This window comes from Brevibacillus sp. FW306-2-1A-C05A, from assembly GCF_058781555.1.
Window position 1 is genome coordinate 114274 of sequence record NZ_JBYSWV010000003.1, and the last position, 55129, is coordinate 169402.

At 53.8% G+C, this 55129-nt stretch carries 69 protein-coding genes and 1 tRNA gene (2 of these 70 running past the window's edge); 67 read left to right on the forward strand and 3 right to left on the reverse strand.

The genetic code is table 11. The features are described from left to right. Positions 1-954: the 5' portion of an asparaginase gene (locus tag AC3WJN_RS04545; protein ID WP_005831366.1), read on the reverse strand. Its footprint begins 18 nt before the window's first position; only the first 954 of its 972 coding nucleotides appear in the window; the start codon lies at positions 952-954; its stop codon lies off the left edge, out of view. A gap of 82 nt (positions 955-1036) precedes the next feature. Here AC3WJN_RS04545 and prsW point away from each other — a divergent pair, with 82 nt between their 5' ends. The 17 genes from prsW to AC3WJN_RS04630 all read left to right on the forward strand — a co-directional run bounded on the left by prsW (position 1037) and on the right by AC3WJN_RS04630 (position 14195). Beyond that, entirely contained in the window at positions 1037-1711 is a 675-nt protein-coding gene (gene prsW, locus AC3WJN_RS04550) for a glutamic-type intramembrane protease PrsW (protein ID WP_005831364.1), read from the forward strand. 21 nt (positions 1712-1732) lie between these two features. After that, complete coding sequence (locus AC3WJN_RS04555) at positions 1733-1891, forward strand: hypothetical protein (protein ID WP_005831362.1); 159 nt, start codon at positions 1733-1735, stop codon at positions 1889-1891. A 168-nt stretch (positions 1892-2059) separates the two neighbouring features. After that, positions 2060-2587 carry a cell wall hydrolase gene (locus AC3WJN_RS04560; protein ID WP_007785476.1) on the forward strand — a complete coding sequence of 176 codons (528 nt, stop codon included), beginning with the start codon at positions 2060-2062 and terminating at the stop codon, positions 2585-2587. Positions 2588-2622: 35 nt separating this feature from the next. Then, positions 2623-3990, forward strand: a complete 1368-nt coding sequence (gene ypeB, locus AC3WJN_RS04565; RefSeq protein ID WP_025843784.1) for a germination protein YpeB — start codon at positions 2623-2625, stop codon at positions 3988-3990. A gap of 118 nt (positions 3991-4108) precedes the next feature. Beyond that, positions 4109-4792 (forward strand): flagellar brake protein, encoded by a 684-nt coding sequence (locus AC3WJN_RS04570; protein WP_259676615.1) that lies wholly within the window; start codon positions 4109-4111, stop codon positions 4790-4792. A gap of 27 nt (positions 4793-4819) precedes the next feature. After that, the gene (locus AC3WJN_RS04575; protein WP_005831352.1) at positions 4820-5002 is read left to right on the forward strand and encodes a hypothetical protein; all 183 of its coding nucleotides are present in this window, start codon (positions 4820-4822) and stop codon (positions 5000-5002) included. 185 nt (positions 5003-5187) lie between these two features. After that, positions 5188-5859, forward strand: coding sequence for a (d)CMP kinase (gene cmk, locus AC3WJN_RS04580; protein WP_005831350.1), 672 nt, complete (start codon positions 5188-5190; stop codon positions 5857-5859). Further along, positions 5856-6449, forward strand: a complete 594-nt coding sequence (locus AC3WJN_RS04585; RefSeq protein WP_007785466.1) for a lysophospholipid acyltransferase family protein — start codon at positions 5856-5858, stop codon at positions 6447-6449. Before cmk ends, AC3WJN_RS04585 begins: the two co-directional genes overlap by 4 nt. A 186-nt stretch (positions 6450-6635) precedes the next feature. Continuing rightward, positions 6636-7808 (forward strand): 30S ribosomal protein S1, encoded by a 1173-nt coding sequence (gene rpsA / locus AC3WJN_RS04590; protein WP_005831346.1) that lies wholly within the window; start codon positions 6636-6638, stop codon positions 7806-7808. Between the two features lie 106 nt (positions 7809-7914). Beyond that, a complete protein-coding gene (fni, locus tag AC3WJN_RS04595) occupies positions 7915-8967 on the forward strand; it encodes a type 2 isopentenyl-diphosphate Delta-isomerase (protein ID WP_007785464.1) in 1053 nt (350 codons plus the stop codon). A 79-nt stretch (positions 8968-9046) separates the two neighbouring features. Beyond that, positions 9047-9682, forward strand: a complete 636-nt coding sequence (locus tag AC3WJN_RS04600; protein ID WP_007785463.1) for a YphA family membrane protein — start codon at positions 9047-9049, stop codon at positions 9680-9682. 6 nt (positions 9683-9688) lie between these two features. Continuing rightward, a complete protein-coding gene (locus AC3WJN_RS04605) occupies positions 9689-10594 on the forward strand; it encodes a YIEGIA family protein (RefSeq protein WP_007785462.1) in 906 nt (301 codons plus the stop codon). Positions 10595-10597: 3 nt separating this feature from the next. Next, entirely contained in the window at positions 10598-10780 is a 183-nt protein-coding gene (locus tag AC3WJN_RS04610; protein WP_005831338.1) for a capping complex subunit for YIEGIA, read from the forward strand. A gap of 53 nt (positions 10781-10833) precedes the next feature. Further along, complete coding sequence (gene der / locus AC3WJN_RS04615) at positions 10834-12147, forward strand: ribosome biogenesis GTPase Der (RefSeq protein ID WP_005831336.1); 1314 nt, start codon at positions 10834-10836, stop codon at positions 12145-12147. Positions 12148-12162: 15 nt separating this feature from the next. Continuing rightward, positions 12163-12765 carry a glycerol-3-phosphate 1-O-acyltransferase PlsY gene (gene plsY, locus AC3WJN_RS04620; RefSeq protein ID WP_005831334.1) on the forward strand — a complete coding sequence of 201 codons (603 nt, stop codon included), beginning with the start codon at positions 12163-12165 and terminating at the stop codon, positions 12763-12765. Between the two features lie 48 nt (positions 12766-12813). Continuing rightward, positions 12814-13851 carry an NAD(P)H-dependent glycerol-3-phosphate dehydrogenase gene (locus tag AC3WJN_RS04625; RefSeq protein ID WP_007785459.1) on the forward strand — a complete coding sequence of 346 codons (1038 nt, stop codon included), beginning with the start codon at positions 12814-12816 and terminating at the stop codon, positions 13849-13851. 74 nt (positions 13852-13925) lie between these two features. Next, a complete protein-coding gene (locus tag AC3WJN_RS04630) occupies positions 13926-14195 on the forward strand; it encodes a stage VI sporulation protein F (RefSeq protein ID WP_005831329.1) in 270 nt (89 codons plus the stop codon). Positions 14196-14315: 120 nt separating this feature from the next. On the opposite strand, the gene AC3WJN_RS04635 is transcribed toward AC3WJN_RS04630, so the two are convergent. Beyond that, positions 14316-14846 (reverse strand): hypothetical protein, encoded by a 531-nt coding sequence (locus AC3WJN_RS04635; protein WP_007785455.1) that lies wholly within the window; start codon positions 14844-14846, stop codon positions 14316-14318. 129 nt (positions 14847-14975) lie between these two features. Here AC3WJN_RS04635 and AC3WJN_RS04640 point away from each other — a divergent pair, with 129 nt between their 5' ends. The 45 genes from AC3WJN_RS04640 to tnpA all read left to right on the forward strand — a co-directional run bounded on the left by AC3WJN_RS04640 (position 14976) and on the right by tnpA (position 51314). Continuing rightward, a complete protein-coding gene (locus AC3WJN_RS04640) occupies positions 14976-15164 on the forward strand; it encodes a DUF2768 family protein (protein WP_005831325.1) in 189 nt (62 codons plus the stop codon). Positions 15165-15176: 12 nt separating this feature from the next. Next, positions 15177-15473 (forward strand): 2Fe-2S iron-sulfur cluster-binding protein, encoded by a 297-nt coding sequence (locus AC3WJN_RS04645; protein WP_007785453.1) that lies wholly within the window; start codon positions 15177-15179, stop codon positions 15471-15473. A gap of 14 nt (positions 15474-15487) precedes the next feature. Continuing rightward, positions 15488-15829: a 2Fe-2S iron-sulfur cluster-binding protein gene (locus AC3WJN_RS04650; RefSeq protein WP_005831321.1), complete on the forward strand. Its 342-nt coding sequence runs from the start codon at positions 15488-15490 to the stop codon at positions 15827-15829. Between the two features lie 20 nt (positions 15830-15849). After that, complete coding sequence (locus tag AC3WJN_RS04655) at positions 15850-16578, forward strand: YphF family lipoprotein (RefSeq protein WP_005831319.1); 729 nt, start codon at positions 15850-15852, stop codon at positions 16576-16578. Positions 16579-16758: 180 nt separating this feature from the next. Next, positions 16759-18237: a stage IV sporulation protein A gene (spoIVA, locus tag AC3WJN_RS04660; protein WP_005831318.1), complete on the forward strand. Its 1479-nt coding sequence runs from the start codon at positions 16759-16761 to the stop codon at positions 18235-18237. A 237-nt stretch (positions 18238-18474) separates the two neighbouring features. Next, positions 18475-18747 carry an HU family DNA-binding protein gene (locus AC3WJN_RS04665; protein WP_005831316.1) on the forward strand — a complete coding sequence of 91 codons (273 nt, stop codon included), beginning with the start codon at positions 18475-18477 and terminating at the stop codon, positions 18745-18747. A 312-nt stretch (positions 18748-19059) separates the two neighbouring features. After that, positions 19060-19623 (forward strand): GTP cyclohydrolase I FolE, encoded by a 564-nt coding sequence (gene folE / locus AC3WJN_RS04670; protein WP_005831313.1) that lies wholly within the window; start codon positions 19060-19062, stop codon positions 19621-19623. Positions 19624-19720: 97 nt separating this feature from the next. After that, positions 19721-19797 (forward strand) — tRNA-Pro (locus tag AC3WJN_RS04675). A 136-nt stretch (positions 19798-19933) separates the two neighbouring features. Further along, positions 19934-20611, forward strand: a complete 678-nt coding sequence (locus tag AC3WJN_RS04680; protein WP_005831311.1) for a lytic transglycosylase domain-containing protein — start codon at positions 19934-19936, stop codon at positions 20609-20611. Positions 20612-20647: 36 nt separating this feature from the next. Continuing rightward, on the forward strand, positions 20648-20872 hold the full coding sequence (gene mtrB, locus AC3WJN_RS04685; RefSeq protein ID WP_005831309.1) for a trp RNA-binding attenuation protein MtrB: 225 nt from the start codon (positions 20648-20650) through the stop codon (positions 20870-20872). A 72-nt stretch (positions 20873-20944) separates the two neighbouring features. Beyond that, a complete protein-coding gene (locus AC3WJN_RS04690) occupies positions 20945-21460 on the forward strand; it encodes a hypothetical protein (protein ID WP_005831307.1) in 516 nt (171 codons plus the stop codon). A 115-nt stretch (positions 21461-21575) separates the two neighbouring features. Continuing rightward, complete coding sequence (locus tag AC3WJN_RS04695) at positions 21576-22412, forward strand: heptaprenyl diphosphate synthase component 1 (protein WP_005831305.1); 837 nt, start codon at positions 21576-21578, stop codon at positions 22410-22412. Between the two features lie 4 nt (positions 22413-22416). Further along, the gene (locus tag AC3WJN_RS04700) at positions 22417-23136 is read left to right on the forward strand and encodes a demethylmenaquinone methyltransferase (protein ID WP_005831303.1); all 720 of its coding nucleotides are present in this window, start codon (positions 22417-22419) and stop codon (positions 23134-23136) included. A gap of 68 nt (positions 23137-23204) precedes the next feature. Then, positions 23205-24074 carry a UbiA-like polyprenyltransferase gene (locus AC3WJN_RS04705; protein ID WP_005831302.1) on the forward strand — a complete coding sequence of 290 codons (870 nt, stop codon included), beginning with the start codon at positions 23205-23207 and terminating at the stop codon, positions 24072-24074. Beyond that, on the forward strand, positions 24071-24667 hold the full coding sequence (locus tag AC3WJN_RS04710; RefSeq protein ID WP_007785441.1) for a UbiX family flavin prenyltransferase: 597 nt from the start codon (positions 24071-24073) through the stop codon (positions 24665-24667). The genes AC3WJN_RS04705 and AC3WJN_RS04710 overlap by 4 nt, the downstream gene beginning before the upstream one ends. A gap of 4 nt (positions 24668-24671) precedes the next feature. Further along, positions 24672-25535 (forward strand): menaquinone biosynthesis protein, encoded by an 864-nt coding sequence (locus AC3WJN_RS04715; RefSeq protein ID WP_007785439.1) that lies wholly within the window; start codon positions 24672-24674, stop codon positions 25533-25535. Between the two features lie 16 nt (positions 25536-25551). Next, positions 25552-26517 carry a polyprenyl synthetase family protein gene (locus AC3WJN_RS04720; protein ID WP_007785438.1) on the forward strand — a complete coding sequence of 322 codons (966 nt, stop codon included), beginning with the start codon at positions 25552-25554 and terminating at the stop codon, positions 26515-26517. A 104-nt stretch (positions 26518-26621) separates the two neighbouring features. Beyond that, positions 26622-27065: a nucleoside-diphosphate kinase gene (gene ndk, locus AC3WJN_RS04725; RefSeq protein WP_005831294.1), complete on the forward strand. Its 444-nt coding sequence runs from the start codon at positions 26622-26624 to the stop codon at positions 27063-27065. A 140-nt stretch (positions 27066-27205) separates the two neighbouring features. Next, the gene (locus AC3WJN_RS04730; protein WP_005831292.1) at positions 27206-27979 is read left to right on the forward strand and encodes a CheR family methyltransferase; all 774 of its coding nucleotides are present in this window, start codon (positions 27206-27208) and stop codon (positions 27977-27979) included. A gap of 77 nt (positions 27980-28056) precedes the next feature. Next, positions 28057-28224 carry a hypothetical protein gene (locus tag AC3WJN_RS04735; RefSeq protein WP_007785434.1) on the forward strand — a complete coding sequence of 56 codons (168 nt, stop codon included), beginning with the start codon at positions 28057-28059 and terminating at the stop codon, positions 28222-28224. A gap of 203 nt (positions 28225-28427) precedes the next feature. Continuing rightward, on the forward strand, positions 28428-29591 hold the full coding sequence (gene aroC, locus AC3WJN_RS04740; protein WP_007785432.1) for a chorismate synthase: 1164 nt from the start codon (positions 28428-28430) through the stop codon (positions 29589-29591). Continuing rightward, a complete protein-coding gene (gene aroB, locus AC3WJN_RS04745) occupies positions 29591-30694 on the forward strand; it encodes a 3-dehydroquinate synthase (RefSeq protein WP_005831288.1) in 1104 nt (367 codons plus the stop codon). The genes aroC and aroB overlap by 1 nt, the downstream gene beginning before the upstream one ends. Beyond that, positions 30694-31071: a chorismate mutase gene (aroH, locus tag AC3WJN_RS04750; protein WP_005831286.1), complete on the forward strand. Its 378-nt coding sequence runs from the start codon at positions 30694-30696 to the stop codon at positions 31069-31071. Before aroB ends, aroH begins: the two co-directional genes overlap by 1 nt. A gap of 282 nt (positions 31072-31353) precedes the next feature. Then, positions 31354-32868 carry an anthranilate synthase component I gene (gene trpE / locus AC3WJN_RS04755; RefSeq protein ID WP_005831284.1) on the forward strand — a complete coding sequence of 505 codons (1515 nt, stop codon included), beginning with the start codon at positions 31354-31356 and terminating at the stop codon, positions 32866-32868. After that, positions 32862-33887: an anthranilate phosphoribosyltransferase gene (trpD, locus tag AC3WJN_RS04760; RefSeq protein ID WP_005831282.1), complete on the forward strand. Its 1026-nt coding sequence runs from the start codon at positions 32862-32864 to the stop codon at positions 33885-33887. The genes trpE and trpD overlap by 7 nt, the downstream gene beginning before the upstream one ends. Further along, complete coding sequence (gene trpC, locus AC3WJN_RS04765; RefSeq protein ID WP_007785428.1) at positions 33877-34686, forward strand: indole-3-glycerol phosphate synthase TrpC; 810 nt, start codon at positions 33877-33879, stop codon at positions 34684-34686. The genes trpD and trpC overlap by 11 nt, the downstream gene beginning before the upstream one ends. Beyond that, positions 34683-35354 carry a phosphoribosylanthranilate isomerase gene (locus AC3WJN_RS04770; RefSeq protein WP_005831278.1) on the forward strand — a complete coding sequence of 224 codons (672 nt, stop codon included), beginning with the start codon at positions 34683-34685 and terminating at the stop codon, positions 35352-35354. Before trpC ends, AC3WJN_RS04770 begins: the two co-directional genes overlap by 4 nt. Further along, positions 35314-36546, forward strand: coding sequence for a tryptophan synthase subunit beta (trpB, locus tag AC3WJN_RS04775; protein WP_005831276.1), 1233 nt, complete (start codon positions 35314-35316; stop codon positions 36544-36546). Before AC3WJN_RS04770 ends, trpB begins: the two co-directional genes overlap by 41 nt. Then, positions 36546-37364, forward strand: coding sequence for a tryptophan synthase subunit alpha (gene trpA, locus AC3WJN_RS04780; protein WP_005831274.1), 819 nt, complete (start codon positions 36546-36548; stop codon positions 37362-37364). Before trpB ends, trpA begins: the two co-directional genes overlap by 1 nt. Positions 37365-37393: 29 nt before the next feature. After that, complete coding sequence (gene hisC, locus AC3WJN_RS04785) at positions 37394-38488, forward strand: histidinol-phosphate transaminase (protein WP_005831272.1); 1095 nt, start codon at positions 37394-37396, stop codon at positions 38486-38488. 68 nt (positions 38489-38556) lie between these two features. Beyond that, entirely contained in the window at positions 38557-39660 is a 1104-nt protein-coding gene (locus AC3WJN_RS04790) for a prephenate dehydrogenase (RefSeq protein WP_007785422.1), read from the forward strand. An 81-nt stretch (positions 39661-39741) separates the two neighbouring features. Then, entirely contained in the window at positions 39742-41025 is a 1284-nt protein-coding gene (gene aroA / locus AC3WJN_RS04795; protein ID WP_007785420.1) for a 3-phosphoshikimate 1-carboxyvinyltransferase, read from the forward strand. Between the two features lie 474 nt (positions 41026-41499). Then, complete coding sequence (locus tag AC3WJN_RS04800; RefSeq protein WP_237716675.1) at positions 41500-42456, forward strand: amidohydrolase family protein; 957 nt, start codon at positions 41500-41502, stop codon at positions 42454-42456. 145 nt (positions 42457-42601) lie between these two features. Continuing rightward, positions 42602-43192, forward strand: coding sequence for an RNA polymerase sigma factor (locus tag AC3WJN_RS04805; RefSeq protein WP_007785416.1), 591 nt, complete (start codon positions 42602-42604; stop codon positions 43190-43192). After that, positions 43189-43839 (forward strand): zf-HC2 domain-containing protein, encoded by a 651-nt coding sequence (locus AC3WJN_RS04810; RefSeq protein WP_051998927.1) that lies wholly within the window; start codon positions 43189-43191, stop codon positions 43837-43839. The genes AC3WJN_RS04805 and AC3WJN_RS04810 overlap by 4 nt, the downstream gene beginning before the upstream one ends. Before the next feature lie 102 nt (positions 43840-43941). Next, positions 43942-44886: a tetratricopeptide repeat protein gene (locus AC3WJN_RS04815; RefSeq protein ID WP_005831260.1), complete on the forward strand. Its 945-nt coding sequence runs from the start codon at positions 43942-43944 to the stop codon at positions 44884-44886. 130 nt (positions 44887-45016) lie between these two features. Further along, positions 45017-46135, forward strand: a complete 1119-nt coding sequence (locus AC3WJN_RS04820; protein WP_005831257.1) for a hypothetical protein — start codon at positions 45017-45019, stop codon at positions 46133-46135. 9 nt (positions 46136-46144) lie between these two features. Continuing rightward, positions 46145-46360 carry an IDEAL domain-containing protein gene (locus AC3WJN_RS04825; RefSeq protein WP_005831255.1) on the forward strand — a complete coding sequence of 72 codons (216 nt, stop codon included), beginning with the start codon at positions 46145-46147 and terminating at the stop codon, positions 46358-46360. A gap of 88 nt (positions 46361-46448) precedes the next feature. After that, the gene (locus AC3WJN_RS04830; RefSeq protein WP_005831253.1) at positions 46449-46874 is read left to right on the forward strand and encodes a DUF2487 family protein; all 426 of its coding nucleotides are present in this window, start codon (positions 46449-46451) and stop codon (positions 46872-46874) included. 222 nt (positions 46875-47096) lie between these two features. Beyond that, positions 47097-47615, forward strand: a complete 519-nt coding sequence (locus AC3WJN_RS04835) for a Rieske (2Fe-2S) protein (RefSeq protein ID WP_005831251.1) — start codon at positions 47097-47099, stop codon at positions 47613-47615. Between the two features lies 1 nt (position 47616). Continuing rightward, complete coding sequence (qcrB, locus tag AC3WJN_RS04840) at positions 47617-48288, forward strand: menaquinol-cytochrome c reductase cytochrome b subunit (RefSeq protein WP_005831250.1); 672 nt, start codon at positions 47617-47619, stop codon at positions 48286-48288. A 29-nt stretch (positions 48289-48317) separates the two neighbouring features. Further along, entirely contained in the window at positions 48318-49115 is a 798-nt protein-coding gene (locus AC3WJN_RS04845) for a menaquinol-cytochrome c reductase cytochrome b/c subunit (protein WP_005831249.1), read from the forward strand. A gap of 75 nt (positions 49116-49190) precedes the next feature. Beyond that, entirely contained in the window at positions 49191-49790 is a 600-nt protein-coding gene (locus tag AC3WJN_RS04850) for a DUF1405 domain-containing protein (RefSeq protein WP_005831247.1), read from the forward strand. Positions 49791-49839: 49 nt separating this feature from the next. After that, complete coding sequence (locus tag AC3WJN_RS04855; RefSeq protein ID WP_005831245.1) at positions 49840-50655, forward strand: sporulation protein YpjB; 816 nt, start codon at positions 49840-49842, stop codon at positions 50653-50655. 188 nt (positions 50656-50843) lie between these two features. Beyond that, positions 50844-51314, forward strand: coding sequence for an IS200/IS605 family transposase (gene tnpA / locus AC3WJN_RS04860; protein WP_007785410.1), 471 nt, complete (start codon positions 50844-50846; stop codon positions 51312-51314). A 168-nt stretch (positions 51315-51482) separates the two neighbouring features. Here tnpA and AC3WJN_RS04865 read toward each other — a convergent pair whose 3' ends face one another. Further along, positions 51483-52340, reverse strand: coding sequence for a YitT family protein (locus AC3WJN_RS04865; RefSeq protein WP_005831244.1), 858 nt, complete (start codon positions 52338-52340; stop codon positions 51483-51485). Positions 52341-52572: 232 nt separating this feature from the next. On the opposite strand from AC3WJN_RS04865, the gene AC3WJN_RS04870 reads away from it, so the two are divergent. The 5 genes in view from AC3WJN_RS04870 to bshA are tightly spaced (at most 50 nt apart) and all read left to right on the forward strand, a layout consistent with a single transcriptional unit that may run on beyond the window. Then, complete coding sequence (locus AC3WJN_RS04870; RefSeq protein ID WP_005831242.1) at positions 52573-52920, forward strand: nucleotide pyrophosphohydrolase; 348 nt, start codon at positions 52573-52575, stop codon at positions 52918-52920. Then, positions 52913-53665 (forward strand): 4-hydroxy-tetrahydrodipicolinate reductase, encoded by a 753-nt coding sequence (dapB, locus tag AC3WJN_RS04875; RefSeq protein WP_005831240.1) that lies wholly within the window; start codon positions 52913-52915, stop codon positions 53663-53665. The genes AC3WJN_RS04870 and dapB overlap by 8 nt, the downstream gene beginning before the upstream one ends. Positions 53666-53715: 50 nt before the next feature. Continuing rightward, complete coding sequence (locus AC3WJN_RS04880) at positions 53716-54126, forward strand: methylglyoxal synthase (RefSeq protein ID WP_005831238.1); 411 nt, start codon at positions 53716-53718, stop codon at positions 54124-54126. After that, positions 54123-54824, forward strand: coding sequence for a bacillithiol biosynthesis deacetylase BshB1 (gene bshB1 / locus AC3WJN_RS04885; RefSeq protein ID WP_007785406.1), 702 nt, complete (start codon positions 54123-54125; stop codon positions 54822-54824). The genes AC3WJN_RS04880 and bshB1 overlap by 4 nt, the downstream gene beginning before the upstream one ends. Positions 54825-54844: 20 nt before the next feature. Beyond that, positions 54845-55129, forward strand: the beginning of a protein-coding gene (gene bshA / locus AC3WJN_RS04890) for an N-acetyl-alpha-D-glucosaminyl L-malate synthase BshA (protein ID WP_005831236.1). It continues 831 nt past the right edge of the window; the window shows 285 of its 1116 coding nt (coding positions 1-285); it begins with the start codon at positions 54845-54847; its stop codon lies off the right edge, out of view.

Consider the following 55129-nt stretch of genomic DNA (forward strand, 5'->3'; position numbering starts at 1 on the left):
TTGCAGTTCCTGGAAGTCGCGTGTTTTTTGCAGGGTGACGATCAGCTTGATTCGCGCTTTTTGACCGTTGAGCCCGTTGGAGAAAATGATGCCCATTTCCTTCAGCTTGCGGCCTCCGCCTTCGTAGTCGTACACGTCCTGTACTTGCCCGTTGTAGCAGCGGGACACGAGCACGATCGGGATTCCGCGATCCAGCAACTGCTGCAAGGTCGGGATGATCGCTGGCGGCAAATTGCCGAGGCCGAACGCTTCAATCACAAGCCCGTCAATCGGCTGGTCGAGCAAAAACTGGAGCCAGGACGGATCCATGCCAGCGACTGCTTTAATCAGCGGGACGTTTCCGTCGGCATGGGAAATCGTGTAATGCTCCCGCGCCAAAGGCGCGTGGTGGTACTGCACGCTTTTTTTGGCGATGGTGCCGATTGGGCCGTATTGCGGCGATTGGAAAGTGGCGACATTACTCGTATGTGTCTTGGTGACGTGGCACGCCGCATGAATCTCATCGTTGAACACGACGAGCACGCCTTTGTTCAGGCTTCCGGGATCAGCGGCCGTGCGCACGGAGGAGATCAGGTTGACCGGACCGTCCGCGCCCAGCTCGTTGCTGCTGCGCATGGCGCCCGTCACGACGATCGGCACGTCGACAGACAGCGTCAGGTCGAGAAAATACGCCGTCTCTTCCAGCGTATCGGTTCCGTGCGTAATGACCACACCGTCGTATTGCTCCTGACGAAAAGCTTCTTCGATTTGCAGGCGCAGGTCGTTCATGATCTTGGGAGTCATGTGAGGACTTGGCAGATTCAGTACATTTTTCATGGTGACGTCCGCATAACGCTCTAAAAAAGGAAGAATTTTGTTCACAGCCTGGTCATCCAGCGGTTTTACGCCTTCTGTGTCATCTACAGACATGGCGATGGTGCCGCCAGTGTTGACTACCAATATTTTTTTTGTCATGCTCTCTCTCCTGTAGCGGGTTTTCATCAACCAATATTCATGGTACGATGAATAACAGCCTTGTGTAAAGGAGCAATAAAAGATGATTGCAATGATCGGCGCGGCAATAGCCCCCGGTATCGCCATCATGAGTTATTTTTACCTGCGTGACAGTCTCGAGCCGGAGCCGATCTCTATGGTCATCCGGTCGTTTATCTTTGGGATGCTGCTGGTGATTCCGATTATGGTGCTCCAGTACATCATGCAGACAGAATGGAACTGGCGGAGCGGAGTTGTCGCGGAAATCATCCAGTCCGCTGTAGTAGAAGAGTTTTTCAAATGGATGGTCATCTTCTTCACCGCCTACAAGCACGTGGAGTTCGATGAGCCTTACGATGGGATTGTTTATGCGGTCGCCGTGTCGCTCGGTTTTGCCACTCTGGAAAACCTGTTTTATTTGATTATCAACGGCTTGAACATCGCCTTTTGGCGCGCGCTTTTGCCCGTCTCCAGTCACGCGCTGTTCGCCGTCTGGATGGGCTATTATTTGGGGCGAGCGAAGTTCTCGCAAAAGAAAGAGCAGGAGAAGCTTTTTCTCTGGCTGTCCATCTCGTTGCCGATCGGGCTGCACGCCCTCTACAACGCGATTTTTCTCTCCATTCAAAACTGGCTCGTGGTCATCGTGCCATTCATGCTTGTCCTCTGGTGGCAAGGCTTGAAAAAGGTGCAGCGCGCTCATGATTACGGTTCTAAAAATCTTTCTTCGCGTCCACAATAGACGATAAGGAGGAGACGAGACGTGCTGAAATCCGAACGAGCAAAAGTGACCATTCAATGTAATGTATGTGGAGAAAAATTTACCCTCCGTGGCCGCAGGGAACCGGGCGGGCAAGTGGAAACGGGATTCAAGCAATGCTTGTGCGACAACGACCAGCATTTTCGCATTGACGAATCGTAAACAAACGAATAACAAACGGTACAAAAAGACCGATGCCAAGCCGCATCGGTCTTTTTGTGCTGGAAGCCTCTGGGGCTTGCGCCTTCTGGCGGATTTGCATGCATAATCCATTCTTCCTCCACTAACACTATGCAAAGATTTCAATTCATGCCAAGGAGGATTTTCGCCGTGCAAAAAATCTGGATCGCAAGTTTGTTGATCTTGTTTGGAGTGGCAGGCTTTGGCGGGTACGAGCTTTTCTCCAGCAAAAAAAGCGCTGCGGCCGCACGGGAAGTACAGATAGCTGCACCGGCAAACGAGAAGCAGTCAAAGGCAAAAGCGAGCTTTCATCCTTCGCGCATATCGGAGAATGACCTGAAGCTGATGGCCAATGCAGTGTACGGAGAGGCCAGGGGCGAGCCGTTCGAAGGCCAGGTGGCGATCGCGGCCGTCATTTTAAACCGCGTCAAAAGCCCATCTTTTCCTGACACGCCATCTGCGGTCATTTTCGAGCCGCGCGCGTTTACGGCTGTAGCGGACGGCCAGATTTGGCTGACCCCCAATGAAAGTGCGCGCAAGGCTGTGAAAAACGCCCTGAACGGGTGGGACCCGTCGGGAGGCTGCACCTACTATTTCAATCCGGAAACGGCGACATCCAAATGGATTTGGAGCAGGCCGCAAGTCAAAAAAATCGGGAAGCACATCTTCTGCAGGTAACGGCTATTTAAAAAGAAGAAAAGGAGTGGCAAGGGATGGTATATGGAGCAACGGCGCGTGTCTTGTTTCCCATCGCTCTGGTTGCCTTGGTAGGCGCGGGGATGTGGGGCTACCAGGAGCACAACGAAAAAAACTCGGTTTTGATTAAGGCAGAGAACTCGTATCAGCGGGCTTTTCACGATCTGACCTATCACATAGACAAATTGCATGACGAACTCGGAAAATCTTTGGTGGTCAACTCCCGGCGGCAAATGACGCCGACCTTGACCAATGTATGGCGGCTCGCCTATGCGGCGCAGTCGGACGTGGGCCAGCTTCCGTTGACCTTGATGCCTTTCAACAATACAGAGGAGATGCTGTCACGGGTCGCCGATTTTTCGTATCGGGTCGCTGTGCGCGATCTGGACAAGGAGCCGCTTAGCGACAAGGAATACGGCACGTTGAAAAGCTTGCACAAGCAGGCCAAGGACATCCAGGACCAGCTTCGCAACGTCCAGGCCAACGTCATCGACAAACAGCTTCGCTGGATGGATGTGGAGACGGCGCTCGCTTCCGACGACAAAAAATCGGACAACACGATTGTCGACGGGTTTCAGACGATCGAGAAAAAAGTGCAGGAGTTTCCCGATCTGGATTGGGGAGTCGGCATCCAGAGCCTGGACAAGAAAAAGCAGCAGCGAATCCAGGGGATCGACGGCAAGCCAGCCACTCCGGAGGACGCGAAGAAAAGCGCACTGGAATTTTTGCGCCTGAACGCGCAGGACGCCAAGGTGGAGGTAGATGAAAACGGCAAAGGCCAAACCTACACGGCGTACAGCGTCCGCGTCACTCCCAATGGGCAAAAGGCCGCGATTAACCTCGATGTGACAAAGCGCGGCGGCAAAGTCGTCTGGATGATGAGCGAGCGCGAGATTGGGGAAGAGAAGCTCGACATGAAGCAGGCGCAGGAGCGGGGCGAGGAATTTTTGCGCAAGCATGGCTTTGAAAACATGATCGTCTCCGAGATTGACAGCTACGACCGCAATGCCCTCTTTACGTTCGTGCCCGTCCAGGACGGCGTCCGCATTTACCCGGATTCGGTGACGATTGAGATTGCGCTGGACAACGGGGAAGTAACAGCGTTCAACTCGACCGAATACTTGTTTAACCACAAACGACGCATCCTGTCCAAGCCGCGCATCTCCAAAGAAGAAGCGCGCAAAAAAGTGAATCCGAGCGTGAAGGTTACGAACGAACGACTGGCGCTGATCGAAGGGAAAAACGACGGCAAGGAAGTTTTGACCTGGGAGCTGACCGGCAGCTTTGAAGGAAATTCGTACATGGTGTACATCAACGCGATGAATGGCGACGAGGAAGAAGTCGTGAAAATGGAGACGGGCGAAGACCAGGACAATCAGCAATAGGCACGCGAAAAAATCAAGGGGAAAGCTGAATTTGACGGCTTTCCCTATTTGCTGATTGGAAAGAAAAGAGTATATAATGGGTGGGTGAGAGGGAAAAGGAGGAACATTTGCTATTATGATGCTTCCACGAGTAGGACAAACCATACGACTTCAGTTCACGGGTTCCTCTGAAGACGAGCAGGGCATGGAGGCCTTTAAAAGCCGCATAACCGACATGACAGAAGAGCTGGCTTCCATTGAGTTGCCAACCAGTGAAAGCACGGGGCGGACTGGCGTGTTCCGGCCTGGGACAAGCTGTCTGGTCTGGTATGTAGGCGAAGACGGGTCTCGCTATGAATTTCAGTCTTCCATCGTCAGCAGGGAGAGCGGGCACATTCCTGTCTTGCTGTTGCAACTGCCGAAAAAAGAAGAGATCGTGCGGACGCAACGGCGCAACTACTTGCGAATCGAAACCGCGCTGGACATCGCTGTCAAGCATCAGGACCCGATGCGACGCTATCATTTTTTGGCGAGAACCATCGACATCAGCGGTGGCGGCTTGTCTTTCACTTGCGATGAGTCTTATCGTCTGCGCGAAAAAGACGTGCTGCAAGTCTGGATCGCACTGCCGAGCAAAAACGGACAGGTCCAGCACGCCTTCGCCGAGCTGGAGGTCGTCAGACAAAAGGCGCCGGAAGAGAAGGGCTTGCACCAGTGGATATCGGGAAAATTTACGAATATTAGCGAACAGGATCGGGTAAAAGTGATTCGGGCGTGTTACGAAAGACAACTAGAGCTTCGCAAAAAAGGCGTCGAGGATTGACGCTTTTCCGAAAAGGAAGTGACCCCAGTGACCAGTCAGTACGACGAGCGTTTTCGCCGATTTTCCAGACGGGTAGAGAAAGGCATCTTGATTGGAATTGCGGCTTGCGCCATCGCGCTGACAGCCGGAGAGATTCTGATTCAATACGTTCCGGCTCGCGTTTTCCTGATCGAGACAGAACGCTTGGAAGGCGTGTCAGACAAGCCCTAAAGGTTTGCGCATGCTTCCATACTATGGTACTATTATAAATAACATAGAAAACGGTCAGGGGCGTTTTCGTAGACCGCGCGCGGTCGCCACGTGTTTTTCACCACATGAATGGGAAAGGGCTTCGGGCAGAAGCTTTTCTTGTTTTACTCCCTTTCTGAACTACTGTACATAGCAGGTGAGAAGTAATGAACATAGCGATTGATGGACCTGCGGGAGCAGGGAAAAGCACGGTTGCACAGAAGGTAGCAAGGCAACTGGAATACGTCTACATCGACACCGGGGCCATGTACCGCGCTCTCGCTTGGGCTGTTTCTTCCGGACAGATTCCGATCGGCGACGAGCCTGCTGTTTCCGAACTTTTGAAAAACAACAAGATTGGTCTGGTTCGGCAAGCTGGACAGCAGCGTGTGTTCTGGAACGAGCTCGATGTGACGGACCTGATTCGTTCGCCAGAGGTCAGTCAGTACGCCTCGATTGTCGCGAGCTACGGTTCCGTTCGCGAACAGATGCTGGTGTTGCAGCGAGAGCTGGCGAAGCAAGGAAACGTGGTCATGGACGGCAGAGATATCGGAACGCATGTCCTGCCTGACGCCGAGGTGAAAATTTTTCTGACGGCCTCCATCCGCGAGCGAGCAGAACGCAGATGGAAAGAACTGCGGGAAAAAGGAACCGAGACAGACCTGGCTGAGCTGGAAAAAGAAATAGAGGAGCGAGATCGCCGGGACACGCAAAGAGAGGTGGCTCCCTTGCGCCAGGCGGACGATGCCGTGCTGGTCGACACTACGGGGATGACCATCGACCAGGTCGTAGACCACATCCTGCAAATCTGCGAACGAACGGGAGAGTCGGCCAAGTGACCTATTACCGTTTATTCCGCGGAATATTCCGCATCATATTTTCGCTTGTCTTCCGTTGGCAAGTGATTGGGCGTGAACATATACCTAAGGAAGGCCCGGTGATTTTGTGCGCCAATCACATTTCGCTCTGGGACCCGCCGCTGCTCGGTTCTGGAATCGAGCGCCAGGTGCACTTCATGGCCAAGGAAGAGCTGTTTAAAATTCCGCTCTTATCTTTTCTTATTACGAAATTCGGCGCTTTCCCAGTCAAGCGGGGCGCGGGTGATCGGGCGGCGATCCGCACGACGCTCAAACTGCTTGAAGATGGAAAAATCTTTGGAATTTTTCCCGAGGGAACCCGCAGCAAAACCGGCGAACCGGGAGAAGCGATGCCAGGGGTGGCGATGTTTGCCCTCAAATCGCAGGCAGCGGTCATTCCGGTAGCGATTATCGGGCCGTATCGGGCGTTTCGTCCGATCAAGATCGTCTACGGCAAGCCGATCGATCTCACCAGCTTGCGCGAAGCCAAGTCCGGCTCCGATGTGCTGAAGGAGACGAGCGATTTAATCATGGCCCGCATCAAGGAATTGCGCGACCAGCATCTTCCCTAAGTCCGGTATAGAATCGACAAAGGGACAAATACTACATTTGCTGGAACTTACTGGCTACGTCAGTGCTAACTGCCAGCCTTCGGGCGACAGTAAAAAATATACTTGCTCCCGCTTCGTGTAATATGGTTGTACACAACCTGTACATAGATGGTCTGGGACTCGATGGTATTCAAGGAGGTTATTTGGATGATGGATGAAACAAACGTAAGCTTGACGGATGCAACAACGATTTCTGTGGGGGATGTCGTAAAAGCGACTGTAACCAAAGTCGAAGACAAACAGGCTCTCGTGGATGTAGGCTACAAATACGATGGCCTGATCCCGATCAGCGAACTGTCTCCTCTGCATGTGGAAAAAGTGTCTGACGTCGTTGCGGTTGGCGACACGTTTGAAGTAAAAGTAATCAAGCTCAACGATGAAAAAGAAGAGCTTGTCGTTTCCAAAAAAGCGGTTGCGATGGAATCTTCCTGGGCTGAACTGGAGCAAAAAATGCAGTCAGGCGAGATCATCGAGGCGACAGTCAAGGAAGTCGTCAAAGGCGGTCTGGTCGTAGATGTAGGGGTTCGCGGCTTCATCCCTGCTTCTATGGTCGAGCGTCATTTCGTGGAGGATTTCTCCGATTACAAAGGCAAATCCTTGACATTGAAAGTAGTAGAGATGGACAAAGAGAAAAACAAAGTGATCCTCTCCCACAAAGCGGTTCTGGAAGAAGAAGCAAAAGCGAAAAAACAGTCCGTACTGGATCAAATCCAGGTGGGTCAAGTGCTGGAAGGCACTGTGCAACGCATGACCGACTTCGGCGTATTCGTGGACATCGGCGGGGTAGACGGCCTGGTGCACGTATCCGAGCTGGCTTGGAACCGCGTAGAAAAGCCATCTGACGTCGTAAAAGAAGGCGACAAGGTACAAGTGAAAGTGCTCAAAATCGACCGCGAAAACGAGCGCATCGGCCTCAGCATCAAAGAAACCCAGGCAGGTCCTTGGGCAAAGGTTGCCGAAGAGTTTAAAGCAGGCTCGATCACAACGGGTACAGTGAAACGCCTCGTTTCCTTCGGTGCTTTTGTCGAAGTGGCACCTGGAATTGAAGGGCTTGTGCACATCTCGCAAATCGCGAATCGTCGCGTGAACACGCCTGGCGAAGTGCTCAAGGAAGGCCAGGAAGTGCAAGTGAAAATTCTCGATGTGGTTCCACAAGAGCAGCGCATCAGCTTGAGCATCCGCGCGGTAGAAGAAGATCGCGCCGAGCAGGCAGAGCGCGCAAGCAAGCGTGAACAGCAACAATTCACGCAAGAAAACAATCAGCCAATGGGTGTAACGCTTGGTGAACTGTTCGCGGATCTGAAAGACAAGTTCAAGTAAGCGAGACAGACGGGAAAAATAAGGGGGTACGCTCTTGCGTATCCCTTTTTACTTGGCTGTGGCCAAAGCTACAAGGGGATAAAAGGTTTGTCGGGAGGGAAGACGCGTGGATCGTTCGCAACGAAAGCTTGACCATATTCGCCATGCACTGGCAACGGCCGAAATCGGTACAAACAGCTTTGATGACGTCAGCTTTGTGCCGAATAGCCTGCCGAATATCGGCTACGAACAGACAAGGCTCGATACGGAGTTTGCTTCTTTTCGCCTGCCGTCTCCGCTCATTATCAACGCGATGACAGGCGGAGCGGAAGCGACAACGCAGATTAATCAGAAGCTTGCGATCATTGCCAGGGAGCGCCAACTGGCGATGGCCGTCGGTTCGCAGATGGCCGCGCTGCGCGACCCGTCTGTCGCCGCGAGCTACCAGATTGTGCGCAAAGAAAATCCGCGCGGCATCGTCTGGGCGAATGTCGGGGCGGAAGCGACAGTGGAGCAAGCGCAGGCAGCGGTAGAAATGCTTGCGGCAGACGGCTTGCAAATTCACCTGAATGTGATGCAGGAGCTGTTGATGCCCGAAGGAGATCGCGATTTCAGCGGCTATTTGGAGCGGATCCAGCGCATCCAGGAGAGCGTCGACGTCCCGGTGATCGTCAAAGAGGTCGGATTCGGGATGGCGAAGGAAACGATGCTCAAGCTGACCGCAGCCGGGATCAAAAGCATCGACGTGGGCGGCAGAGGCGGAACGAATTTTGCCAAAGTGGAAAACAAAAGGAGCGCTCACCCGCTGTCCATGTTTGAGGATTGGGGCTTTACGACCGTCGAGAGCCTGCTGGAAGCAGACCGCGATATACACGCGCAAGCATCTGTCATGGCGACGGGAGGAGTGCGGCACGGACTGGACGTGATAAAAGCGGTCTGCCTGGGAGCTTCGGCTGTCGGCGTGGCGGGTGCGCTATTGCGCGTCGTGCACGCGCACCCGATCGAAGAATGCCTGGCGGAAGTAGACGGCTGGCATCACCAGATTCGCGTGGCGATGACGGCGCTCGGGCTTGTGCAGCTCGCAGATGGCGTCAACACCCCGCTGTTGATAACAGGCAAAACAGCGGAGCGCGCCCGTCTGCGCGGGAGAGCAGTGGAGGAATGGGCAGAGCGGCGCTGACTAACGGACGAGCCATTCATGAAAGGCGGACGCTTGAGGCATACTTTGGGGAGACAACCATCATTTTGAGGAGATGAACATGAACGAGGGAACCATTGCGATCCTCATCCAGTGGTCTTTGCTTTGTCTTGTCTGGATGGGGAGCTTTGACTCGCAACTGCGGGAAATGGGCATGGAGAGAAGGCGCGTGCTCGCCGTTCTTTGTGCGTTTCTGATTTGCTCCTTTGTCAGTTGGACATTGTTTTTCGCCCCGATTCAGGTAAGTCTCAGCGGAACGTTGCTGCCCTTTTTCGCAAGCGCGATCTTTTATGCACGGCTCCCCAAAGCAGGCCGAAGACTGTATGTGCTCGGCGCGACGGGGGTTGCCGTCATGGTTTTCTGGCTGCGCTGGCTGTTTTTTTCCGACCCGATCCTGTTGATTTGGGACGAGCGGGTGATCGTGCCGGGAATTAGCGTCGCGATCACGCTTGCGACGAGCAGGCTTATGGCCGTCCGGCTGTTTCTGCTCATGCTGGCGCTGCCGCTGGCGGATGCGCTCTACGCGCTCTATTTTTGGCGGGCGTCCGGAGCGTGCAGCCTGGGAACGGATTACGCGCAAGACCTGTTGTGGAGCGGCATTTCGTTGCTGGGGCTTATCAGTATGCTCTGGACTGCCATTCGTCGGCTTTTCGGACGGAGGGAGGCAGAGCCTTCCCATTCCGATACTGGTAGGTGATCGCGCTTGTTTAAAGAGTTGTTGGCCAATGAGTTTGTCGTTCCGTTGACGATCGGGTTCGTCTTCGGGATCATGTGCCGAATCCATCTGCTGCGGACGGATTATCGCCAATATCCGACGTATCCGCACGGAAAAATCATTCATGTGTCGCTCGGGGTGATCGCCTCGGCCCTGGGCGCTTTGGCTGTGCCGGCACTGTTGAAGGAAAACTATACGGCCGTGACGTTTTTGACCGTGGCCGCCCAGCAGTTCCGCGACGTGCGCAACATGGAGCGGACGACCTTGACGGAGATTGACAAGCTAGAGCTGGTACCGCGCGGCGGTCCGTACATCGAAGGGATCGCCATGGTGTTCGAAGGGCGCAACTACATGGTGATTTTCACCTCCCTCGTCGCCGCGACAGCGACGATTTTGTTCAACTGGTGGGGCGGCATCATCGCGGGGGTGATCGCCCTTGTCATTTCGCGCAAGTTGCGCTCCGGGAAGACGCTGTCGCTGATCGCAGACACGAGTCCGGCAGAGGTGAGAGTGGACGGAAAAGACTTGTACGTAGGCGACATTTACATCATGAACGTCGGTCTGGAAGACGCGCAAAAGGTCATCCGCGAGCACGGAGTCGGCTTTATTTTGACCCCGAAGGATGCCAACGCCAAAGTGACGATCGCCCATCCCGGCCAGCGCCAGGCGATTTTGCATGATGTAGCGACCCAGCTCGGCGTGTACACCGATACAGGGGAGCCTTCCTTGACGCCACTGGTAAAACGCGACCTGCAATCCGGCAGGCTCGGCGTCTTCCTTTTGCCGCAGGAAAAAGATGCCGAGCGGGGCAAAGCCGTCATTGATGCGGTGCCGATTTTAGAGAGCGTCTTCCGGATGCCGCAGAAGACGAAATTAGTCAAAAAGGAGCTGTAGATCATGACCGGGACGATTTTGGCCGTGATTACCGTGAACAGGGAAGGCATCGCGGGCGGCGCGCCGATTTTCATCGAGCCGACACATGAGAAGATGCAGCAGACGGCTTTCACGCTGGAAAAGATTTTGGACGCCATGGTGCACGAGGTAAGCCCTGATACCCTTATCGTTGTTCGCCACAAGTAGTGTATGGTATGATTAGCTAGTCAAAACGTAAATGAGAGAGAGTGTTGTTGATTATGGGATTACCTGTGGTAGCCATTGTGGGGAGACCCAACGTGGGCAAGTCCACGATTTTTAACAGACTGGTCGGCGAGCGCATCGCGATCGTGGAGGATATGCCGGGAGTAACCCGTGACCGCCTGTACGGAAAAGGAGAATGGCTGACCCATACCTTCCACGTGATTGATACGGGCGGGATTGAGTTTGGCGAGACCGATGAAATTCTCACGCAAATGCGTTACCAGGCGGAGCTGGCGATTGATGAGGCTAACGTCATCATCATGATCGCCGACAGCCGGACAGGCGTGACAGACGCTGACGTGGAGCTGGCCCGGATGCTGAACCGCACCGGAAAGCCAGTCGTGCTCGCAGTAAACAAAGCGGACAACCCGGACATGCGTGCCGATATTTACGACTTTTATTCGCTTGGCTTGGGTGAACCGTTCCCGATCTCAGGCAGCCATGGCCTTGGCCTGGGAGACATGCTGGAGGAAGTGGTTCGGCATTTTCCTGCCGAAGACGACGAGGAGCGGAAAGAGGACGTCATTCGCGTGTCCATTATCGGCCGTCCGAACGTCGGGAAGTCGTCCTTGACGAATGCGCTGCTCGGCGAAGAGCGCGTCATTGTGAGCGACGTCGCGGGCACAACGCGGGATGCGATCGACACGCCGTTTGAGCGGGATGGACAGAGCTACGTTCTCGTCGATACCGCCGGGATGCGCAAGCGCGGGAAAGTGTACGAGACGACGGAAAAATACAGCGTCATGCGCGCGATGCGTTCCATCGAGGACAGCGATGTCGTTCTCGTCGTCATCAACGGGGAAGAAGGCATCATCGAGCAAGACAAAAAAATTGCCGGCTATGCACACGAGGCAGGCCGCGGCGTAATTATTATCGTCAACAAGTGGGATGCCGTTGAAAAAGACGACAAGACGATGCGGCGCTTCACAGAGCTGATTCGCGAGGAGTTCAAATATCTGGACTACGCGCCGATTCTGTACGTCTCGGCGAAGTCGAAGCAGCGCGTTCACACGATCCTGCCGAAAGTCAACGAGGTCGCGCAAGCACACGCCATGCGCATTCCGACCTCCGTCCTCAACGATATCGTAACGGATGCGACGATTCGCACACCGCCGCCGTCTGACAGAGGAAAGCGACTGAAAATCAACTACGCGACACAAGCGACAGTCAAGCCTCCCACGTTCATTTTGTTCGTGAACGATCCGGAGCTTATGCATTTCTCCTATGAGCGTTATATAGAGAACAAGATCCGTGAAGCGTTTGTCTTTGAAGGTACGCCTGTTCGCATATGGACGCGGAAAAAAACGTAGGGAGAGGAAACCGCCATGGTGTTAGTAGCCTGGGTGCTCAGCTATTTGATCGGTTCAATTAGCTTCAGCTATCTGATCGCCAAAAAAGTTGCAGGAATTGACATTCGCTCACATGGCAGCGGGAACGCAGGGGCGACCAATACGCTTCGCGTGCTGGGAAAAGGTCCGGGTATCGCCGTGCTGATTCTTGATGCATTAAAAGGATTGGCGGCGATGGGAATAACACACCTCATGACAGGTGATCCCGCTGCCTATGCAGTGGCGGGCCTGTTTGTCATCGCAGGGCACAACTGGCCGATCTACTTTGGCTTTCGCGGGGGAAAGGGCATTGCGACCACGCTCGGCGTGGTGCTAGGCTTCTCTCCCCTGGCCTTTTTGATTGCAGCGGTACTGGCTGTGCTGGTCATTGCGATTACCCGATACGTCTCGCTCGGATCGCTTGTGCTGGTTACGGCTATTCCTGTTTCCCTTTATCTGTTGGACAAACCGATTTCCTTTTTTTGGACAAGTTTGGTAATCGCTGTGTTTGCGTATGTTCGCCATTATAATAATATCCGCAATCTTCTCGCAGGAAACGAACGGAAATTGGGAGATAAGTCCAATCGCAAGCTGGGATAGGTCTGAATCGTTCTTACGAAAAAGACTGGAATGATGGAGGGGGATCTATTGAGAAAAGAGGTTACAGTAGTCGGTGCGGGTAGCTGGGGAACGGCGCTCGCTTCCGTTCTGGCGGAAAACGGCCATCAGGTTACGCTGTGGGTACGCGATCCCAAGCTGGCAGATGAAGTGAACAGCAAGCATACGAACGCCAAATATTTGCCTGAGGCCAAGCTGGCCGAGAGCATTGTCGCCACGACGGATATCCAGGCGGCCGTTTCCGACAAACCGATCGTGCTGCTGGCCGTTCCGTCGCACGCGATGCGGCAAATTTGCAGGCAGTTGGCTCCGTTTTTACATAAGGATGTGCTTTTGATCCATGCGACCAAAGGCTTTGAGCTGGAAAGCCTGAAGCGAATGTCAGAGGTCATCATGGAAGAAATCCCGCCCGAAATTTCCGGCAAGCTCGCTGTCCTGTCCGGACCGAGCCACGCGGAAGAAGTAGTCCGCAGGCAGCCGACGACAGTGGTGGTTGCGTCAGAAGCGGAGGAGAGCATGCTCCGCGCGCAGGACCTGTTGATGAACGCCAATTTTCGCGTCTACACCAACCATGATCTGATCGGGGCGGAAATTGCCGGCGCGCTGAAAAACATCATTGCGCTCGGAGCGGGCATGTCAGACGGCCTCGGATTTGGCGACAACGCGAAAGCGGCGCTTTTGACCCGCGGACTTGCGGAAATCAGCCGCCTCGGCATCAAACTGGGCGCCTTGCCGCTTACGTTCTCGGGGCTTGCGGGCGTCGGCGACCTGATCGTGACGTGCACCAGCCGCCATAGCCGCAACTGGCGGGCAGGCTTCATGCTGGGCCAAGGCAAAAAGCTCGACGACGCTCTGGAGCAGATGGGGATGGTCGTCGAGGGCGTGCGCACGACTCACGCGGCACACGCCCTGGCACAGCGCGAACAGGTCGAGATGCCGATTACGTCGGTGCTGTACGGCATTTTGTTCGAAGGAAAAGAGCCGCGCCAAGGGGTAGAAGAGCTGATGGGCCGAGGGAAGACGTTCGAGATGGGCTACCTGAACCCGGACGGAAGCATAGAAGCATAGGCGAAGCTTTTCACACATGTAGGCTCCTGCACATACGATAGGGTGAAAGCCCAGGTGCAGGAGGAGATCAAAGGATGAACAACAATCTTTCCAAGCGTTTTTTGGAGCGTTTGCAAGGAAAAGCTGCAGAAAAGGTCGACGAGGGGAAACTGCGTTCCCTTGCCAGCCAGGTAAAGCGCAGCGACTTCGAGGATGAGGCAAAGCTGCGGCAAATCCTCCAGACGCTCGCGACCATGAGCGGGAAAAAGCTCAACGCCGAAAAGGAAGACAAGATCATCGAGATGTTCCGCAACAAAGAAATCAATTTGAATGACATGTCTTCCTTGTCCAAGCTGCTCAAATGAGAGAAATGGGCGATTATGCCCGTTACCTGCTGTCAAAAGCATCATACAGTAAAACTAGGAACAATCATGGCTCTACAGGGACATGGCTGACCTACAGATACCAAGAAAAAAAGAGGGATCTCATCCCTCTTTTTTTCGTTGCTTGCTCGTGCCGCTCACCGTTTGCGTCAGCAGGTTTTGCACCAAGGGCGATTGCAAGAGGCCCAGGATTTGCCCGATGTCGATGTTGCCCAGCGGATTGCCTCCGCCGCTTCCTGCCGCTGCACTGGATTCCTGTGGAGCCTCTTCTGCGCGGACCGCTTCCCTGCCTTTTGCGCTCTCCTTCGCTGCGCCGGCATTGCCTTTTCGTCTGGTCGAGACGGGCTTTTCTGCGGCCGCTTCAGGTTCGGCTGTGCGCTTGCCCAGGTTCTCGATGATCTCCATTGCTCCGTACAGCGTATCCATCGTTTCCTCTACCTGGCGAATCGTGCTGCTGATCCCTTTGATGTTGCTGCGCATTTTGGACACAGACGATCGCAGGTCGACGGCGGGAATGATTTTTTTCGGGCTGATGGCCAATGATACGTCGGCCGCTTGGTCGCTCAGTTTTCTGCTCGGTATGGGAGCGTACGGGTTCCGCCACTTGCGTCCATTTACTTTGCTGTTCAACATTCATCCCTCCCATGGGCGAATTCATCAGAATAGTCTATGCGAACGTCCAGATGGAGGTTCACAACGTCAGACGAGAGCTGGGAAGTATGGTATAATGAAGCAAAAAATGCAAAGGATGCTGCAAGAAAGATGTATATTGATCCTATGACCAAGATGAACATTTCGCTGCTGGCGATTGGGCTGATGTTCGTCTGCAATTTGCTGATGATCTTTGCCAGAAAAATGACAAATGCGCTTGTCAGGTTTCTCGTGAAGACTTGCGCTTTCTTGTTACTGATCGCAGTGTTTGTCATGATTTTGATCGTGATTTTTGTCTAAGGAGGAGAAAGGATGTCGCAGTTGACGCTGATTACGCGTGCAGGAACCCACGAACTGCCGGTGGAGCTGAACGAAACGGTGGTCGCGATGGCCAAAAAGCACAAGGTGACGTGGGGACATGCCTGCCAGAGAGGCGTATGCGCCCAATGCCGCACGCTGGTTGTGGAGGGAGCTTCGTTCCTCAACGAGATCACCAGCGAAGAAAAACTGCGCCTGCGCAAAGCCGAGCGGGCAGAAGGATTCAGACTCGGCTGCCAAATCAGGATCGTCGGGCAAGGAGATGTGAAGCTTGCCCATCGACCGTATTAAAAAGGAGTGACGACATGGGGAAGGTAACTTTTCTTCCCAGTAACAAAAGCGTGAAGGCCAGGGCAGGACAGACGCTTGTCAGCGTGGCTGGCAATGCCCGGATCGTGATCCCGCAAAGGTGCGGCGGCCACGCATCCTGTCTGATGTGCCGCGTCGTCGTGGAGAGCGGCGAGCTGGTGGCTCCGACCGCGCTGGAGCTGCGAAAAATGCCGGAGCAGGACTTGCGGCAGGGGATACGCCTGGCCTGTCAGGCGAAGACGACGCACGGCGACTGTACGGTCCGCATACCGGAGAGCCGCTTGAAATCGGTCGTGGCTGCCGCGCTGGAGCGGCAACGCATGGAAAATGAAGAATGAGGGTTTGAGGTGTACATAAGATGTGGCAATCATGGCGTAAAACCTTCAAGCTGACGATGAGCTTGAGCATCCTTTCCGTTCTGCTGTCCGGATGTTTGTATCCGGAAGAGCGAAAGGCGGAAAACCAGGTACCCAGCGCGTTTTTTCTCGAAGCGGCGCAAAAAGGAATCGAGCAATTCCAAAAAGATACGTCTGTGCTGCCGATCGTGACGAAGCCGCTGGATACTCCCATTTTTGAGAAATACGAGATTGATTTTCGCAAAATGATTCCGAAATACATCCCGGATGTTCCCGGAAACGCTTTTGAAAAGGGCGGGATTTACAAATACGTCCTGATTGACGTGGAGACGAAGCCGACTGTCAAGCTGATCCATCTGGGGGCCGTCAGCACGGTTGCCGACGTGCAAAGCGCGGTGGACCGCTACCGCGGCTACTTCAACAAGCTGCCTGTTCAGGCCGATCTGGGCAATGGCTACTACTCGATCGACCATGCCGAAATCGGCGTGAAAACATGGCAGGTGCCGTCCACCATGGGCAATTATTTGCTGCCGCTGGTCATGAACGCAGACGGGCAGGTCGGGATCGACTACGCGGCAGATATCGCGACGATGCTGCGCGAAAACAAAGCGACTGTCACGCCCAATACAGACCCGAGATACGTCCTCGCGCGCGCCTCGATGTTTGTGCCGGCCAAATCGTTCCCGTACGAGCTGGTAGACGGCGAGCCGAGGCTGCTCAAAATCAAATAGCGGACACAAAAAACAACTCTTGCCGGAGTTGTTTTTTTGTTCTAGTTGGTCCAGCCGCACATATACTTGTACTGTCCACGAAACTAGTACGAGATTCCCTACGAAAATACTGACGGTCAGGGATAATTCGGAAAATCGGTCATAGTGTAAAAATAGACAAATAGAAGGAGGTCATCGATGGTGGAACGAGTCGACATCTTTAAAGACATTGCCGAACGGACGGGCGGAGACATCTACCTCGGGGTAGTGGGCCCTGTTCGTACGGGAAAGTCGACCTTTATTAAACGGTTTATGGAGCAGGTCGTCATCCCGAATATCCAGTCAGAAGCAGAGCGGATTCGCGCTACAGATGAACTGCCGCAGAGCGCTTCCGGCCGAACAATTATGACGACAGAGCCTAAATTTGTTCCGAACCAGGCCGTAAACGTACATGTAACAGAAGGACTCAGCATTAACGTCCGCCTCGTTGACTGCGTTGGCTATACGGTTCAGGGGGCAAAAGGCTTCGAGGATGATAACGGTCCCCGGATGGTGAACACTCCGTGGTATGAGGAGCCGGTTCCTTTCGAGGAAGCAGCAGAAGTCGGAACGCGCAAAGTCATCCAGGAGCACTCGACCATCGGGATCGTCGTCACGACAGATGGCAGCATCGCGGAAATCCCGCGTGTAGGATACATCGACGCGGAGGAACGGGTCGTCAATGAGCTGAAGGAAGTGGGCAAACCGTTTGTCATCGTGGTCAACTCGACGCGCCCGCGCTCGGACGAAGCGCAAAACTTGCGCGTGCAGCTTCAGGAAAAGTACGACGTGCCCGTCGTGGCCTTGTCCGTCGACCACATGACGGAGCAGGAAATTCTCCTCCTGATGCGAGAAGTGCTGTTCGAGTTCCCTGTGCACGAAGTAAACGTCAATCTGCCTAGCTGGGTCATGGTGCTGGAAAACGGTCACTGGCTCCGTCAGAACTATGAAGAAGCCGTACGTGAAACCGTGCAGGATATTCGCCGGTTGCGCGACGTGGACCGCGTCGTCGGTTTCTTCAATGACTATGACTTCGTGGAGCGGGCGTCTCTGGCAGGCATGCATATGGGCCAAGGGATCGCCGAAATCGACCTGTTCGCGCCGGATGAACTGTATGATCGCATCCTGATGGAGATCGTCGGTGTCGAGATCAACGGCAAAGATCATTTGCTGAAAATCATGCAGGAGTTCGCCCACGCCAAGCGCGAGTACGATCAGGTAGCGGAAGCCTTGCATATGGTGCGCAGTACGGGCTACGGAATCGCTGCTCCGTCGCTGCATGAGATGACCTTGGACGAACCTGAGCTGATTCGCCAGGGACCGCGCTTCGGGGTCAGGCTGAAAGCGACCGCGCCGTCGATCCACATGATCCGCGTGGACGTCGAATCCGAGTTTGCGCCGATTATCGGAACCGAGAAGCAGAGCGAAGAGCTCGTCCGCTACTTGATGCAGGACTTCGACAAAGACCCGCTGTCGATCTGGAATTCGGACATTTTCGGCCGTTCGCTGCACTCCATCGTGAGAGAGGGCATCCAGGCGAAGATCACCATGATGCCGGACAATGCCCGCTACAAACTGCAGGAAACATTGGGCCGAATCATCAACGAAGGCTCTGGCGGTCTGATTGCGATCATACTTTAAGGACTAGGTAAATAGACCTAGACAATTGATTCTAAAAGGGGGCACCCGGTGTGACGGGATGCCTTTTTTTCTTGTATTTCGTTCAATTTCGACAGGAGGGGCTTGAATTTAAGAAATCGGTGTATTACTATAAGCTTGTCAGATCGGTAAATACCACCAATCGTGTATAAAACGCTTCGTTTCGGTTAAGAAAAATAATAGCTAGGACTTGGTGTTCTTTGAGGGGAGGTGAATAAAATGAACAAAACAGAATTGATTGCAAAAGTGGCGGAAACCACTGAACTCACCAAGAAAGATGCAACAAAAGCAGTTGACGCTGTTCTCGATGCAATTGCTGATGCATTGAAAACTGGTGATAAAGTCCAACTGATCGGCTTTGGTAACTTCGAAGTTCGTGAGCGCGCGGCTCGTAAAGGTCGTAACCCACAAACAGGTGAAGAGATCGAAATCGCTTCCAGCAAAGTACCTGCGTTTAAACCAGGTAAACAACTCAAAGACTCCATCAAGTAGTTGTTTCTTTTGAGAACGAAGCACTTACATAAAAAAATCCACATTGATTGCAATGTGGATTTTTTTTAACGTCTGGGGATGACCCGACGCGATCACCTCCCGGGAGCAGGCTTCAATCAAAATGTTTATCGGCGCTTGAGCCCCATACATACAGTTGTCTTGTCAGATGTTTTTGTTTTTTTGAAGCGGGTATGGTAAGATTGGCTTGGCTTGTTTGTGCGCACGGAAGCATGACAATCGGATCAGGATAAGGCCAGCCAGAGAAGCTGTCGCTTCTAGGGAAAGAGGCCGCTATGTAGGAGGTACGAATGTATGAACGTTGATTTGGATAAAATTCAACAGGCTGTCCGCATGATTCTGGAGGCGGTAGGCGATAATCCCGACCGGGAAGGGCTGCTGGATACTCCCAAGCGCGTTGCGAAAATGTATGCCGAAGTATTCGAGGGCATGCACATAAACGAAGAGCAGTACTTCGAGACGGTGTTTAGCGAAGATCACGAAGAAATGGTTCTGGTCAAGGACATCCCGTTCTACTCGATGTGCGAACACCATCTGGTTCCGTTTTTCGGCAAGGCGCATGTCGCCTACGTTCCGCGCGGCGGGCGTGTCGTAGGCTTGAGCAAGCTGGCGCGCGCGGTCGACACCGTGGCGAAGCGTCCGCAGCTTCAGGAGCGAATTACGACAACGATTGCCGACTCCATCGTTCGCAAGCTCGATCCGCACGGCGTGATCGTCGTGGTGGAGGCAGAGCACATGTGCATGACGATGCGCGGCGTGAAGAAGCCTGGCTCGAAAACCGTCACCTCTGCGGTGCGCGGCATGTTTGAAAAAGACGCAGCCGCTCGTGCGGAAGTGTTCAGCCTCATCCGTTCCTAGCGTCCCGCTGGTATGCAGTCAACGCGTGCGAAGATGAAAATTACGGCATTTTCTATTGACACTGTAGGTAAAATATTGTAAAGTACAGATGTACAGTCGGGATGTGGCGCAGCCCGGTAGCGCGCACCCTTGGGGTGGGTGAGGTCCAGGGTTCGAATCCCTGCATTCCGACCATCTGAATAAAAAGCGAGGAAGCCTCTGAACAGGCTTCTTTTTTTGTTCTTGACAGTTGCCATTTTTGCTATTGGCTTCCTGATCTTTCTTTTTTATAATAGAGGGGAGACAAGCAAGGGAAGGGTTGTTCCATGCCATGAAGGTGCCTGTATCGCTTCAGCCGTATTTACAATCAATGCCGCAATCTTATTTGACCGATCAAGCAGCTTCTTCCCCCTACGGAGAGCAGGATCTCTTTTCTGATATCTTGCAGACGCAGTTGGCGTCAGGCCAGCGCGTCATTTCCTCGCAAGAGATTTTGGCCAAGCTCGACGGCAGCAAGGAGTGGAAGCTGGCCGCAGACTACGAGGCAGAGTTGAATACGACGGCGGCAAAAGGAGCAACGGTTGCTCCCGGAGCTATTTTGGAGAAAATCGAACGGACCGCCAAAGCGCTCGGCGTCGACCCTGACCTCGTCAGGGAAGTCGTGAGGGCAGAGTCCAACTTCAACCCGAACGTCGTTTCCAAAGCGGGGGCAAAAGGCTTGATGCAGCTTATGGACAAGACTGCACAGGCGATGCGCGTCCGCAATGCATACGACCCGGACGAAAACTTGGCGGGTGGAACCAAATACTTGAAATCGCTTCTCGACCGCTATAATGGAAACGTCAAAGTGGCGCTGGCAGCGTACAATGCAGGCCCGGGTCGCGTAGGCCGACTGGGCATCGACAGCGATGAGGAGCTGGAGGCGAAGTACAATCAGTTGCCTCAGGAAACACAGCGTTATGTAGCAAAAATCATGAGCCGTTTGCAGCCCGACGGGACATCATACTAGACAAGGCGCATCACGCACTGGTCAGGAGGAAACAACTTGTCACAGCCATTTAACCAGGACTATTTTGTAGTCAAAGCAAAAGAAAACGGCGTGCATGTCATCGGCCTTACACGCGGCTCCGACACCCGTTTTCATCATACGGAAAAGCTCGACAAGGGCGAAGTGATGATCTTCCAATTCACAGAGCATACTTCTGCCATCAAGGTTCGAGGAAAAGCGGTGATTTACTCGCAGCACGGTGTCATCGATACGACGGAATAACGAGTTCCATTTTGCGAAAGCAGGCATAGCCTGCTTTTTTTATTTGTACAATGGTGGAGAGGAGGGATGTCTATGCCGCGCCAACTGCTCGTGGCAATTGTCGTTTCCACTTTTTTGGCCTTGATGCTGTCGCTTGTTCCGAGCGCCGGGTGGCAGCGGACGGATGTTCCAACCTTCCAGCCGTCACACCCGATTCAACTGAGCGAGCGAAATGTCCTCGATTTGTTTACATTGATGACGCCACACTATAAAATGAAGCGTATAAAATGGGAAAACCCGTCAGTTTATGTCGATTTCGTGATCAAACCGGGGGAAAAGGTGAATGTCAGTCATGTGTATCACGATTTTTACCAGTTGACATACGAGCTGTTGACGCTCACGGATAATGTCGGGCAGGTCTATTTCCGCTTGCTGGAGGAAAGCGACCAGCCGAAAGAGTCGAAACTACTGATTGCCATTCAAACGACGGGAGCCAGTTCGCTGGCGCATCCCAAACCGATCGCGGAGCTGGAAGACGTCGATTCCTTTGTCAAAAACACATTTCCCGTGCGAATCGAGCCGTATTTTTACGAGAGAATTAGTCCCTGATGGAAGAAGTATGGTATGATAGTAAGGACGGCCTTTTGACCGGATGGTAAAGGTAGACGGAAGTGTACGGAACAGGCAGACATCTTTAGGTTGCGCAGCTTGTGGAGGAGGACGCATGAGCAAAGAACATACCCCATATGTAGAAGAGGTTCGGTCGATCATCGAGCAGATCTACAAGCGAACCACCCATTCCTATGTAGAGTATTACGTGGACGTTCCTTCCATGGCGGAAAATCGCCTGGAACTCTTGTATCTGTTTTTGCGGGAACAAGGCATGACGAAGGAACGGGCATCCATTTTCTGCACGGCGACGGGACTTGTTCAGTTGGGACTGGACATGCACGAACATGTCAAAAATCAGTACGAAGATTCATTGAGCGCAGAACGAAATCGGCAGTTGACGGTGCTCGCCGGCGATTATTACAGCAGCCGCTACTACCACCTGCTGTCTGAAACAGGCGAGATCGAAGCGATCCAGGTGTTGTCCGGAGCCGTTCAGCGCGTGAATGAAGCGAAAATGAAGCTGTACGTGGCAGGTCGCGATTCCAGAAGCTTGTCAGACGAAGAGTACTGGGAGCTGCGCAATGCGATTGATACAGGCTTGTATGTAGCGATTGTCGAGAAGTATGCCGATTCGGACGATCGCCGCCGTTTCTGGGTGAACCTGATGAAAGAAACGGCCAAGGTAGAGAGTGTCATTGGAGAATGGGAGCAAATCAAGTGGCAAGAACAAGTTCCTTTTGGTTTTGCTCGTTTTTTGCTGCAAAAACCAGGCGCTACGCTTGCCCAGGTGTTGTCAGGCGTCGAGATGAAAGCCATGGAAATGCTCAGCTTGTGCGAGCAAATGGTGCGCACGCTGCACCCTGCCGAAACGCGCAACGTGCTCGCTTCCATAACGGCTCGCTACTCCCATCGAGTGAATCGCCTGAAACGAGTTATTGAGGAGATGTAGCCTAGTGGACCAGACACAAATGAAAGAGAAGGCAAAGTACGTTCACTCCGTATTTGAGAGCATTGCAAGCGACTACGACAAAATGAACAACGTCATCAGCTTTGGCAGCCATCTGGCCTGGCGCAATTACACCATGAAGCAGATGAACATCAAGCCAGGGGACAGCGCGCTTGATGTCGCCTGCGGAACGGCGGACTGGACGATTGCGCTGGCAAAGGCCGTGGGCAAAGACGGGCGGGTTGTCGGGCTGGACTTCAGCCAAAACATGCTGGATGTCGGAGCGTACAAGGTAGCGAACGCCGGGGTCGGCAATACCGTCAAGCTGGTGAATGCCGACGCGATGAATCTGCCTTACGAGGATAATACATTTGATTTTGCCACCATCGGCTTCGCCTTGCGCAACGTACCGGATGTGCAGCAGGTGCTAAATGAGATGGCCCGCGTCGTGAAGCCGGGAGGAAAAGTCGTTTCCCTGGAAGTGTCCAAGCCTCCATTCATTCCGTATCGCAAGCTATTTTACTTATACTTCTATAAAATTTTGCCGTTGATTGCGAAAATGACCGTGAACAAGTATGAGGAATACGCTTGGCTCCCGCACTCCCTGACGAATTTCCCGGACAGCCGCGAGCTGGCGGGGATGTTTCAGCAGGCTGGTCTGGCCCCGGTCCAGGTCAAGCTGTTTATGGGTGGGGTATCCGCTCTGCATATCGGCACAAAGCCGTAGCCTCAGCGTCTGGCCCCGGCGTGAGCGGGCATGGGCGGTATTTTTTCAGTAGATAGGAAGTGTCATAGATGGGTCTACGTAAATTGAAAATCATCTTGGAAATGATAAAATTCGAGCATTCCCTGTTTGCTCTGCCCTTTGCTTTTATGGGCGCAGTTTTGGGAAGTATTGTAATTGAGAAGGCATGGCCGACCTGGCTGGAAATTTTTTGGGTGACCGTTGCGATGGTAGGGGCGCGCAGCGCAGCCATGTCGCTGAATCGACTCATCGACCGCGTCATTGACGCCAAAAACCCGCGAACGGCAACACGCGCGATTCCGGCAGGGCTGATCTCCGTTTTGGAAGTCATCCTGTTTATCGTCGTTTCGTTCATTGTGTTGTTCATCGCTGCTTTCCAGTTGAACGATCTGGCCGTCAAGCTGCTGCCTCTTGCTGTTTTCGTACTGGTGCTGTATTCCTACACCAAACGCTTTACATGGCTCTGCCATTTTGTATTGGGAGTAGCAATCGGGTTCGGACCGCTGGGAGGCTGGGTAGCCACGACAGGCCAGGTAGACGCGATCGGCTTACTCCTGTTTGCGTCCGTGCTGTTCTGGACGGCGGGCTTCGATATTATTTACGCGTGCCAGGATGCCGATTTTGACCGCAAAGAAGGGCTGTTCTCGATGCCGAGCCGCTTTGGCATTGCGAATGCGCTGCTCGTGGCGAGACTGTGCCACATCCTTACCTTTGTCGGCTTGATGTCGCTGTACGTCGTAGCGGACTTGTCGATCTGGTTCCTGCTCGGCGTGCTCATCTCCGGGGCGATCCTGATTTACGAGCATACGCTGGTGAAGCCGACCGACCTGTCCAAAGTCGACGTGGCGTTTTTCAACATGAACGGAATTTTGAGCGTCGTCATGTTCGTGTTTACTATGATTGATCTGGTGATTGCATGAACAGGCAAAAGTGGGTAGTGGGGATTACAGGAGCAAGCGGCGCGATTTACGGCGTCCGCGTCGTCACCGAGCTTTTGCGCGCCGGGCATATCGTCCATCTGATGATTACCGAGGCAGGCTGGCAAGTTTTTCACGATGAGCTGGACTGGCAGGCAGACGACCGGGAAGGGCTATTGCGGGAGAAGCTCCAGCACGATTTCCCCGGTGAGCTGCATTATTGGGGCCTGCGCGACTTCAATTGCCCTGCTGCGAGCGGTTCGTATCGCTGCGACGGCATGATCGTCGTTCCGTGCTCGATGGGCACCGTATCCGGCATCGCCCATGGCGCCTCCGGCAATTTGCTGGAGCGCGTCGCCGATGTGATGATTAAGGAAGGCAGGCGGCTGGTCATCGTCCCCCGGGAGACGCCGCTCAATGCGATCCACCTGGAAAACATGCTCACGCTGAGCAGGCTGGGCGTGCGGATTTTGCCGGCGATGCCCGGCTATTACCAAAAGCCGCAAACGATGGATGACCTGATTAACTTTGTCGTTGGGAAAGCTTTGGATGCACTGGATGTACCACACTCGCTGTTTCGGCGTTGGGGGGAGTAGACGCATGCAAAAGTCTTTGCGGATCGGACAAATCTTGTACACCAACGTACTGCCTGTTTACTACTACTTTGAACAAGCAAAATTCGAGGACCGGATCGAGTTCATCCGCCAGGTGCCAGCCCAGTTGAATCTGGCGATGGCAAAAGGCGAGATTGACATGGGGCCGATCTCCTCGTTTAGCTATGCTGAGCATGCCTCCCAGTACGTGGCATTGGCAGACCTGTCTGTCAGTGCCAAAGGGAGAGTAGGCTCCCTTTTCTTATTCAGCAAAAAGCCGATCGAGCAGTTGAACGGGGCGAAAATCGCCCTGACCAACACGTCAGCGACGACGGTGAACCTGTTGAAAATCGTGTTCCACAAGTTTTACGAATACGAGATCGCTTACGTTACACAAGAGCCGAACCTGGCGCAGATGCTGCAAGGCGCAGATGCTGCCCTGCTCATCGGCGACGACGCGATTGCCGCAGAGCGGACGGCCAAAGACTTGCACGTGTACGATCTCGGGGAGCTGTGGCACCGATTTACGGGCTATTCCATGACGTTTGCCATCTGGGCGCTCAGGCGCGCTGTCATAGCCGAGCATTACGATTTGATCGCAGAAGTCCACGCTTCGTTTTTGGCGAGCAAAAAGAAGACGAAAGCCGATCCCGGTCCGTTAGTGGACTATGTATGCGCGCACTTCGGCGGAACAAAAGAGGAATGGATTCGTTACTTCGCGGGACTGCAGCACGATTTCGGCGAAGGGCAGCGGGTAGGACTGGAGTATTATTACCGATGCGCGGCGGAGCTGGGGTTACTAGCGGCGCCCGCGACCGTCGAGTTGTGGCAGGCGGATGGCCACAAGACCAATATTACGCTTGCGAGATAGGTGGAACGGATAACGGATGAACCTAGTCGATATTTACTTCAAGATGAAAAAGGACGTCCAGTACATTGAGGATGAACTGGAAAAATCGATCGATACAGACGTTCGCGAGCTGTATCAATCCTCGACGCATTTGCTCAAAGCAGGAGGAAAGCGCATCCGTCCGGTCTTTGTGCTGCTCGGAGGCAAGTGGGGCCATTACGATGTAAAAGTTTTGAAGCACGTCGCCGTCCCGCTTGAGTTGATTCATATGGCTTCGCTCGTGCACGACGACGTGATTGACGATGCGGACAAGCGGCGGGGCAAAGACACGGTGCGCATGAAATGGGACAACAAAATAGCGATGTACGCGGGCGATTACATTTTCGCGCGCGCGCTGGCGATCGCTTCCCAGCTTCCGAATCCGAAGCTGCACCAGATTCTCTCCAACGCCATTGTCGAGGTGTGCAAGGGCGAGATCGAGCAAGTAAAAGATTTGAACAACTGGGATCAAAACTTCCGCACGTACTTGCGCAGAATCAAGCGGAAAACGGCGCTTTTGATCGCGATTAGCTGTCAGTTGGGTGCCGTGGCGAGCGGAGCCACCGAAGAGTTGGTGCGAAAAATGTACTGGTACGGCTACAACGTCGGAATGGCTTTTCAAATTACCGACGACATTCTCGACTTTACCGGAACGGAAAAGCAGTTGGGGAAACCGGCGGGCAGCGACCTTCTCCATGGCAACATCACGCTGCCGGCGCTCTACACCGCTTACCACGGCAAGGCGAGCGGACAGTTCCAGGAATGGATCAGGCAAAATACGTTTTGGGAGCATACGGACGAAGCGATTCGCCTGGTGCGCCAGGACGAAGGCATTGCCTTTTCCCAGCGGCTGGCCGAGCGCTATATCGCCCGCGCGCATGCGGTTCTCAGCGACTTGCCCAATACGCAGGCGAAAACATCATTGACAGGAATTGCCAACTTTATCATCGATCGCAAATTTTAATGAGAATTTGACTGTCTGCCTGTTGCTTGGCCACCCCAGTTTTGATAAAATTTTCGTTGGTGTTGTAAACACCAATACATAGCTTTGATGGAGGCATACTTACAATGGAAAAAACGTTCCTTATGGTAAAACCTGACGGCGTACAACGTAACCTGATCGGAGAAATCGTATCCCGTTTCGAGAAAAAAGGCTACCAACTCGTTGGTGCTAAACTGATGGTAGTAAGCCGCGAACTGGCTGAACAACACTACGCCGAGCACAAAGAGCGCCCGTTCTTCGGCGAACTGGTTGACTTCATCACTTCCGGTCCTGTATTCGCAATGGTATGGCAAGGAAACAACGTCATCTCCACTGCTCGTGCGATGATGGGCAAAACAAACCCGGTTGATGCGGCTGCTGGTACAATCCGCGGCGATTTCGCGACTTCCGTTGGCATGAACATCATCCACGGTTCCGATTCCCCAGAAAGCGCTGAGCGTGAAATCGGCCTCTGGTTCTCCGCTGATGAAGTTCTCTCCTTCGAGAAAACAATCCAACGCTGGATCTAATTTGCCGATCCAACGACGAAAAAACCCCATGCATGGGGTTTTTTCTTTTTTTCGTCAAAATCTCCCCGAGAAGTGATAGGATTTTGGCGAATATTAGCGAAATCAAAGAGTTAAGAGTTTTCAAGGGGGTACAATTCTGTATGGAAGATAAGGACTTTCTCCAATTTATCGCTAGTGTGAAAAAAATGACCGGAATTGACCTTGCCCTCTACAAGGAAGCACAGATGAAGCGGCGCCTGACTTCGTTGCGGCAAAAGCGGGGCTATGGCACGTTTGTCCAATATTTTGATGCGATTGCAAAGGACAAGGAACTGTTTTACGAATTTCTCGATCGGATGACGATCAACGTCTCGGAGTTTTTCCGCAACCCTGGGCGCTGGGAAGTTCTTGAGAACAAGATCTTGCCGCGGCTCGCCAAGCAATCGTCGCGCATCAAATGCTGGAGTGCCGCTTGTTCCACTGGCGAGGAGCCGTACACGCTCTCGCTGATCTTGCTGCGCAAGCGTCTGGACGCGACTGTGCTGGCATCCGATATTGATGAGGGCGCGCTGGCCAAGGCCAAGCAAGGCGTTTATACGGACCGTTCGTTGCAGGATTGTCCGAAGGAGCTGATGGACAAGTACTTCGTCAAGGACGCGCTCAGCTACCGGATTTCCGACGAGGTGAAGAGACGTGTCACGTTCAAGAAGCACAACTTGCTCGCTGATGCGTTTGACACGCAGTTCGATCTCATCATCTGCCGCAACGTGATGATCTATTTCACGGAAGAGGCGAAGCACGAGCTGTACCACAAGTTCAGCCGGGCGCTCAAACCGGGCGGCGTGCTGTTTGTCGGCAGCACGGAGCAAATTTTCCAGCCCCAGCAATACCAGTTGGAGACGGAAGATACGTTCTTTTATCGAAAAATGGGATAAATCCCCTCGGCCTTTCGTATAACTCTGCTCTTTTTTCCCAAGACTAGGAATACTTACTTTGTCAAGGGAGGCAGCAGATGGATAAGCACAAGGTCATCGAAGCATACCGTCGGGGTTTGATTACGTTGCAAGAATGCGGACAAATACTTGGGGCTGAAAAAACTCAACTGGATGATTTGATACGTGTGGATCATTCCAGAAGGCCGCTTAGCCCCAATCCTTTTTTGATGGTCGATCCTTTTTAATCAGCGCCATCTGCAAACGAAGCGCTTCTCCCGTCGGAGGGGCGTTTTTTCTGCAAACGAAAGGTTTTCGCGCAGGTTTCTACTTTTGTGTTTCCACAGCGAGACAGGTATGATATTATAGCGCTTAAAAGTGATAAAGGACAGCGACCCGAACCGGAAGGAATTGGGGACACGAGCTGCCTGGAGGATGGAGGAAGGAAGAGATGCGTTACTTGACAGCAGGGGAATCTCACGGCCCGCAGCTTACGGCGATCATCGAGGGAGTTCCGAGCAACCTGCCGATTTCCGTTGAGGCAATCAATGAACAGTTGGCACGTCGTCAAAAAGGGCATGGACGTGGCCGCAGAATGCAGATTGAAAAAGACCAGGTGAAAATTTTGTCCGGCGTGCGCCACGGTTATACGACAGGGGCACCGATCACGCTGGTCGTTGAAAATAAGGATTGGACTCACTGGCAAACGATCATGAGTGCCGAGCCGGTAGAAGAGGGCGCAGAGGAAAAGCGCCGCGTCTCTCGCCCGCGTCCAGGCCACGCTGACCTGAATGGTGCGATTAAATACCATCAGCGCGATATGCGAAATATTCTGGAACGTTCCAGCGCCCGCGAAACGACAATCCGCGTGGCCGTAGGGGCTGTCGCTCGCCAATTGCTGGCGGCTTTCGGCATCCGGATCGGCGGACAAGTTTTGCAGATCAATGATGTGGTGGCGAAGCGTCAGGAAGTCAGCCTGGAAGAGCTGATTGCCCGGACGGAAGAATCGCCGGTTCGTTGCCTGGATAAAGAAGCGGAGCCGCTCATGATGGCGGCGATCGACAAGGCAAAAGAAGACGGCGATTCCCTCGGCGGCGTGGTCGAAGTAATCGTGGAAGGTGTGCCGGTCGGCCTTGGCAGCCACGTGCAATGGGATCGCAAGCTCGACGGACGACTGGCGCAGGCGATCATGAGCATTCAGGCGTTCAAAGGCGTGGAAATCGGCATCGGGTTTGAGGCGGCAGGCTTGAAAGGCTCGCAAGTCCACGACGAAATCATCTGGAACGAAGAGACCGGCTACAGCCGCAAAACGAATCGCGCAGGCGGTTTGGAGGGCGGCATGACGACGGGGATGCCTGTGGTCGTGCGCGGCGTGATGAAGCCGATCCCGACGCTGTACAAGCCGCTCATGAGCGTGGATATCGACTCCCGCGAGCCGTTTTCCGCGAGCATCGAGCGCTCCGACAGTTGCGCGGTTCCGGCTGCGAGCGTCGTAGCGGAAGCGGTAGTCGCGTGGGAGATCGCGCAGGCGATGTGCGAGAAGTTCCCGAGCGATTCGATGGACGACATGATCGAAAACGTGCGTGAATACCGCGCGTACACGGAGAAATTCTAATGAAGACCAACAGACTGACAGTAGAGCTGGGAGAGCGTTCTTACGAGATTGTGATCGGCGATTCTCTATTGCAGCAGGTTCCTGATTTGCTTGCGGAGGCAGGAGTTGTCTCCACAAGCAAACTGATGATTATTACAGATGAGCATGTGGCGGTTCGTTACTTAGAGCCGCTGCGCGATGCTCTGCGCGCTGCCGGATACAATGCGATAGCGAGCGTCGTGGAAGCGGGCGAGCAATCGAAAAGTCTCGCTGTCTACGAACGGTTGATGACCGAAGCGATTCAGGGCGGACTGGACCGCAAATCCGCAATTCTCGCGCTGGGCGGCGGCGTCGTGGGGGATTTGGCTGGCTTTGTGGCGGCTACGTTCATGCGCGGCATTGACTTTGTCCAGTTGCCGACGACGTTGCTCGCTCACGACAGCTCAGTCGGAGGAAAAGTGGCGATCAATCACCCGTTGGGGAAAAACTTGATCGGTGCTTTTCATCAGCCTCGCGTCGTGATCTACGACACAAAGGTGCTGCACACCTTGCCCAAGCGCGAAGTGGCCGCAGGCTTTGCCGAAGTCATCAAGCACGCTCTTATTTCGGACGCCTCCTTTGTGGATTGGCTGGAGGAGAACGCCGCCCGCCTGTGGGAGCTTGATTCAGAATTGTTAGGGAAAGCGATCGAAAGAGGCTGCGCCGTCAAGGCTGCGGTTGTCTCTGCCGACGAAACCGAGCAGGGCCAGCGTGCGCTTTTGAATTTGGGGCACACATTCGGCCATGCGTTTGAGGCGCTGTCGGCGTACGCGACGTTGAATCACGGCGAAGCCATTTCCATCGGGATGTGCATCGCCGCCAAAGTAGCGGAGCGAATCGGCTTGGCGCAAAGAGGCGTGTACGATCGCACGAAGCATTTGCTCAGCCTGTACCATTTGCCAACGGCTTGGCCAAAAGGACTTGAGCCGCAAGACGTCCTCGAGGCGATGAAGCGGGATAAAAAGACGGTCGGCGGCCAGCTTGCCCTCGTATTGCCTAGCGCAATCGGGCAGGCGGAGATTGGGAAACACGTAGACGAACAGCTCATCCTGACAGTAATGAGTGAAGAAGCGGAGGCTTTGTAATGGGAATGCGAGGAATCAGAGGCGCGGTTACGGTAGAAGCCGATACGCGGGAAGAGATTGTCTCTTCCACCAAGTGGCTGCTGGAAGAAATGGTCACGCGCAATGAAGTAAATCCGGAAGAGATCGGCAGTATCATCATCACGACGACAGAGGATTTGTGTGCGACGTTTCCCGCCCAGGCGGCGCGTCTGTTGGAAGGGGAGGCCTGGCAGTATGTCCCGCTGATGTGCGCGCGGGAAATTCCTGTGCCGGGCAGCTTGCCCCTCTGTATTCGCGTCATGATGCACGTCAACACAGAGAAGTCGGCAAAAGAGATTCAGCACGTCTTTTTGCGGGATGCAGTCAAGCTTCGCCCGGATTTGACAAATCGCAGTTGACAATCAGGGCGCTCTCTTTTACCATAAATGAAACGAGAGCGCCTCGTTTTTGCAGAAGAAGAGCCAATACCGGCTGAGTTGAGAATGAGTAGAGCAGAGTTGAGATGAGTTAGGTTGAGGAGAGAAGAGCAGGCTGGGTACATATTTGTCTACCCAATCCAGTTCTGTCGCTGGGTTTTTTTGTATATTTTTTTCTCCCCCCTACCTCTCGCTCTAGGCAGCGGGCAGTGAAAAGGCGGTTGTTCTCCCTTTTCGCTCCCACTAAAAAGGAGATGAGAGTTCATGTATTTTCCCTCCCTTGCTGAGGTCAAGAACCTTTCGGCGACCTATTCCCTGATTCCTGTGAGCCTGAAGCTTTTGGCAGACCAGGAGACACCCATCCGTTTGTATCAGAAGATTCGTACGAGTGATTCGTTTTTGCTGGAGAGCGTGGAAGGCGGAGCGCGTTGGGCCCGTTTCTCGTTCATCGGGATGAACCCTTTTCAAATCGTGGAAGCAAAAGGGGAAGACATCTCCGTAGTGACGCGCAGCGGAGAGCGAAAAGCTTTGACAGGCAATCCCGTCCACTTTTTGCGCCAGGAGACGGATCGCTTCAAGAGCCCGAAGCTGCCCGGCTTTCCCCGCTTGAGCGGCGGGGCCGTAGGCTTTTTTGGCTACAACACCCTGCGCTATTTTGAAAATTTGCCGGCGCACCGCCAAGAGGCAGTACGCGTGCCAGACATGCGCTTCCTCTTCGTCGACGAAATGATCGCTTTCGATCACTTGAAGCAGGAAATTCAGTTGATCGTCAACTTGCACGTAGAGCCGGGAGATTCCGCCGAGGTTATTGACGAAAAATACAAGCTAGTCTGCGAAAGGCTGGAGCAGCTCGCTACAAAGGTAACCGCTCCGCTGGAGGTGGACAGCCGCATCCAGGTAGAAACCCAGTCGCCAGCCCCGCTCAACGTCGAGCCGAACATGAGCCGCGAGCAGTACGAGCGGATGGTCGAGCAGGCAAAAGAGTACATCGCAGCGGGCGATATTTTCCAGGTAGTGCTCTCGCAGCGCTTTTCCGTCAAGACCGACGTCGATCCGTTTGCCGTGTACAGACTGCTTCGCACGCTGAATCCTTCGCCGTACATGTACTACCTCGAATACGAGGGCGAGACGGTCGTCGGTACGTCTCCCGAGCTGCTCGTGCGGGTCGAGGATGAAAAAGTCGAGATGCGCCCGATCGCCGGAACGAGAAAAAGAGGCGCGACGCCGCAGGAGGACGAGGAGCTGGCGGCAGACCTTTTGGCCGACAAAAAGGAACGGGCGGAGCATTACATGCTTCTGGACCTGGGCCGCAACGATGTCGGCAAGGTGTCGGCTTACGGCAGCGTCCGCGTGGAAGAGGCGCTCGTCATCGAAAATTACTCGCATGTGATGCACATGGTGTCGCACGTGACGGGCAAGCTGCGCGAGGGGCTACACGCTTTTGACGCCCTGCTCAGCGCCTTCCCGGCCGGGACCGTCTCCGGCTCGCCCAAGCTGCGGGCGATGGAGATTATCGCCGAGCTGGAACCGGATGCCCGCCATCTGTACGCCGGAGCGATCGGCTACATTTCCTTCGACGGCTCGCTCGACAGTTGCATCACGATCCGGACGTTGTTTTTCCAGGATGGGTACGCGCACGTGCAGGCAGGAGCAGGCATCGTCGCCGACTCGGTTCCCGCAAGCGAATACCAGGAGACGGTAAACAAGGCAGCCGCGATGATTTCGGCTTTGGAAAAGGCAGAACAGCTATTTGTGCGCAAGGAGGTATTGCCATGCTGACCCATGCATTGGAGCAAATTTTGCAAGGAAACGATTTGTCGCGGGCAATCGCAGAGGAAGCGATGGGAGAAATCATGGACGGCAAAGCGACGCCAGCCCAGATCGGAGCCTTTTTGGCGAGTATGCGGCTCAAGGGCGAGCAAGTAGAGGAAATCATCGGGTTTGCGCAGGCGATGCGCGCCCGGGCGATGCGTTTTCCGATCGAGCTGCCGGGTCTGGTCGATACGTGCGGCACAGGGGGAGACGGCAGCAACACGTTTAATATCTCGACAGCCAGTGCGATTGTGGCGGCGAGCGACGGCGTGCGAATCGCCAAGCACGGCAACCGGGCTGTGTCGAGCAAAAGCGGCAGTGCAGACGTCCTCGAAGAGCTGGGCGTTCCGGTCAACCTGTCGCCCAAGTCCGCCGCTGATTGTCTGCGTGCGACCAACCTGTGCTTTTTGTTCGCGCCGCTCTACCACCAGGCGATGAAGCATGCGGCAGGTCCGCGCAAGGAGCTGGCCGTGCGCACCGTTTTCAACCTGCTTGGCCCGCTGACGAATCCGGCAAACGCCAGCCATCAGCTCATGGGCGTCTATGATGCGAAGCTGCTGCCGACTGTCGCGGCTGTCCTGCGCGAGCTGCATGTAGAGCGGGCGCTGGTCGTGGCTGGCTCTGACGGGCTGGATGAGCTGACCGTGACGGGAACAAGCCAGATCGCGGAGCTGCGTGACGGCGAGATTCGCACGTATGAGATCGACCCAGAACAGTTCGGATTGCGCCGCCATGAAAAAGAAGCGCTGCGCGGCGGAGACGCGTGCGAAAACGCGACGATCATTCGCGAGGTGTTCGCTGGCAAGCGCGGGGCGGCGCGCGACATCGTGCTGTTAAACGCAGGGGCGATCCTCTACCTGGCGAATCGCGTTCGCTCGATCGAAGCAGGCGTGATCCGGGCAGCGGAGCTGATTGACGACGGACTCGTCATGCGCAAGCTGGAGCACATTCGGCAAATTGCAGGAGGGATGATTCATGCTTCATAAAATCGTGGAAAAAAAACGCGAGGAAATCGCTCGCCTGCAAAAAGAGACGACGGTAGCGGCCTTGCTGCAGCAAGCCAAAGCGCAGGAGCGTCCGCGCGGCTTTCGCCAGGCGCTGGAACAGAGCAGCCGCCCGGTCAGCGTAATTGCCGAAGTGAAAAAGGCTTCGCCGTCCAAAGGGCTGATTCGCCCGGATTTTGACCCGCTCGCGATTGCGCGGGCGTATCAGGCGGCTGAGGCCGAGTGCCTGTCCGTCTTGACCGACGAGTCGTTTTTCCAGGGCAGTCTCGCTTATTTGCAGGGCATTCGCGAAGCGGTAGACCGTCCTTTGCTGCGAAAAGATTTTCTCATCGAAGACATTCAGGTAGTGGAAGCGCGGGCAGCCGGAGCGGATTGCATTTTGCTCATCGCCGCGATCCTTACGCACGAGCAACTGCGGCATTTGTCGCAGACGGCGGAACAACTCGGGATGGACGTCCTCGTCGAAGTCCACGACAAGCGGGAGTGCGAGCTCGTTTTCCGCGCGATCGAACCGAAGCTGCTCGGGATCAACAACCGCAACCTGCATACGTTTCAGACCGATCTCGCGGTGACGCACGAACTGCTCGCGGAGCTGCCTGCTTCCCTGACTGTCGTTAGCGAAAGCGGCATTTCTTCTGCGACCGATGTGGAAAACGTCAGACAGGCGGGAGCGAGAGCGGTTTTGGTCGGCGAGCACTTCATGCGCCAGCAAGACGTGAAACAGGCGGTTTTCGATCTGGTCGGACCAGCGAAAGGCAGCAAGGCGGGGGTGAGCTTGTGACCCGGTTGAAAATTTGCGGGATCAAACGCCCGGAGACGCTTGCGCTGCTAAAAGAGCTGGACGTCGACTATGTCGGTCTGGTGTTTGCGCCAAGCAAGCGCAAGGTAGACGCGAAAACGGCAGGGAGGCTGCTCGCTGCCGTTTTCGGCCACCCGCCGGCTGTCGGCGTGTTTGTCAATCCGACGATGGATGAGCTGGCTGAAGTGCTCGCGGAAGCGCCGCTTTCTGTCATTCAACTGCACGGCCAGGAGACGCCGGAATTTTGCCGCCAAGTGCGAGAGCGGTTTTCGGTGCCGGTATGGAAGGCACTGGCTGTTGGAGGCGAAGCGGATGCCTCCGCGTCGCTGGAAGCGTATCAGGGGATTGTAAGCGCCTTTTTGTTCGATACGTACGATCCGGCGCAAGCAGGCGGAACAGGGAAAAAGTTTTCGTGGGAGCAAATTCCGCTGCTGCAAGCGAAGTGCAAGGAAGCGGATTGCATCATCGCAGGCGGGATTCATGCCGAAAACGTAGCCGAGCTGATTGGCACGTACCAGGCTGCGGTGATCGACGTGTCCAGCGGAGTAGAGACGGATGGAGAGAAAGACGGAGAAAAGATAAAAAAACTGGTGGAGAGGGTGAAGGCGCATGCCAAGCAATACACAGACAACCACGCGGGTCGTGCCTGACGAGAACGGACGGTTTGGAGCGTTCGGCGGAAAATTCGTGCCAGAGACGTTGATGAATGCTTTGTACGAGCTGGAGGCTGCTTTTGAGGAAGCGCGACGTGATCCACAGTTCGTAGCCGAGCTGAATGAGCTGCTTAGCAAATACGCAGGTCGCCCTACGCCGCTGACACATGCGGAGCGGCTGACGGAGGCGCTTGGCGGGGCGCAAATTTACCTCAAGCGCGAAGACCTCAACCATACCGGGGCGCACAAGCTGAACAATGCGCTCGGGCAGGCGCTTTTGGCAAAGCGTATGGGCAAAAAGGCGATTATCGCAGAGACGGGAGCGGGGCAGCACGGCGTTGCCAGCGCGACGGTCGCAGCGAAGCTCGGGCTTTCCTGCAAAGTGTTCATGGGCGAGGAAGACATTCGCCGCCAATCGTTGAACGTCTTTCGCATGAACTTGTTGGGAGCGGAAGTCATTCCGGCCGTGTCCGGCTCGCGGACGCTGAAGGACGCGACGAACGAGGCGATTCGCCACTGGGTTTCGCACGTAGAGGAGACGTTTTACGTGATCGGCTCGGTCGTCGGCCCGCATCCGTATCCGTACATGGTGCGCGAGTTCCAGAAAATTATCGGGGAGGAGACGCGTAAGCAAATTTTGCAGCAACTCGGCAAGCTGCCCGACGAGGTAGTCGCCTGCGTAGGCGGCGGCAGCAACGCGATCGGGATGTTTTACCCGTTTATTCAGGATGAGTCTGTCGCGCTTCGCGGCGTGGAAGCGGCAGGAAAAGGAATCGAGACAGACAAGCATGCCGCGACATTGACCCTTGGGCGGCCAGGCGTGATTCACGGCTCGCTCACCTACTTGCTGCAGGATGCGCACGGACAGGTGCAAGAGGCGCACTCGATCTCGGCGGGGCTGGACTACCCGGGCGTCGGCCCTGAGCATGCGTATTTAAAAGATACCGGGAGAGTGACGTACACGTCCGTAACCGATGCGGAGGCGCTCGCGGCCGTCGAGCTTTTGTGCCGCACGGAAGGGATTATTCCCGCACTGGAGAGCGCCCACGCGATTGCTGAGGTCATCAAGCGCGCTCCGCAAATGTCGCCGGAGAAGATCATCGTCATTTGCCTGTCGGGACGCGGGGACAAAGACGTGCTGACCATCCAGGAAGCGCTGGCGGAACGCACAGAAGGGGGAGTGGCATGATGACGGCAGCAACGAATCGAATTGACCGTTTGTTTGCGGATCGCAGCCGCAAGCGTTTTATCCCGTTTATTACGGTAGGAGATCCGACCTTGGAAGCGACGTTTCAACTCGTGACTGCGATGGTGGAGGCCGGAGCGGACGTGATCGAGCTTGGCGTTCCGTATTCCGATCCGCTGGCAGATGGCCCTACGATCCAGCGCGCCTCGCAGCGTGCGCTGCAACACGGCGTGTCGATCGCAGACGCCTTGCAGCTCGTCTCCCGCCTGCGAGAGTCGGGCGTAGAAGCGGGCATCGTCCTGTTTTCTTACTTCAATCCCGTGCTGCAATACGGAATCGAACGCTTTTTCGCCGACCTGGCCGCGCATGGAGCAGACGGCGTCGTCATTCCGGATTTGCCGATTGAAGAAAACGGCCCTGCCGTGGCTGCCGCGAAGCAAAACGGCTTGCACGTCATTTCGCTCGTGGCACCGACGTCCGATACGCGCATCCAGACGATCGGCGAGCAGGCGACAGGCTTTTTGTACTGCGTTTCGTCGCTCGGCGTGACGGGAGCGCGGACAGACTTGCGCGAAGACTTGGCGGACTTTTTGGCGCGGGTAAAAGCAAGCACGACTGCGCCGACTGCCGTCGGATTCGGCATCTCCACGCCAGAGCAGGTGCGGGCCGTAGCGCCGCATGCAGACGGCGTGATCGTGGGCAGCGCGATCGTGCAGCAGATTGAACAGCACGAGGACCAACTGAAAGATCCGGCACAAATGCCAGTTGCTGTTGAAAAAATAAAAACGTTTGTACAACAGTTGGCGAGTGCGCTACAATAATGGGAAAAATGTGACTGGAGTGAACGTGGATGCAACCGAAGCAACGCATACTCAATGCCCCGGTATATCAGCCAGGGAAGCCCATTGAAGACGTCAAACGGGAGTTTGGTTTGACAGAAGTAATCAAGCTGGCGTCCAACGAGAACCCTTACGGCTGCTCGCCTAAGGCGAAGGCGGCCATTGCGGAGCAACTGGACAATCTCGCTCTTTACCCGGACGGCGCAAGCCTCAGCCTGCGCTGGGATTTGGCCGATTTCCTCGGCGTGAAGCCTAGTCAACTCATTTTCGGCAATGGTTCCGACGAAAATTTGTTGATGATCTCCCGCGCTTTTTTGAGTGAAGGCACGAACACGGTCATGGCGACTCCTACCTTTTCCCAGTATCGCTCCAATGCGATTATCGAAGGGGCAGAGCTGATCGAGGTTCCGCTCAAGGACGGCGTTCACGATCTGGAAGCGATGGCAGCAGCCATCAACGAACAGACAAAAGTCGTATGGGTATGTAACCCGAACAACCCGTCCGGTACCATCGTGACTGCGACAGAGCTGGAAGCGTTCCTGAAAAAAGTGCCGAGCAGCGTTCTCGTTGTTTTGGATGAAGCTTATTACGAGTATGTTGTTGATCCAAAATATCCACAAACCGTTCCTTTGCTCGATCAGTATCCGAATCTGATTATTTTGCGGACGTTCTCCAAAATTTACGGTCTGGCAACGCTGCGGATCGGCTACGGCATCGCCTCCGAAGAGCTGGTGTCTGCACTGGAGCACGTGCGCGAACCGTTCAACACCGGAGCGCTCGGTCAAGTAGCAGCTCGTGCGGCCTTGCGCGACCAGGAGTTCGTGGCCGCATGCCGCGAGCGCAACCGCGAAGGGCTGAAGCAATTGACGGACGCTTTTGACGAGTGGGGACTTTCTTACTTCCCGTCGCAGACCAACTTCATTTTGGTTGACCTGAAAAGAGATTCCGATGAAGTGTTCAAAAAGCTGTTGACGCACGGCATCATCGTGCGCTCGGGGAATGCACTCGGCTTCCCGGGATACCAGCGGATTACGGTGGGAACGAAAGAACAGAATGAAAAGATTTTGTCTGTGTTGAAAGAAATTGTGACTGGCGCATTGAAATAACGGACAAAAGATGCCGGGCGTGCCCCGGCATCTTTGTCTACGCGAACAAGGAAGGACAGGAAGTGGAGATGAAAAAAATTACTATCGCCGTAATCGGAGTCGGATTGATCGGCGGTTCGATCGCTTTGTCGATGCGACGGGACCCCAACATCCGGGTCGTCGGTTACGACGTACGTCAAGAACCGTTAGATAAAGCGTTGACGCTCGGCGTCATCCACGCAGGCACGACCGATTTGCAAACGGCCGTCCGGGAAGCGAATGTCATTTTTCTCGCTGCGCCTGTCGAGCAGATCGTCGCTACCTTGCAGCATTTGCAAGACATGGAGCTGCAGCCAGACGTCATTGTAACAGACGTGGGCAGCACCAAGGCCGGCATCGTCAGACAAGCCGTAGAAGTCATCCCGGAGCGCGTGACGTTCATTGGTGGACACCCGATGGCAGGCTCGCACAAGTCAGGGGTCGAAGCGGCTTCGGACAGGCTGTTGGAGAATGCCTATTACGTATTGACGCCCGCACCGGGCACCCCGCCTGAAAAAGTCGAGCGCCTGACCGAATTGCTCTCGCTGACGCGGGCAAAAGTCGTGCAAATGGACGCTGACACCCACGATCAGGTAGTGGGCGCGGTCAGCCACTTCCCGCACGTGCTGGCATCCGCGCTGGTCAATCTGGTTGCGGGCTACGACGAGGAAAACGGCTGGCACGCACGCCTGGCCGCAGGCGGCTTCCGCGACATTACGCGCATTGCGTCCAGCAACCCGCGGATGTGGCGCGATGTGCTCCTGCAAAACCGCGAGCCGCTGTTAAAAATCGCCAAAGATTGGACAAAAGCTCTGGAGGATGTTATCGAGCTTGTGGAAGAGGGCGATCCAGAAGGCATTGAGCGGTTTTTCCAGACAGCGCGCGATTTTCGCGACGGCCTGCCGGAGCGCAAAGCCGGGGCTTTGCCGCCTCTGAACGACCTGTATATCGACATTCCCGACCATCCGGGGGAGATTGGCCGCATCACGACGCTTTTGGGAGCGAAGCAGATCAACATTACCAACCTGCAAATCAGAGAGACGCGTGAAGACATATACGGAGCGCTGCGCATCACCTTCCATTCCCAGGAGGAGATGGAAAAAGGGGAGGAACTTCTGCGCTTTTTCGATTACAATGTGTACAGGCGTTCCTAAGCCATTTTGTACAAACACACTTTACAACGAAGACGCTTCACAGCATGACTAATTGCTGAAGAGACAAAGGGGAGTGGAACTGTGCTTCGAGTTCGTCAAGCCAAAAAAATAACAGGGACCGTGCGTGTTCCGGGAGATAAATCCATCTCGCACCGCGCTGTCATGTTCGGTGCGCTGGCAGAGGGCGTCACCACGATTGAAGGCTTTTTGCCTGGGGCAGATTGCCTGAGCACCATCAGTTGCTTCCGCCGCCTGGGCATCGAGATCGAACAGCAAGGCGACAAGGTGACTGTTCACGGAAAAGGCTGGTACGGCCTGCGGGAGCCTTTGCAGCATCTCGACGTCGGCAACTCCGGGACGACGATTCGCCTGATGTCCGGAATTATGGCGACACAGCCGTTTCACGTAGTGATGGAAGGCGATGAGTCGATCGCCAAACGCCCGATGCGGCGCGTGATCGGACCGCTTCGCCAGATGGGTGCGAAGATCGACGGCAGAAAAGACGGGGAGTTCACGCCGCTTTCCATTCGTGGCGGCAAGCTGGAGGCGATCGCTTACCAGTCTCCGGTAGCGAGCGCACAGGTCAAGTCGGCGATTTTGCTCGCAGGCTTGCAGGCGAACGGCGTGACCAGCGTCACGGAGCCGCATTTGTCCCGCGACCATACGGAGCGCATGCTGCAAGCGTTTGGCGTCTCTGTCGTGCGCGACGGCCTGACCGTATCTGTAGAAGGCGGACAAAAGCTGACAGGACGGGCTATCTCCGTGCCAGGGGACATTTCCTCTGCGGCGTTTTTGATCGCAGCGGTTATGGTTGTTCCCGGCAGCTCGCTGTTGATCGAAAATGTCGGCATCAATCCGAGCCGCACAGGGATCATCGACGTGGTCAAAGCGATGGGCGGAAGCCTGGAGCTGCTCAACGAGCGCGTCGTAAACGAAGAGCCGGTTGCCGATTTGCTCGTGACCCATTCCGAGTTGCACGGCATTGAAATCGCGGGCGACATCATTCCGCGGCTGATCGACGAGATTCCGGTGATCGCGGTCATGGCGACGCAGGCAAAGGGCAAGACCGTGATTCGCGATGCGGAGGAGCTGAAGGTAAAAGAAACCGACCGCATCGCTACGGTCGTAAGCCAGCTCTCCAAGTTCGGCGGTCGTGTCACGCCGACAGAGGACGGCATGATTATCGAAGGCGAGACTCCGCTGACAGGCGCGGTCATCGACAGCATGGGCGATCACCGCATCGGAATGGCGATGGCGATTGCCGGATTGGCGGCAACAGGGGAGACGGGAATCGAAAACGAGGAAGCGATCGACGTATCGTTCCCGGGATTCCACGAGCTGCTTACGCGCATCAGCCAACAGTAAAAAGAGGGAAAGGAGCCTGCCGCTCGCAACCGAGCCAGGCTCTTTTGCCTGTCTGCCAACCGCCGGGAAAACGTCGGGACAGGTCTGGCGGTTTTTAGCAAAAATGATTTGACAAGCGCTTACATTCCGTTTATTATAAAACTACAGTATGGTTTCTCTCCACTCCTATCCAATATTATAAAAGCACACGTGTGCTACCGCCGTTTGAATGCGCTTACAATCAACGGCGGTCTTTTTTTGTATTTTTTTCCTTGCCCGCGCATATGCTCGTACAAATTGCAGCTCGATGCGAGGCGGGAGGGGACGAGCGTGCCGGAGCAAGGAATGGTCACTCGAGGAGGAGCGGTAGTCACAGCGCACGGAGTCAAAGAAGCAGATATTTGGATTGCAGGCGGAAAAATCGTTCGCATCGCCAAGGATACCTTGCCCAAAACGACCGCGACGACCGTCTTTGAAGAGGTGGACGCGTCCGGTATGTATCTTTTGCCCGGTTTCGTCGCACTGCCGACACAATCGTTGTATAAAATAAAAGATGGGAAGACGTACATAGAAGTGATGCGAGAGCTCGTCAGGAGCGGTTGTACGAGCTTCGTGGACGTGTTGCGCCCGGAGCCGTGGATGAGCAGGCCGCAGGTGGAATACCAGCAGACGAGGCACTTCAACAGCCCGCTCGACTACGCCTGGCACGTGGCGATCGAGCCTGCCCAGCTACAGCCGAGAACGGTGGCGCAGTACTCAGAGCTCGGCTTTTCTTCCTTTCATGTGACGGTCCGAAGCCCAGAAGAAATTTCCACAATAAATTGGGAAACGCTTTTGCCACTTCATACGTCTAAACAAACGATTCTGCATTTGCATATTCAAAATGATGCTTCCGTAAAAAAAGAACAGCGTGATCTCATTCGGCAGCTTTGGCTGGACGCCACGAGATACTGGAAGGTGCGTACTGTCATTGCTGATCCGTCAGCGGCCTTTGAACCAAAACAATCCGATCCGTTTTTGCACATTTTCCGTTTGAACGCTGAAGCAACTGACCGGGCTGTCCGATATATATATCAGAGGTTTTACGATAGCTGCCAGGTCGCTTCGCCTCTGCAGGAGGTTCGCATTGACTATCGCAGGAGATGGTGCTCGCCGGAAATGCTGCTTTGTCTGCTCGTCAGACTCGCTTCGACAAACGTTGCCAAGGCGATTGGGCTTTATCCGCAAAAAGGAAGCTTGACACCAGGGGCGGACGCTGATATTGTCTTCCTGAAAAAGGAAAACTGGTTGACAAAGTATGATCTTTCCACTATTCTCAATTTTAGCGAAATGCATCTTCCAGCATCTGTTATGTCGAACGGTAAATGGATGTATCGAAATGCGCAGTTTAGCTCTTCAATCGGGATGGGCAGGCGGATTTTCGACACAAAGCCCAACGCCTATGTCATTTAACCCCAAAATTGGGGGTTTTTTCGTGAAGGATTCCCGCAGTGAGACGAGAAAAGAATCGTAAGGTCGCGCAACTTTTTACATCCCCAGCAGTCTAATATGACAAAGGCCGCTGAGGGATCGGAATCGCAAGGAGGTAATCCTGATCATGACCGATTCCCAGCTTATCCGAGAGATTAAAGAAGGTAATCTGGAATGCTATGCTGAACTGATTCGTCGTTATGAAAAAAAGATCCTCTCATTTGTCACTCACCTTTTGCGCCAGGCTCATTTGGAGCATATCGCTGAGGACATCTGTCAGGAGACGTTTTACAAGGCGTATAAGAGCATTCATTCTTTCCGTGATGTAGAAGCAACCTTCTCCACCTGGCTCTATACGATAGCCCGCAACTCCGTACTCAGCGAATTGCGCAAAAGCCGCAACTCCGACGTGTATCTGGACGATACGCTGCAAGTGCCGATGGCTTCTCCCAAAACCTTGCCCGAGCAGGTGTTGTTGCGCAACGAGCGGGAGAGCATGGTCAGACTGGCGATCAACAACCTGCCGGAAAAGCAGCGTTCCGCCCTGATTTTGCGGGAGTACGAACAAATGGATTACACAGAGATCGCCACGATCCTCAATTTGACCGTCAGCTCCGTGAAATCCTTGCTGTTTCGGGCACGCCAAAGTATAAAAGGCCAGTTGGAAACCTACATCCTGGACCCTCAATTGGATGAAGCTGAAGGGATGAATCGATGATGAAATGTGAAGAAGTGCAGGAAATTCTGCCTGACTACGCCGAAAATCTGTTGCCCGAGGTGACGCAACGCCGCGTCGACCATCATATGGCTTCTTGTTATGCCTGCCGTTCCGATTATGAAATTTGGTCGGACAGCGGGGAGTGGATGGCGATGGACAAGGAAGAGTACCATTCGGTTACGCCTTCCCGTTCCATTGTAGATGCGGTCATGGCCCGGATTTTGTCTGAGGAGCAGTGGGCGATCCCGATTGGCAGAAAAATTTTCAGCGTAACAGCCAGAATGCGACGTATGGGGGCAAGTGTAGCCGTACTTTTGCTGCTGTTGTTTACGTTTACGCTATATGTGAATACAAGCTCCACGGAACAGGCTAACGCCCTCGTCATTAACGGGGAAGTGATGGCGATCAACACGCCAAAGGCACAAGTCATCTCTTCTTCCATGCAAACAGATGATGGTACATACGTTGTAGAAGCACAGCCGCTCTCTTCCCAGGGAGATGCGCTTGCGAGTGCGACGGCTTCCATCGTTCCGCTGGATGGCAAGCCTGCGACAGCGGATGCAGCCAAGCCTAACTATTCGATCGTGCTCAGTGTTTTCGGGATTTTGATAACCGTGTTGACAATGAGCTGGCTTACTCGTGCATAATGGTATAAGATCATTAAGGAAAGAAAAGACCGTCCTCGGACGGTCTTTTGTGGCTATTCATCGAGAATACGGCCGAAGCAAAATACATATGAGGTGAACACGATGCCAAAAAAATGGCTGTATGTAATAGACGAGGCAATCAAGCGGATTGAAAACGACGAGGTGGAGCTGGGCTTGACCGCCCTGCAAAAAGTGCAGGAGCACGGATCTGATCTTCCGGATGTGATGATGTATTTGGCCGAGGTGTGGTACCGGCTGGGACATTTGGAAGTAGCGGGCAAGCTGTTGTCGGAGGTGCTGGAGAAAAATCCGGGCATGGAGCCTTCCTTGCGCAGAGAGTGCCAACTGTTGCTCGCAGAAATTGCCCTTGATTCCAGCGATTTTGAAACCGCGCAGCATTTGCTCTACGAATGCAAGGAATCGGGCTACGAAAGCATTCAGCTTGACCTGTTGCTCGCCGATTTGTACGCGCTGCAAGATTTGGATGAGGTGGCGGTGAAGTATCTGGAGCAGGCAAGGCAAAAAGAGCCGGACAACCAGGACATTTTGGCGGCACTCGGCAATCTGTACTTCCGCATCGGCGAAGACGACGTAGCGATGAAGCTGTTGGAGGAGGCAGGCCACGAGAGCCTCGATCTGCTGTTGACAAAAGGGCGCTCGCTGGCGCAAAGCGGCCAGTTTGAGCAGGCGTACCAGGTGTTCCGCCAGGCGTTGGTGCTCGATCGCTCGCCGGAAGTGCTGTACGGAGCAGCCTTGATGGGCTTCCATGTGGGACGTCTGGAGGAAGCCGTGGAGCTGGTGACCACCCTGCAGGCGATTGACGAGGAATACGTCGCCGCGTACCCTTTGGCGGCAGACATTTACTTGTCGCTCGGCAAAACCGAGCAGGCCATCGACGCCTTGAAGCAATACGTGACGCTGTCCGGCTTCGACCTCGACCAGATTCGCCGCCTGATTGCGCTTTTGACGCAGGCAGGACGGTACGACGAGGCGAAAGAATACCAGCAGTTGCACGACCAATGGGATCACGAAACAGACGAAGAATAGAGCGAAAAAAACGCTCGCGCATAAAAAAATCGACGAACAGGAAGTCACTCAGGTGGCTTCCTGTTTATTTTTCCGCTTATTGGCAAGAATGAGGGATACAAGAAAGCCATCGCAAAGAAGGGATGCACAGATGAACTTGGCTGAGATCTTGGTGTACACCGATATCCGGCAGCTCCATCAGATTGCCAATCACTACGGATGCGAATGCAACCCTCATTCCAAAAACGAGCTAATCACCTCGCTCTTGTCCAGCCTGCGCCATCGGTTGACAATCGCGCAAGAAGTAGCCCAGCTATCCTCGGCAGAAACGCATTTTTTGCTGCAACTGCTACTCGACAAGCGAACCGTCATGTCGCTGGAAGATTTGCTGGCCAAAGCGGGAGTAGCTCTGGAGAGTGCCAAAGAAAAAAAGCAGGAAGAAGCAAGAAAGTTCGTGGCCGCGGCCATGAAAAGAGGATGGATCTTCCCGGCGAAAAGCAAGACGATCGGGCAGTATCAAATTCCGCTCGACATCCGTGAGCCGTACATACAAGCCTGGCTCGATCAGTGGCGCGAACAAAACACGCTGGTCGTTCCGGGACCGGAAGCGTACAGGGATGAAGGAACGGCTCTCTGCGACGATATCATGCAATTTTTACAATTCCTTCAGCAAGAGCCTGTACCGCTTACGGCCGAAGGAGGCATGTACAAAAGGCATCAGCAGCAGTTGTTTCAATTTTTGTACGTGAAGGAAGAACCGCTTTTGCCGCAAAAATGGCGCTTTGGCTACGGACTTCACTTCGATGTGTACCCGGACCGGTTTTCGTTGCTCTACGATTTCTGCTACTACCACAAGTGGATTGAGGAAGCGGAAGGAAAAGTGGCGATTACGGAGGCGGGCCGCGAGCGGCTGGAGCAGCCGTACACCGATCAGCTCTACCACGATGTGATCCGTTTTTGGATGAGGTTGTACAAGCGGGCGATCCCGAATTTGCCGATGCTTGTCCAGTTGATTCCGCTGCTTGCAGCCGGTGGCTGGGTAAGGCAGGAATCGCTGATGAACACGCTGCTTGCGTGGATCAAGGAGTTTTACTACGATGCACCCGCAGATATTTTGGTCAATCGCGTCTGCAAAATGATGGTGCACCTCGGATTGCTTCGAGTCGGCCAAGACGAGCATGAACAGTGGTTGTACACTGCCACCTATGCGAGCCAGACTTGGCTTCGAAAATACAACGGCTTTACGGAAACGACTATTTTATTGAAGTGAGGGATGGGTATGGAGTGGCCAAATTTCTATTCCAACGCGTACGGAACGAACAATCAAATGGTATCCGGGTTGCTTTCTGAGATGGTAATCGACGAGCAAATGCGTCAATACCGCAAGCGGGCGCTTTACCAGGAAATCGATGAGGCGTTGGCTACGAAAAACAAAGAGCTGTTTATCCGCTTGACAGACGAACTGAAAGAAATCATGGCCTACGAAAAGGCCTGAACCTTAGCAGGAAGCGATATTGCGAGTCTCCGCTGATTCATGGTACGCTAGTTTCCGGAAATCTACGCGAAGAAGAGGAGACGACCCTATGCAATGGAATGTAAACGAGTTTGAAAATTGGGAGGAGCTGCGGCCTTATGTGGACACCGCGCTGCTCCCTCTTTATTTGTACCGGGACGGGATCGAGGTAAAAGAGCACGTGCTGCGCATGAACTACTTGCTGAATGTGGCGGCTGGCATCGAGCAGCGCCTGAAGGGAAGGATTCTGTTGTTTCCGCTCAGCTATCGCTTCGCCTGGGAGGAGCAGGAGCAAAAGACGCCGCCGGGCTTCGCTTTTTCCGTTGGACTGCATTTTTCCGGGGACAAAATCCGGCTTGGCGATCAGGGAGAGGCAAGTACGCTCATGCTTCCGGTAGGCGAGGAAGACTTGGATTCGTCGTTGCGCTTTGAAGTGACGGTCGATGTGCTGACCAAAGAAATTATTCGTTTGTGGCAGCAAAAGAGTGCGCAATAGAGAAAGCGTTTTCCGGTAATACTACAGGAAAACGGGAGGGACAAGGAGCAAATTTTGACAAAATGGCAACAATCTCTCCGCAGGCGGTGGTTGGGTTCAGACATGTCCACTGGACATTCTTGACATCTTTATAGGCGTTAGCTATGATTGGGATTGACCTAGTGTATATGTATGAAAACGCCATCGTAGCGCTATTTTACAGGATAAGGAGGGAAAAAAGAGATGGGAGACAAACGCGAAATTTCCAGACGTACATTTTTGAACTACGCACTCATGGGAACTGGCGGGTTCCTTGCTGCGGGTATGATTACCCCTATGATTCGTTTTGCGGTTGATCCTTTACTGCAAGGACATGCAGGTGGAGATAAAGTGGCTGTTGGTTCACCAGATGAGTTTGGTCCGGAACCAAAGCGCGTTGAGTTTAAAGTACATACCAAGGACGGTTGGTATGAATCTGAATCTACTTTATCTGCATGGATTACGAAGAATGACAAGGGTGAAATCCTCGCTCTGTCCCCGATCTGTAAGCACTTGGGCTGTACAGTAAACTGGAACGAAAGTGCCGATCATCCGAACCAGTACTTCTGTCCATGCCACTTGGGCCGTTATACCATTAACGGCGAGCACATTCTGGGGACACCACCAACGGCATCTCTTGATGAGTATGAAACAGAAGTGAAAGACGGCAAGTTGTATTTGGGTAAAGTAAAGGCAAATCCTCGTCCGGGGGTGAACGGCTAAGATGTTGCAAAAAATGTATGATTGGGTCGATGAGCGCCTGAATATCACTCCAATGTGGCGTGACTTGGCCGACCACGAAGTACCTGAGCACGTGAACCCGGCACACCACTTCTCTGCGTTCGTTTACTGCTTTGGGGGCCTAACGTTCTTTATTACCGTTATTCAAATCTTGTCTGGTATGTTTTTGACGATGTATTACGTGCCAGACATTATTAACGCATACGAATCTGTCAAATACCTGCAGAACGAAGTAGCGTTCGGGGTAATCGTACGCGGTATGCATCACTGGGGCGCGAGCTTGGTCATCGTGATGATGTTCCTACATACGTTGCGTGTTTTCTTTACAGGTGCATACAAAAAGCCTCGCGAGCTGAACTGGGTTGTGGGCATGCTGATCTTCTTCGTCATGCTGGGACTTGGCTTCACAGGTTACCTCCTGCCATGGGACAACACCGCATACTTTGCGACAAAAGTAGGTCTGGAGATTGCAAACTCCGTTCCGATCATCGGTCCATATGCGAAAATGTTGCTGACAGGCGGAGACATCGTAGGGGCACAAACTCTTTCCCGCTTCTTCGCGATTCACGTGTTCTTCCTGCCTGGCGCATTGCTCGGCCTTTTGGGAGCACACTTTGTCATGATTCGTTCGCAAGGTATCTCGGGTCCACTATAATCGGTCTTCGATAAAAAGGAGGAAATAGCATGGCAAAACAAGACAAAGATGCTACCTTCGTCGGAGATTCCCGAGTATCGGCGAAGCGTATCCCTAACATTTCTCCATCCTACTCCGATTTTCCGGGAAAAAATGAGCCGTTCTGGCCTAACTTCCTGCTGAAAGAGTGGATGGTGGCAGCAGTTTGCTTGGTTGGCTTCCTCGTGCTGACGGTTTCCCATCCGTCGCCGCTGACTGACAAGGCAAACCCGAATGATACGTCATTCGTTCCATTGCCAGACTGGTACTTCCTGTTCCTGTACCAAATGCTGAAATACCCTTGGGCTGCGGGTGACTGGGTAGTCTTCGGGACCATCGTTGTACCAGGTATCGCATTTGGTGCTTTGCTGCTCGCGCCTTGGCTGGACACCAGCAAAGAGCGTCGTCCATCCAAGCGTCCGGTTGCTACAGGCTTGATGCTGACAGCTCTCGTAGGGATTTTCTACCTCACTTGGGCAGCCGATCATGAGCACTCCCTCAACCATCCGTCCAGCAAAGATGGTGGCGGTGCTGGTCACGGCGGCTCCAGCGCGGCTGCGCCTGCACCTGCTGATACCAGCTTTACAGCAGATGCAGTTTGGAAAGCGCAAACAAGCTGCATGGGTTGCCACGGCAAAAACATGGAGGGTGGCATGGGGCCAAATCTCCAGAAGATCGGTGAAAAATACGATGCAACGCAGATTGCCGACATCATCAAAAACGGGAAAGCACCTGGAATGCCAGGCGGCTTAATCAAGGATGATGCGGAAATCGCTAAGCTTGCTGAATACATGGCAACCTTGAAATAAGCTAATAAGGAAAAAGCTGGCTGACGATGCGGTCAGCTTTTTCTTTAGCGGCGTACACAGCGGGAGACGATAAACATGATCTGGATATGGGAGTGGTTTATACATTCTTTGGGGAAAAGATGGTTTCTATGGACGCTGTTTATCGTAAACCTGCTGGGAACTATATACGGATTCATCTGGTATAAAAACCAACTGGCAGAAACGCCAGCGTACTTGACTCCTTTTGTTCCAGACAGCCCGACAGGTAGTGGACTATTCACGCTGGTACTCCTTACTTATTTGTTGGGTCGCCATATCCCGGTACTAGAAGCGTTGGCAGGAATCACCAATTTCAAGTACGGTGTATGGGCCGTCTGCATCATCTTAGCGGGTTGGATGATGGGGAATGAAGTGCGTTGGACAGATGTGATGTTAATCTTTTCCCATGCAGGCATGGCGGTTGAATCAGTTTTGTATGCACGCTTTTACAAATTAAGCATCCTGCCAGTGGGGATCGCTGCCTTGTGGACACTGAACAACGACTTTTTGGATTACGTCATGGACATCCATCCGTGGTTGCCGAGTGTGCTTGACCCGTACGAAGGTTTTGTGGGACTGTTTACCGTGCTTCTCAGCCTGATTTCCATATCCGTCATCTGGCTCGTAAACACAAAGCACACGATAAACAAGGTCTAATCTTGTCCTCCTTTCCATAGGCTGTACTAGGGGAAGGAGGTTTTTTGCGTTGAAGAAAAACATCCGCTTTTTAATGTTTTTTCTCGCGATCGGGCTGTTTTTGTCGTGGCCGATCCACAGCCTGTACTCGAAGCTGAACCAGCCGATCGAGGAGCAGCAGCTAGTGGCACTGGATCAGATCGCGAATGAATTTTTGACCTACGCCAAAAAAGGGGATCTCGAAGGAGCGCAGCAGCGGATTATCCAACTGGCTGAGAAGTTTCCCAACCAGCATTTGACCTATCCGATTCGGATTGAAAGTCTGAACGCGGTTACCCAATCGATTTTGGCGGCTAAAAAAAGCTTTGCCTCCACGAACGTAAGCGAGCAGCAGTTGTTGTGGCACGCCACGCAGGTTCGTGTAGCGATTGACGCCCTGACGCACGAGCATCAGCCGATGTGGCGCAGCTATTATCCATCCCTTGTGACACAGGTGCAAAATTTGCAGCAATCCGCCGTGGAACGCAATTACAACCAGTTCCGCGAGCAGTTTGATGAAAACTACCGCCTGTTTTTGGCGATCAAACCGGGAATGAGCATCCAACTCCCCGAGGATCAGCTCGCTTCCATCTCTGCGACGTATGACGTCATCTCCAAAGAGATGCGAAACGCGCAAATGGATTGGCAGCTCGTCAGGGAAGCTTTGCGCGATTTGAACGGCTCGATCCAGACAGCGTTTGTCGGCGAGGAGAAAAGTACGTTTGCCCGCCTGATGATGCGGCCTGACTCGCCACTGGCGATCCTGTTTTCGATCTCAATTGCGTTGGTCGCTGCCTTGGCGTACGTGGCCTGGAAAAAATACAACGGGGAAATCCGTTCTGCCTAATGAAGCGAAGCGCATACAAAAAAACCTTGCCGAAAAACAGGCAAGGTTTTATTGTTTGTATAACGAAAACCCCCAGTTCGACTGGGGGTTCAGGAAAGCTTATAGCTATGAGTAGCCATCCTTTGAACTCGGTGATAAGATGAGAGCCGGTCTGCCAACCGCTCACACGAATCACAGGAGGACAAAGGATGGACAAAAGCAGTCTAGCACATACCAAATGGAACTGCAAATACCATATTGTATTTGCGCCGAAATATCGCAGACAAGTGATATACGGAAAATTAAGAAGAGAAATTGGAAAGATATTGCGGGAGTTATGCGAACGAAAAGGGGTGGAGATTATCGAAGCAGAAGCCTGCGTGGATCATATTCATATGCTGGTGAGCATCCCACCGAAATTAAGCGTATCCGAGTTCATGGGCTACTTAAAAGGGAAAAGCTCCCTGATGATTTTTGATAAGTTTGCGAACATGAAATACCGATATGGGAACCGACAATTCTGGTGTAGAGGGTACTATGTGGATACAGTGGGGAGAAACAGAAAGGCAATTGAAGAGTACATTCGCAATCAGTTAGTGGAGGACAAAAATTACGAGCAATTAACGATGAAAGAGCTGGTCGACCCGTTTACGGGTGAGTCGGTCAAAAAGGGCAGATAAAAAGCCCCTTTTTAGGGGCAGCCCGAGGCAACACGCGGTTGGCAGACTTTCAGTGCGCCTTTAAGGCGCTTGCTTGTAACATGCCCTTATAGGGCTAATGGAAGCCACCGGCTAAGCCGGTGGTTATGACTTTTGGTGCAATGTCGGCCTTCCTTACTCGCGTCACGCTTAGTCATGCAAAGGCTTCTTGTTTTCATCAAGCGTAAAGCCTTCGCCGAGCACTTCGTGAACATCGTTGACGATGACGAATGCGTGCGGGTCGATCTCCTGCACGATCGTTTTGAAGCGCATGACCTCGTTGCGGCCAACGACGACGTAGATCACTTTCTTTTCTTCGCCGGAGTATGCGCCTTTACCAGCCAGGAGCGTTACGCCTCGGCCCAAATCGAGAATTTGCCGGGAGATTTCTTCTGCGTGGTTGGAAATGATCGTCAGCGCTTTTCCGGCATAGGCACCGTCCTGTAAAAAGTCGATGACGCGGGCGGCAATAAACACGACGACGAGCGTGTACATCGCGCTCTCCAGGTTCAAGTAAACGAGCGAAGCGCCGATGACGAGGATGTCGCCGAAAAACAGCGTTCTTCCCATGCTCACGCCCATGTACTTTTGCAGCAATCGGGCGATGATGTCAACGCCGCCAGTCGTTCCGCCGTAGCGGAAAATAATGCCCAAACCGACACCGACAGCCACGCCGGCGTACAAGGATGCGAGCAGACGATCGTGCATCACGAGCGGCAGCACGCCATCAAACGCCGAGAGGAAGACAGAGAGCGAAACGGTCCCTAAAATAGTATAGAAAAAAGCAGTGCGGCCGAGAATTTTCCATCCTAAAATGAACAGCGGCACGTTCAGGGCGAAGAAGACGATCCCTTGGTCGATAGCGGGAAACAACAGCTTGAGTAAAATGCTGATCCCCGTGATCCCGCCCTCGGCAAGGTGGTTGGGGATATTGAAGGCGTTAATGCCGAATCCCATAATGGCAGAACCGATAATGATAGCGATGATGCTCTTCCAACGTATGTTCATAGTGTCCTCCTGTTTTGCCGGAGCGAAAAATGACGCTGTTGATCGTCCGACATGTTGTGCAGTAGTGCGGGCGAAATACTCAATACCTGAGGGCCATCCGAAAGCCATTATAAATGAACGATTATTTGATTGTCCATATGTTGGAAGACGAAGTATTGAGATTTGGCAAACGCAGCCTTTTTGTGTACGATAGGTGAAAGAGAGAAGGATGAAAAACAAAAGGAGTGGGCAGATGGAACGGCAAAAAACCATGCAGGAAATGCAGCAGGAAGTGGACCAATACATATCGCAATTCAAGGAAGGGTATTTCTCGCCGCTTTCCATGCTGGCGCGCATGACCGAAGAAGTCGGGGAGCTGGCGCGGGAGATCAATCACTTTTACGGCGAAAAGCCAAAGAAGAAAGACGAAGGCGAGAAAACCGTCGAGGAAGAGCTGGGAGACGTGCTCTTTATCGTGATCTGCTTCGCGAACTCGCTTGGCATCGACCTGCAGGAAGCGTTTGATCGTATTATGCACAAATTCAACACACGTGATAAAGATCGCTGGACAAGAATTGAGGAGAACAAGCAAAATGGATAAACAGATTCGCGTAGCGGTTGCAGGCGCAAATGGCCGCATGGGCCAGGAAGTAGTGAAAATGCTGGCGCAGGACGCGCAGTTGATCTACACCGGAAATTTGGATACTCGCCTTGGCAGCGAAGAAATCAACAAACAGATGGAAGAAATGAAGCCGGATGTGCTCGTCGATTTTACCACGCCGCACAGCGTCTACAAAAACATGGAGCTGTGTTTGGCCCATGGGGTGCGGCCAGTGGTCGGGACTACGGGCTTGACTCCAGAGCAGTTGCAGGAAATGACAGATCGCTACAAAGAGGCGGGGCTTGGTGCCATCATCGCTCCGAACTTTGCGATTGGCGCTATTTTGTGCATGAAATTTGCCGCGATGGCAGCCAAATATATGCCGCATGTGGAAATCATCGAGCTGCACCATGATCGCAAGCTGGATGCGCCGAGCGGTACAGCGTTGAAGACAGCGGAGATGATCGCCGCGGTACGCCAGGAGCTGAAGCAGGGGCACCCGGAAGAAGCAGAGACGATTCCCGGCGCACGGGGAGCGGAGTACGAAGGTTTCCGCATCCACAGTGTGCGCTTGCCGGGAATGGTCGCTCACCAGGAAGTGCTGTTCGGTTCGACCGGGCAAACGTTGTCCATTCGCCACGATTCGATCAACCGCGAGTCGTTTATGCCAGGCGTTAATTTGGCGATTAAGGCCGTCATGAGTATGTATGGCTTGATCTACGGTTTGGAACATCTGATTGATTAAACGTTTGATTAAAAAAGCGATCTCTATCGAGACATAAGGGAGAGTTTCTCGTGAAAATAGCATTGATTGCCCATGATCGAATGAAAGAAGAGATTGTCCAACTGGCCATGGCCTACGAATCCATCCTGGCGGAGCATGAGCTGTACGCCACAGGAACGACGGGCGGAAGAATCATGGATGCCACTTCGCTGAAACTCACCAGGTTTTTGTCCGGCCCATTAGGCGGCGATCAGCAGATTGGCGCGATGATTGCCAAAAACGAGATGGACCTGATTATTTTCTTGCGCGATCCGCTTACCTCCCAGCCGCACGAACCGGATATTATCGCGCTTTTGAGACTGTGTGATGTGCACAAAATTCCGTTTGCCACCAACCTTGGCTCTGCGGAGATTATGCTCAAGGCGCTGGAACGGGGAGAGCTGGCTTGGCGTGACGTGCTGCACAAGGAGAACGAAGCATGAGTACACGCGAACTCGACATTTTGGCGATTGGCGCCCATCCCGATGACGTGGAGATCGGGGCGGCAGGCAGCCTGCTATTGGCGGCAGCTTCTGGCAAACGGACAGCGATTCTCGACCTGACTTACGCTGAACTGTCGTCCAACGGTACGGTGGAGCGCAGACAGCAGGAAGCGGCTGCGGCCGACAAGCTGCTCGGAGTGTGTGCGCGCTACAATTTCGGATTGCCTGACCGCGGGCTGGAAGCTGTCAGGGAGCAAGCGATCGAGCGTGTGGTGAAGCTGATTCGGAAGACGCGTCCGCGCACCGTACTCGCCCCGTATTTTTCCGATCGCCATCCCGACCATGAGAGCGTAAGCCGCATCGTGCGCGAAGCCATCTTCAACGCGGGCATCCGCAAGTACATGCCCGATCCGGAGCTGCCGGCGTATCGTCCCGCTCAATTTCTGTACTATTTTATTAATTCGACGGTAACGCCGCAGGTCGTGGTCGATATTACTACGGTTTTTCCGCAAAAAATGGAAGTCCTCCGTTGCTACCGCAGCCAGTTCGAGCTGGAAGAAGGCAGCGTGCAAACACCGCTCACGAACGGGTATCTCGAATCCGTCGAGTACCGCGAGCGGTTGTTTGGGCAGCAGGCAGGCGTCCGTTATGCCGAAGGGTTTGTCAGCGCTGCGCCGTATGTATTGACCAGCTTGTGAGAAGGAGTGACACCTAAGAAATGAAGATCGGGATTACGTGTTATCCATCGCTGGGAGGGTCCGGGGTCGTTGCGACGGAACTAGGCAAGCTGCTGGCGGAGCGGGGGCATCAGGTGCACTTCATTACGGGCGGGATGCCTTTTCGCCTCGGTGCCTTCCACCCGAACATTTTTTACCATGAAGTAGAAGTGAACCATTACGATGTATTCAAATACCCTCCCTACGACTTGACGCTGGCAAACCGGATGGCGCAGGTGGCCAAAACGGAAAACCTGGACTTATTGCACGTACATTATGCCGTGCCG

Bases quoted from the DNA above. Each gene is read 5' to 3' on its own strand.
- prsW (WP_005831364.1), top strand. From the start codon at position 1,037: ATGATTGCAATGATCGGCGCGGCAATAGCCCCCGGTATCGCCATCATG.
- ypeB (WP_025843784.1), top strand. From the start codon at position 2,623: ATGGTATATGGAGCAACGGCGCGTGTCTTGTTTCCCATCGCTCTGGTT.
- AC3WJN_RS04570 (WP_259676615.1), top strand. From the start codon at position 4,109: ATGCTTCCACGAGTAGGACAAACCATACGACTTCAGTTCACGGGTTCC.
- cmk (WP_005831350.1), top strand. From the start codon at position 5,188: ATGAACATAGCGATTGATGGACCTGCGGGAGCAGGGAAAAGCACGGTT.
- rpsA (WP_005831346.1), top strand. From the start codon at position 6,636: ATGATGGATGAAACAAACGTAAGCTTGACGGATGCAACAACGATTTCT.
- AC3WJN_RS04600 (WP_007785463.1), top strand. From the start codon at position 9,047: ATGAACGAGGGAACCATTGCGATCCTCATCCAGTGGTCTTTGCTTTGT.
- AC3WJN_RS04610 (WP_005831338.1), top strand. From the start codon at position 10,598: ATGACCGGGACGATTTTGGCCGTGATTACCGTGAACAGGGAAGGCATC.
- der (WP_005831336.1), top strand. From the start codon at position 10,834: ATGGGATTACCTGTGGTAGCCATTGTGGGGAGACCCAACGTGGGCAAG.
- plsY (WP_005831334.1), top strand. From the start codon at position 12,163: ATGGTGTTAGTAGCCTGGGTGCTCAGCTATTTGATCGGTTCAATTAGC.
- AC3WJN_RS04630 (WP_005831329.1), top strand. From the start codon at position 13,926: ATGAACAACAATCTTTCCAAGCGTTTTTTGGAGCGTTTGCAAGGAAAA.
- AC3WJN_RS04635 (WP_007785455.1), bottom strand. From the start codon at position 14,846: ATGTTGAACAGCAAAGTAAATGGACGCAAGTGGCGGAACCCGTACGCT.
- AC3WJN_RS04640 (WP_005831325.1), top strand. From the start codon at position 14,976: ATGTATATTGATCCTATGACCAAGATGAACATTTCGCTGCTGGCGATT.
- AC3WJN_RS04645 (WP_007785453.1), top strand. From the start codon at position 15,177: ATGTCGCAGTTGACGCTGATTACGCGTGCAGGAACCCACGAACTGCCG.
- AC3WJN_RS04650 (WP_005831321.1), top strand. From the start codon at position 15,488: ATGGGGAAGGTAACTTTTCTTCCCAGTAACAAAAGCGTGAAGGCCAGG.
- AC3WJN_RS04655 (WP_005831319.1), top strand. From the start codon at position 15,850: ATGTGGCAATCATGGCGTAAAACCTTCAAGCTGACGATGAGCTTGAGC.
- AC3WJN_RS04665 (WP_005831316.1), top strand. From the start codon at position 18,475: ATGAACAAAACAGAATTGATTGCAAAAGTGGCGGAAACCACTGAACTC.
- folE (WP_005831313.1), top strand. From the start codon at position 19,060: ATGAACGTTGATTTGGATAAAATTCAACAGGCTGTCCGCATGATTCTG.
- AC3WJN_RS04680 (WP_005831311.1), top strand. From the start codon at position 19,934: ATGAAGGTGCCTGTATCGCTTCAGCCGTATTTACAATCAATGCCGCAA.
- AC3WJN_RS04690 (WP_005831307.1), top strand. From the start codon at position 20,945: ATGCCGCGCCAACTGCTCGTGGCAATTGTCGTTTCCACTTTTTTGGCC.
- AC3WJN_RS04695 (WP_005831305.1), top strand. From the start codon at position 21,576: ATGAGCAAAGAACATACCCCATATGTAGAAGAGGTTCGGTCGATCATC.
- AC3WJN_RS04705 (WP_005831302.1), top strand. From the start codon at position 23,205: ATGGGTCTACGTAAATTGAAAATCATCTTGGAAATGATAAAATTCGAG.
- AC3WJN_RS04710 (WP_007785441.1), top strand. From the start codon at position 24,071: ATGAACAGGCAAAAGTGGGTAGTGGGGATTACAGGAGCAAGCGGCGCG.
- AC3WJN_RS04715 (WP_007785439.1), top strand. From the start codon at position 24,672: ATGCAAAAGTCTTTGCGGATCGGACAAATCTTGTACACCAACGTACTG.
- AC3WJN_RS04720 (WP_007785438.1), top strand. From the start codon at position 25,552: ATGAACCTAGTCGATATTTACTTCAAGATGAAAAAGGACGTCCAGTAC.
- ndk (WP_005831294.1), top strand. From the start codon at position 26,622: ATGGAAAAAACGTTCCTTATGGTAAAACCTGACGGCGTACAACGTAAC.
- AC3WJN_RS04730 (WP_005831292.1), top strand. From the start codon at position 27,206: ATGGAAGATAAGGACTTTCTCCAATTTATCGCTAGTGTGAAAAAAATG.
- AC3WJN_RS04735 (WP_007785434.1), top strand. From the start codon at position 28,057: ATGGATAAGCACAAGGTCATCGAAGCATACCGTCGGGGTTTGATTACG.
- aroC (WP_007785432.1), top strand. From the start codon at position 28,428: ATGCGTTACTTGACAGCAGGGGAATCTCACGGCCCGCAGCTTACGGCG.
- aroB (WP_005831288.1), top strand. From the start codon at position 29,591: ATGAAGACCAACAGACTGACAGTAGAGCTGGGAGAGCGTTCTTACGAG.
- aroH (WP_005831286.1), top strand. From the start codon at position 30,694: ATGGGAATGCGAGGAATCAGAGGCGCGGTTACGGTAGAAGCCGATACG.
- trpE (WP_005831284.1), top strand. From the start codon at position 31,354: ATGTATTTTCCCTCCCTTGCTGAGGTCAAGAACCTTTCGGCGACCTAT.
- trpD (WP_005831282.1), top strand. From the start codon at position 32,862: ATGCTGACCCATGCATTGGAGCAAATTTTGCAAGGAAACGATTTGTCG.
- trpC (WP_007785428.1), top strand. From the start codon at position 33,877: ATGCTTCATAAAATCGTGGAAAAAAAACGCGAGGAAATCGCTCGCCTG.
- trpB (WP_005831276.1), top strand. From the start codon at position 35,314: ATGCCAAGCAATACACAGACAACCACGCGGGTCGTGCCTGACGAGAAC.
- trpA (WP_005831274.1), top strand. From the start codon at position 36,546: ATGACGGCAGCAACGAATCGAATTGACCGTTTGTTTGCGGATCGCAGC.
- hisC (WP_005831272.1), top strand. From the start codon at position 37,394: ATGCAACCGAAGCAACGCATACTCAATGCCCCGGTATATCAGCCAGGG.
- AC3WJN_RS04790 (WP_007785422.1), top strand. From the start codon at position 38,557: ATGAAAAAAATTACTATCGCCGTAATCGGAGTCGGATTGATCGGCGGT.
- AC3WJN_RS04800 (WP_237716675.1), top strand. From the start codon at position 41,500: ATGTATCTTTTGCCCGGTTTCGTCGCACTGCCGACACAATCGTTGTAT.
- AC3WJN_RS04805 (WP_007785416.1), top strand. From the start codon at position 42,602: ATGACCGATTCCCAGCTTATCCGAGAGATTAAAGAAGGTAATCTGGAA.
- AC3WJN_RS04810 (WP_051998927.1), top strand. From the start codon at position 43,189: ATGATGAAATGTGAAGAAGTGCAGGAAATTCTGCCTGACTACGCCGAA.
- AC3WJN_RS04815 (WP_005831260.1), top strand. From the start codon at position 43,942: ATGCCAAAAAAATGGCTGTATGTAATAGACGAGGCAATCAAGCGGATT.
- AC3WJN_RS04820 (WP_005831257.1), top strand. From the start codon at position 45,017: ATGAACTTGGCTGAGATCTTGGTGTACACCGATATCCGGCAGCTCCAT.
- AC3WJN_RS04825 (WP_005831255.1), top strand. From the start codon at position 46,145: ATGGAGTGGCCAAATTTCTATTCCAACGCGTACGGAACGAACAATCAA.
- AC3WJN_RS04830 (WP_005831253.1), top strand. From the start codon at position 46,449: ATGCAATGGAATGTAAACGAGTTTGAAAATTGGGAGGAGCTGCGGCCT.
- AC3WJN_RS04835 (WP_005831251.1), top strand. From the start codon at position 47,097: ATGGGAGACAAACGCGAAATTTCCAGACGTACATTTTTGAACTACGCA.
- qcrB (WP_005831250.1), top strand. From the start codon at position 47,617: ATGTTGCAAAAAATGTATGATTGGGTCGATGAGCGCCTGAATATCACT.
- AC3WJN_RS04845 (WP_005831249.1), top strand. From the start codon at position 48,318: ATGGCAAAACAAGACAAAGATGCTACCTTCGTCGGAGATTCCCGAGTA.
- AC3WJN_RS04850 (WP_005831247.1), top strand. From the start codon at position 49,191: ATGATCTGGATATGGGAGTGGTTTATACATTCTTTGGGGAAAAGATGG.
- tnpA (WP_007785410.1), top strand. From the start codon at position 50,844: ATGGACAAAAGCAGTCTAGCACATACCAAATGGAACTGCAAATACCAT.
- AC3WJN_RS04865 (WP_005831244.1), bottom strand. From the start codon at position 52,340: ATGAACATACGTTGGAAGAGCATCATCGCTATCATTATCGGTTCTGCC.
- AC3WJN_RS04870 (WP_005831242.1), top strand. From the start codon at position 52,573: ATGGAACGGCAAAAAACCATGCAGGAAATGCAGCAGGAAGTGGACCAA.
- dapB (WP_005831240.1), top strand. From the start codon at position 52,913: ATGGATAAACAGATTCGCGTAGCGGTTGCAGGCGCAAATGGCCGCATG.
- bshB1 (WP_007785406.1), top strand. From the start codon at position 54,123: ATGAGTACACGCGAACTCGACATTTTGGCGATTGGCGCCCATCCCGAT.